At 72.2% G+C, this 56,543-nt stretch carries 54 protein-coding genes and 1 tRNA gene (2 of these 55 cut by a window edge); 14 read left to right on the forward strand and 41 right to left on the reverse strand.

All coding sequences use genetic code 11. The features are described 5' to 3' along the window. Positions 1-708 carry the 5' portion of a hypothetical protein gene (locus ISU07_RS13055; RefSeq protein WP_194707236.1) on the reverse strand. 9 nt of this gene lie to the left of the window's left edge, so 708 of the gene's 717 nt are visible here — the first part of the coding sequence; it begins with the start codon at positions 706-708; its stop codon lies off the left edge, out of view. An 87-nt stretch (positions 709-795) separates the two neighbouring features. Between ISU07_RS13055 and ISU07_RS13060 the strand changes: the two genes are divergently transcribed. Together ISU07_RS13060 and ISU07_RS13065 are read left to right on the forward strand one after the other, a co-directional pair. After that, positions 796-2,481 (forward strand): DUF885 domain-containing protein, encoded by a 1,686-nt coding sequence (locus tag ISU07_RS13060; protein ID WP_194707237.1) that lies wholly within the window; start codon positions 796-798, stop codon positions 2,479-2,481. After that, entirely contained in the window at positions 2,478-3,071 is a 594-nt protein-coding gene (locus ISU07_RS13065) for a Maf family protein (protein ID WP_194707238.1), read from the forward strand. The genes ISU07_RS13060 and ISU07_RS13065 overlap by 4 nt, the downstream gene beginning before the upstream one ends. Here ISU07_RS13065 and ISU07_RS13070 read toward each other — a convergent pair. From ISU07_RS13070 to ISU07_RS13125, 12 genes are all read right to left on the reverse strand, one after another. Beyond that, positions 3,001-3,573: a GtrA family protein gene (locus tag ISU07_RS13070; RefSeq protein ID WP_194707239.1), complete on the reverse strand. Its 573-nt coding sequence runs from the start codon at positions 3,571-3,573 to the stop codon at positions 3,001-3,003. The genes ISU07_RS13065 and ISU07_RS13070 overlap by 71 nt on opposite strands. Before the next feature lie 10 nt (positions 3,574-3,583). After that, positions 3,584-4,591 carry a hypothetical protein gene (locus ISU07_RS13075; protein WP_194707240.1) on the reverse strand — a complete coding sequence of 336 codons (1,008 nt, stop codon included), beginning with the start codon at positions 4,589-4,591 and terminating at the stop codon, positions 3,584-3,586. Beyond that, positions 4,588-5,088 (reverse strand): hypothetical protein, encoded by a 501-nt coding sequence (locus tag ISU07_RS13080; protein ID WP_194707241.1) that lies wholly within the window; start codon positions 5,086-5,088, stop codon positions 4,588-4,590. Before ISU07_RS13080 ends, ISU07_RS13075 begins: the two co-directional genes overlap by 4 nt. 15 nt (positions 5,089-5,103) lie before the next feature. Next, positions 5,104-6,102 (reverse strand): hypothetical protein, encoded by a 999-nt coding sequence (locus tag ISU07_RS13085; protein WP_194707242.1) that lies wholly within the window; start codon positions 6,100-6,102, stop codon positions 5,104-5,106. Continuing rightward, positions 6,099-6,449: a hypothetical protein gene (locus tag ISU07_RS13090; RefSeq protein ID WP_194707243.1), complete on the reverse strand. Its 351-nt coding sequence runs from the start codon at positions 6,447-6,449 to the stop codon at positions 6,099-6,101. The genes ISU07_RS13085 and ISU07_RS13090 overlap by 4 nt, the downstream gene beginning before the upstream one ends. 113 nt (positions 6,450-6,562) lie before the next feature. Continuing rightward, complete coding sequence (locus tag ISU07_RS13095; RefSeq protein ID WP_194707244.1) at positions 6,563-7,747, reverse strand: acyl-CoA dehydrogenase family protein; 1,185 nt, start codon at positions 7,745-7,747, stop codon at positions 6,563-6,565. A 23-nt stretch (positions 7,748-7,770) separates the two neighbouring features. Then, positions 7,771-8,412, reverse strand: coding sequence for a class I SAM-dependent methyltransferase (locus ISU07_RS13100; protein ID WP_194707245.1), 642 nt, complete (start codon positions 8,410-8,412; stop codon positions 7,771-7,773). Further along, positions 8,409-9,581: an acyl-CoA dehydrogenase family protein gene (locus tag ISU07_RS13105; protein ID WP_194707246.1), complete on the reverse strand. Its 1,173-nt coding sequence runs from the start codon at positions 9,579-9,581 to the stop codon at positions 8,409-8,411. Before ISU07_RS13105 ends, ISU07_RS13100 begins: the two co-directional genes overlap by 4 nt. Further along, positions 9,578-10,678: a pyridoxal-phosphate-dependent aminotransferase family protein gene (locus ISU07_RS13110; protein WP_323742588.1), complete on the reverse strand. Its 1,101-nt coding sequence runs from the start codon at positions 10,676-10,678 to the stop codon at positions 9,578-9,580. The genes ISU07_RS13105 and ISU07_RS13110 overlap by 4 nt, the downstream gene beginning before the upstream one ends. Positions 10,679-10,692: 14 nt before the next feature. Then, a complete protein-coding gene (locus tag ISU07_RS13115) occupies positions 10,693-12,051 on the reverse strand; it encodes an FAD-binding oxidoreductase (RefSeq protein ID WP_194707247.1) in 1,359 nt (452 codons plus the stop codon). Between the two features lie 96 nt (positions 12,052-12,147). Next, positions 12,148-13,359, reverse strand: coding sequence for an HNH endonuclease signature motif containing protein (locus tag ISU07_RS13120; RefSeq protein ID WP_194707248.1), 1,212 nt, complete (start codon positions 13,357-13,359; stop codon positions 12,148-12,150). A 374-nt stretch (positions 13,360-13,733) separates the two neighbouring features. Next, complete coding sequence (locus tag ISU07_RS13125) at positions 13,734-15,518, reverse strand: glycosyltransferase (protein ID WP_194707249.1); 1,785 nt, start codon at positions 15,516-15,518, stop codon at positions 13,734-13,736. Between the two features lie 270 nt (positions 15,519-15,788). On the opposite strand from ISU07_RS13125, the gene ISU07_RS13130 reads away from it, so the two are divergent. Together ISU07_RS13130 and ISU07_RS13135 are read left to right on the forward strand one after the other, a co-directional pair. Further along, positions 15,789-16,118, forward strand: coding sequence for a hypothetical protein (locus ISU07_RS13130; protein WP_194707250.1), 330 nt, complete (start codon positions 15,789-15,791; stop codon positions 16,116-16,118). Continuing rightward, on the forward strand, positions 16,106-16,693 hold the full coding sequence (locus ISU07_RS13135; RefSeq protein ID WP_323742589.1) for a nucleoside/nucleotide kinase family protein: 588 nt from the start codon (positions 16,106-16,108) through the stop codon (positions 16,691-16,693). The genes ISU07_RS13130 and ISU07_RS13135 overlap by 13 nt, the downstream gene beginning before the upstream one ends. Before the next feature lie 278 nt (positions 16,694-16,971). On the opposite strand, the gene ISU07_RS13140 is transcribed toward ISU07_RS13135, so the two are convergent. Next, positions 16,972-18,366, reverse strand: coding sequence for a cystathionine beta-synthase (locus ISU07_RS13140; protein ID WP_194707251.1), 1,395 nt, complete (start codon positions 18,364-18,366; stop codon positions 16,972-16,974). A gap of 44 nt (positions 18,367-18,410) precedes the next feature. Between ISU07_RS13140 and ISU07_RS13145 the strand changes: the two genes are divergently transcribed. The 3 genes from ISU07_RS13145 (at position 18,411) to ISU07_RS13155 (ending at position 22,157) form a co-directional block, all read left to right on the forward strand. Next, entirely contained in the window at positions 18,411-19,433 is a 1,023-nt protein-coding gene (locus tag ISU07_RS13145; protein WP_194707252.1) for an SGNH/GDSL hydrolase family protein, read from the forward strand. Positions 19,434-19,630: 197 nt separating this feature from the next. Then, positions 19,631-20,797 (forward strand): glycoside hydrolase family 16 protein, encoded by a 1,167-nt coding sequence (locus ISU07_RS13150; RefSeq protein ID WP_194707253.1) that lies wholly within the window; start codon positions 19,631-19,633, stop codon positions 20,795-20,797. Positions 20,798-20,954: 157 nt separating this feature from the next. Continuing rightward, positions 20,955-22,157, forward strand: a complete 1,203-nt coding sequence (locus ISU07_RS13155) for a glycoside hydrolase family 16 protein (protein ID WP_194707254.1) — start codon at positions 20,955-20,957, stop codon at positions 22,155-22,157. An 86-nt stretch (positions 22,158-22,243) separates the two neighbouring features. Here the strand turns inward: ISU07_RS13155 and ISU07_RS13160 are convergent, their stop codons facing one another. The 13 genes from ISU07_RS13160 to eno all read right to left on the reverse strand — a co-directional run bounded on the left by ISU07_RS13160 (position 22,244) and on the right by eno (position 34,844). Further along, a complete protein-coding gene (locus ISU07_RS13160) occupies positions 22,244-23,116 on the reverse strand; it encodes a Bax inhibitor-1/YccA family protein (protein WP_194707255.1) in 873 nt (290 codons plus the stop codon). Between the two features lie 134 nt (positions 23,117-23,250). After that, positions 23,251-24,306: an SIS domain-containing protein gene (locus tag ISU07_RS13165; protein ID WP_194707256.1), complete on the reverse strand. Its 1,056-nt coding sequence runs from the start codon at positions 24,304-24,306 to the stop codon at positions 23,251-23,253. Continuing rightward, the gene (nagA, locus tag ISU07_RS13170) at positions 24,303-25,406 is read right to left on the reverse strand and encodes an N-acetylglucosamine-6-phosphate deacetylase (RefSeq protein ID WP_194707257.1); all 1,104 of its coding nucleotides are present in this window, start codon (positions 25,404-25,406) and stop codon (positions 24,303-24,305) included. Before nagA ends, ISU07_RS13165 begins: the two co-directional genes overlap by 4 nt. Next, entirely contained in the window at positions 25,406-26,581 is a 1,176-nt protein-coding gene (locus ISU07_RS13175) for an anhydro-N-acetylmuramic acid kinase (protein ID WP_323742590.1), read from the reverse strand. The genes nagA and ISU07_RS13175 overlap by 1 nt, the downstream gene beginning before the upstream one ends. An 11-nt stretch (positions 26,582-26,592) precedes the next feature. Continuing rightward, on the reverse strand, positions 26,593-28,425 hold the full coding sequence (gene murQ, locus ISU07_RS13180) for an N-acetylmuramic acid 6-phosphate etherase (RefSeq protein ID WP_194707259.1): 1,833 nt from the start codon (positions 28,423-28,425) through the stop codon (positions 26,593-26,595). Beyond that, the gene (locus ISU07_RS13185; protein WP_194707260.1) at positions 28,422-29,789 is read right to left on the reverse strand and encodes a glycoside hydrolase family 3 N-terminal domain-containing protein; all 1,368 of its coding nucleotides are present in this window, start codon (positions 29,787-29,789) and stop codon (positions 28,422-28,424) included. Before ISU07_RS13185 ends, murQ begins: the two co-directional genes overlap by 4 nt. Before the next feature lie 22 nt (positions 29,790-29,811). Beyond that, a complete protein-coding gene (locus ISU07_RS13190; protein ID WP_228521827.1) occupies positions 29,812-30,540 on the reverse strand; it encodes a GntR family transcriptional regulator in 729 nt (242 codons plus the stop codon). A gap of 56 nt (positions 30,541-30,596) precedes the next feature. After that, positions 30,597-30,670: transfer RNA gene (locus tag ISU07_RS13195), tRNA-Leu, on the reverse strand. Then, positions 30,649-31,506 carry a uracil-DNA glycosylase gene (locus ISU07_RS13200; protein ID WP_194707261.1) on the reverse strand — a complete coding sequence of 286 codons (858 nt, stop codon included), beginning with the start codon at positions 31,504-31,506 and terminating at the stop codon, positions 30,649-30,651. Before ISU07_RS13200 ends, ISU07_RS13195 begins: the two co-directional genes overlap by 22 nt. Continuing rightward, the gene (locus tag ISU07_RS13205; RefSeq protein WP_323742591.1) at positions 31,488-32,408 is read right to left on the reverse strand and encodes a Ppx/GppA phosphatase family protein; all 921 of its coding nucleotides are present in this window, start codon (positions 32,406-32,408) and stop codon (positions 31,488-31,490) included. The genes ISU07_RS13200 and ISU07_RS13205 overlap by 19 nt, the downstream gene beginning before the upstream one ends. After that, positions 32,401-32,880: a DUF501 domain-containing protein gene (locus ISU07_RS13210; protein ID WP_194707262.1), complete on the reverse strand. Its 480-nt coding sequence runs from the start codon at positions 32,878-32,880 to the stop codon at positions 32,401-32,403. Before ISU07_RS13210 ends, ISU07_RS13205 begins: the two co-directional genes overlap by 8 nt. 7 nt (positions 32,881-32,887) lie before the next feature. Further along, positions 32,888-33,535 carry an FtsB family cell division protein gene (locus ISU07_RS24825; protein WP_323742592.1) on the reverse strand — a complete coding sequence of 216 codons (648 nt, stop codon included), beginning with the start codon at positions 33,533-33,535 and terminating at the stop codon, positions 32,888-32,890. A gap of 31 nt (positions 33,536-33,566) precedes the next feature. Then, positions 33,567-34,844 carry a phosphopyruvate hydratase gene (eno, locus tag ISU07_RS13220; protein ID WP_194707263.1) on the reverse strand — a complete coding sequence of 426 codons (1,278 nt, stop codon included), beginning with the start codon at positions 34,842-34,844 and terminating at the stop codon, positions 33,567-33,569. Positions 34,845-34,948: 104 nt separating this feature from the next. Between eno and ISU07_RS13225 the strand changes: the two genes are divergently transcribed. After that, a complete protein-coding gene (locus tag ISU07_RS13225) occupies positions 34,949-35,758 on the forward strand; it encodes a class I SAM-dependent methyltransferase (protein WP_194707264.1) in 810 nt (269 codons plus the stop codon). On the opposite strand, the gene ISU07_RS13230 is transcribed toward ISU07_RS13225, so the two are convergent. After that, positions 35,751-36,977, reverse strand: coding sequence for an MFS transporter (locus ISU07_RS13230; protein WP_194707265.1), 1,227 nt, complete (start codon positions 36,975-36,977; stop codon positions 35,751-35,753). The two genes, ISU07_RS13225 and ISU07_RS13230, sit on opposite strands and share 8 nt — an antisense overlap. Then, positions 36,974-37,597 (reverse strand): winged helix-turn-helix domain-containing protein, encoded by a 624-nt coding sequence (locus ISU07_RS13235; protein WP_194707266.1) that lies wholly within the window; start codon positions 37,595-37,597, stop codon positions 36,974-36,976. Before ISU07_RS13235 ends, ISU07_RS13230 begins: the two co-directional genes overlap by 4 nt. Positions 37,598-37,720: 123 nt before the next feature. On the opposite strand from ISU07_RS13235, the gene ISU07_RS13240 reads away from it, so the two are divergent. After that, positions 37,721-37,993 (forward strand): hypothetical protein, encoded by a 273-nt coding sequence (locus ISU07_RS13240; protein ID WP_194707267.1) that lies wholly within the window; start codon positions 37,721-37,723, stop codon positions 37,991-37,993. Between the two features lie 8 nt (positions 37,994-38,001). Here ISU07_RS13240 and ISU07_RS13245 read toward each other — a convergent pair whose 3' ends face one another. From ISU07_RS13245 to ISU07_RS13280, 8 genes are all read right to left on the reverse strand, one after another. Further along, positions 38,002-38,373 (reverse strand): hypothetical protein, encoded by a 372-nt coding sequence (locus ISU07_RS13245; protein WP_194707268.1) that lies wholly within the window; start codon positions 38,371-38,373, stop codon positions 38,002-38,004. Between the two features lie 199 nt (positions 38,374-38,572). Continuing rightward, positions 38,573-39,175, reverse strand: coding sequence for a MazG family protein (locus ISU07_RS13250; RefSeq protein ID WP_323742593.1), 603 nt, complete (start codon positions 39,173-39,175; stop codon positions 38,573-38,575). Next, positions 39,175-39,864 (reverse strand): hypothetical protein, encoded by a 690-nt coding sequence (locus ISU07_RS13255; RefSeq protein ID WP_194707269.1) that lies wholly within the window; start codon positions 39,862-39,864, stop codon positions 39,175-39,177. Before ISU07_RS13255 ends, ISU07_RS13250 begins: the two co-directional genes overlap by 1 nt. A 2-nt stretch (positions 39,865-39,866) precedes the next feature. Further along, the gene (gene mfd, locus ISU07_RS13260; protein ID WP_194707270.1) at positions 39,867-43,466 is read right to left on the reverse strand and encodes a transcription-repair coupling factor; all 3,600 of its coding nucleotides are present in this window, start codon (positions 43,464-43,466) and stop codon (positions 39,867-39,869) included. 157 nt (positions 43,467-43,623) lie between these two features. Continuing rightward, positions 43,624-44,940 (reverse strand): serpin family protein, encoded by a 1,317-nt coding sequence (locus ISU07_RS13265; RefSeq protein ID WP_194707271.1) that lies wholly within the window; start codon positions 44,938-44,940, stop codon positions 43,624-43,626. Positions 44,941-44,944: 4 nt separating this feature from the next. Beyond that, positions 44,945-45,373: a VOC family protein gene (locus tag ISU07_RS13270; protein ID WP_194707272.1), complete on the reverse strand. Its 429-nt coding sequence runs from the start codon at positions 45,371-45,373 to the stop codon at positions 44,945-44,947. Positions 45,374-45,437: 64 nt separating this feature from the next. Further along, positions 45,438-45,611 (reverse strand): hypothetical protein, encoded by a 174-nt coding sequence (locus tag ISU07_RS13275; RefSeq protein ID WP_194707273.1) that lies wholly within the window; start codon positions 45,609-45,611, stop codon positions 45,438-45,440. A gap of 226 nt (positions 45,612-45,837) precedes the next feature. Further along, positions 45,838-46,677, reverse strand: coding sequence for a hypothetical protein (locus ISU07_RS13280; RefSeq protein WP_194707274.1), 840 nt, complete (start codon positions 46,675-46,677; stop codon positions 45,838-45,840). Between the two features lie 231 nt (positions 46,678-46,908). Here ISU07_RS13280 and ISU07_RS13285 point away from each other — a divergent pair, with 231 nt between their 5' ends. Next, positions 46,909-48,741 (forward strand): multicopper oxidase domain-containing protein, encoded by a 1,833-nt coding sequence (locus ISU07_RS13285; protein WP_194707275.1) that lies wholly within the window; start codon positions 46,909-46,911, stop codon positions 48,739-48,741. On the opposite strand, the gene ISU07_RS13290 is transcribed toward ISU07_RS13285, so the two are convergent. The 4 genes from ISU07_RS13290 to ISU07_RS13305 all read right to left on the reverse strand — a co-directional run bounded on the left by ISU07_RS13290 (position 48,738) and on the right by ISU07_RS13305 (position 52,282). Beyond that, positions 48,738-49,526 (reverse strand): 3'(2'),5'-bisphosphate nucleotidase CysQ, encoded by a 789-nt coding sequence (locus ISU07_RS13290; RefSeq protein WP_323742594.1) that lies wholly within the window; start codon positions 49,524-49,526, stop codon positions 48,738-48,740. The genes ISU07_RS13285 and ISU07_RS13290 overlap by 4 nt on opposite strands. A 32-nt stretch (positions 49,527-49,558) precedes the next feature. After that, entirely contained in the window at positions 49,559-50,158 is a 600-nt protein-coding gene (gene pth, locus ISU07_RS13295; RefSeq protein WP_194707276.1) for an aminoacyl-tRNA hydrolase, read from the reverse strand. A gap of 65 nt (positions 50,159-50,223) precedes the next feature. Continuing rightward, the gene (locus ISU07_RS13300; protein ID WP_194707277.1) at positions 50,224-50,928 is read right to left on the reverse strand and encodes a 50S ribosomal protein L25/general stress protein Ctc; all 705 of its coding nucleotides are present in this window, start codon (positions 50,926-50,928) and stop codon (positions 50,224-50,226) included. A 226-nt stretch (positions 50,929-51,154) separates the two neighbouring features. Continuing rightward, complete coding sequence (locus ISU07_RS13305) at positions 51,155-52,282, reverse strand: FAD-dependent oxidoreductase (RefSeq protein WP_323742595.1); 1,128 nt, start codon at positions 52,280-52,282, stop codon at positions 51,155-51,157. 255 nt (positions 52,283-52,537) lie between these two features. Between ISU07_RS13305 and ISU07_RS13310 the strand changes: the two genes are divergently transcribed. The 4 genes from ISU07_RS13310 to ISU07_RS13325 form a co-directional block, all read left to right on the forward strand. Further along, on the forward strand, positions 52,538-53,746 hold the full coding sequence (locus ISU07_RS13310; protein ID WP_194707279.1) for an O-antigen ligase family protein: 1,209 nt from the start codon (positions 52,538-52,540) through the stop codon (positions 53,744-53,746). Next, a complete protein-coding gene (locus ISU07_RS13315) occupies positions 53,743-55,080 on the forward strand; it encodes an MATE family efflux transporter (RefSeq protein WP_194707280.1) in 1,338 nt (445 codons plus the stop codon). The genes ISU07_RS13310 and ISU07_RS13315 overlap by 4 nt, the downstream gene beginning before the upstream one ends. Next, positions 55,070-56,230: a glycosyltransferase family 4 protein gene (locus ISU07_RS13320; protein ID WP_228521828.1), complete on the forward strand. Its 1,161-nt coding sequence runs from the start codon at positions 55,070-55,072 to the stop codon at positions 56,228-56,230. Before ISU07_RS13315 ends, ISU07_RS13320 begins: the two co-directional genes overlap by 11 nt. A 100-nt stretch (positions 56,231-56,330) precedes the next feature. Continuing rightward, on the forward strand, positions 56,331-56,543 hold the start of the coding sequence (locus ISU07_RS13325; protein WP_194707281.1) for a phosphatase PAP2 family protein. 378 nt of this gene lie beyond the right edge of the window; 213 of the gene's 591 nt are visible here — the first part of the coding sequence; it begins with the start codon at positions 56,331-56,333; its stop codon lies off the right edge, out of view.

The raw sequence follows: 56,543 nt of genomic DNA on the forward strand, positions 1-56,543 counted from the left end.
GTTGTCCACGCTGCTGACGGAGATCGCGGTCAGCCGGCCCTGTGAGATACCGCCGCCTCCGAAGGTCTGGCACTGCCAGACGACCGTTCCGCCGACCGGGAAGGTGGCGACCAGGGAGTTGGTGATGATCTGGCTGGTGTGTGTCGAGACGCCCTGCACGAAGCTCTTGTCGGTGCCGGTGCCCGCCACCAGGTCGCACTCCACGATGTCGGAGTTGTTGGCGGTGTCGATCTGGGCCTTGGCGCTCAGCACGTAGCTGCCGGCGGGCAGGTTCAGGGTCTGCACCGGCGTCATCGTCGAGGGGACCGAGAACCCGGTCTCGAAGTGCCGCGAGTACGCCGGGCCGCCCTGGTTGAGGGTTGCCTTCGCCGCGGCAGACAGCTGGTCGAGCCCCACCTGTCCCGCGCCGAGGTCAGCACCGGCCACCGAGCCGTCCACGATCTTGGCCCCCGTGACCGAGCCGTCGGCGAGCTTCGACCCGGTGACAGCGTGGTCGGCCAGCGTCGTGGAGCGCACCGACAGGTACGCCAGGTCCTTGGTCTTGACCTCGTGGTTCTTGATCGACTTGGAGACGACCGAGTTCTTCGGCGCCAGGGTCGAGGCGGCGTACGCCCCGGTGCTCGTCGCGACGACCAGCGCGAGGACTGAGATGACCAGCGACGGCGAGATGCGTCGGCGGTTCGGGGACGTGTCGCGGGTGTTCGGCATGGAGGTGTCGCCTTTCCGAGGTGGGTGTTCGGCCTTCCTTGTATCACCCCGACGGCGCCCGGGGCGGCCGACTCTAGGGTGAGACGCATGACGAGCGAACGGGCCGTGGACGCCATCGCGGAGCGCTACGTCGAGGAGGCCGCCGCCCTCGACCCGATGATGGCGGCGTACGCCGGCATCGCCGGGCACGACGGGGAGCTGCCCGACCTCTCCCCCGGCGGCTACGAGGAGCGCGTCGAGCTGGACCGGCAGGCGCTGGCCGACGTCCGCGCGGCGACACCGGTCGACGAGCGCGAGCGGGTCGCGCAGGAGGCGTTCGTGGAGCGGCTCGGCCTCAAGGTCGAGCTGTACGACGCGGGGATCGTCACCAGCCAGGTCTCGGTCACCGCCGGGCCGATGCAGAACATGCGCGGGATCCTCGACCTGATGCCGACCGACGGCGAGGAGGCGCAGCGCAACATCAGCGAGCGGCTCGCGGCCGTGCCGCGGGCATTGGCGCAGTACCGGGAGACGCTGCTCGACGCCGCCGACCGCGGCCACGTCTCGGCCGGCCGACAGCTCGAGCAGGTCGACCAGCAGGTACGCCGCTGGACCGGCCAGGCGGGTGCCGGCGACCTGTTCCTCGACCTGGTCGGGTCACTGGACGCCGAGGGCGCCCTCGCCGACGACCTGGAGCGCCACGCCCGGGCCGCCAGCGCGGCGTTCGCCGAGTTCGGCCGGTTCCTCGGCGCCGAGCTCGCGCCGCGCGGGCGGGAGCGGGAGGCGGTCGGCCGCGACACGTACGCACTGTGCAACCGCTTCTTCCTGGGCGCGACCGTCGACCTCGACGAGACCTACGCGTGGGGCTGGGAAGAGCTCAAGCGGCTCGACGACGAGAAGCGGGAGACCGCCGACCGCATCAAGCCCGGCAGCACCGTGCGCGAGGCCGTCGAGGTGCTCGACACCGACCCGACGCGGCTGGTGCACGGCGGCGAGAGCTTCCGGCGGTGGATGCAGGAGCTCTCGGACCGCACCGTCGCGGAGATGGCCGACGTGCACTTCGACATCCCGGAGCCGGTCCGGCGCCTCGAGTGCCGCCTCGCACCGACCCACGACGGCGGCATCTACTACACCGGCCCGTCGGAGGACTTCAGCCGGCCGGGGAGGATGTGGTGGTCGGTGCCCGAGGGCATCGAGGACTTCGCCACCTGGCGCGAGACGACCACCGTCTTCCACGAGGGCGTGCCGGGCCACCACCTCCAGGGCGCGCAGACGATGTACCGCGCCGACATCCTCAACCGCTGGCAGCGCCAGTGCTGCTGGGTCAGTGGGCACGGCGAGGGCTGGGCGCTGTACGCCGAGCGGCTGATGGACGACCTCGGCTACCTGGCCGACCCCGGCGACTACATGGGCATGCTCGACGGCCAGTCGATGCGGGCCGCGCGGGTCGTCGTCGACATCGGCATGCACCTCGAGCTGGAGATCCCGAAGGACAACCCGTTCGGGTTCCACCCCGGCGAGACCTGGACGCCGGCCCTGGGGCTGGACTTCATGCGCGCCCACTGCCTGATGGAGGACGAGTACATCCAGTACGAAGTGCTCCGCTACCTCGGCTGGCCGGGCCAGGCGCCGTCGTACAAGGTGGGCGAGCGGATCTGGCTCGAGTGCCGCGAGGACGTACGGCGGGCCCAGGGCGACGCCTTCGACCTCAAGGCCTTCCACCGGGCGGCGCTGGACCTCGGCTCGCTCGGCCTCGACCCGTTCCGGGCGGCGATCAGCCGCATCCGCTGGTGACCACGCTCGTCCTGGCCTCACAGTCGCCCGCCCGGCTGGCCACCCTGAGATCGGCGGGGGTCGAGCCGGTGGTCATCGTGTCCGGGGTCGACGAGTCGCAGGTCACCGACGCACCCCCCGCCGAGCTGGCCCTGCAGCTGGCCGAGCTGAAGTGCGCAGCGGTGGCCGGCCGGCCGGAGGTGCCGCACGACGCGCTCGTGCTCGGGTGCGACTCGGTGCTGGAGCTGGACGGCCGGTCCCTCGGCAAGCCGGAGGACGCCGATGACGCACGGTCGCGCTGGCGTTCGATGCGAGGGCGCTCCGGCATCCTGCACACGGGTCACGCGCTGCGAGACGGCCACCGCGTCGCGGCGGCGACCGCGTCGACCGTCGTGCACTTCGCGGACCTCACCGACGAGGAGATCGACGCCTACGTCGCCACCGGAGAGCCCCTGAACGTCGCGGGCGCGTTCACCGTCGACGGCTTGGGCGGCGCCTTCGTCACCGGCATCGAGGGCGACCACCACAACGTGGTGGGGCTCAGCCTGCCGCTGCTCCGGGACCTCCTGGCTGAGCTCGGCCACCCGTGGACGTCCCTGTGGCGTCGCTAGCCGTCCCGTCTGCCGTCGCGTCGGTCTCGTTGCCGGCCCAGGGCCGGAACGGGTCGAGGTGCGCCGGCCGCGGGAACACGTAGGTGCGGAACAGGTAGAACCGCGCCACCTGACCGAGCAGCTGGCCGATCACGACGCCGGAGAGGTTGTCGGCGAGCGGGTCGTCCAGCCCGAGCACGTTGCGGCTGAACCACAGGCACGCCATCGGGATGATCATGGTCACGGTGTTGATGACGAAGTACGCCGTGCGGCCGCCGTCGGCGTGCTGCGGCGGACGGTGCTTGAAGGTCCACTGCCGGCTCAGCCGATAGCTGATCAGCATGCCCACGAAGTTCGCGATCACGAACGCCGTCACCGGGTGCCCCGGCAGCCACGGGTCGTTGGTGACGTAGAAGCCGTGGACGAGGAAGTTGAAGATCAAGAAGGCGACGAAGGTCGCGATGCCGCCGACGGCCGCGAAGCGGCCGATCTCGGTCAGCAGGCGGTGCCAGCCATCTCCCACGGTGCAGAGGCTATCCGTCGCCCAGCGCGACTTCCTGCTGGACCGTCTCCTGCCGTGTCGAGGGGCCGGGTCCGGACTTCTTCTCCAGCACGAGGTCGAGCGTGATGTCGAGGGTGTCGGCGCCGGTGCCGCCGTCGAAGACCCAGGTCCCCCGGACAGCGCTGGGCAGTGGCTCGCTGTCGCCCGAGCGCTCGTCGACCTCCACCGCGTCGGCGCCGTTCACGGTGATGCGGTGCCGCACGGACTGCACGTCGTACGAGGTCGCGCCCACCCGCACGCCGGAGATCGTGATGTCGATGCCGAGCAGCAGCCACGTGTCGCCGTCCGCCGCCCACCCGTGACCCGGTAGGTACGGCGTGCGCACCGGCGCGTCGACCACGCACGAGACGTCCGGGACGACGTCGCCGTGCGCGAAGCCTTCCTGCGTGCAGGGCGCCTCGACGCCCACCGTCCGGTCGGCGTACAGCGGCGCGGCGGCACCGGCAGCGCGGTCGCCGGTGGCCGGGTCGACGGTCTGGGTCAGCCCGTCATAGCTGACCTCGAACGTCGCGGACCTCCCGTCGCCGTCGACCGCGACGTACATCGTGCCGACGCCGGTGTCGGTCGTGCCCTGGTCGCCGGCGAGCCGGTACGGCGCGCCGAGGTCGGCCCGGGTGTCGCCGGACACGAGCACGACGTCGGCCTCCTGCGGGTCCGCGCCGATGACGCCGATCGGGACACCGCCCTCGCCGAACGGGTCGTGCGACCAGGTGACGGGGACGAACGCGCCACCGTCGGGAGCGGAGTGCTTCTTCCCGTCGCCCGCCTGGTCGGCGGTGACCTCGTCGACGGGCGCGCCGACGGTGAGGTCGATGCGACCGGTCGGGAGCAGGACGAACGCCGCGTCGCCCTGCACCTTGTCCGAGAGGTGCCCGACGACCACGTCGCCGCCGTCCGCGCTGCTGGCTTCGTCGCCGCACGCCGTGAGGCCGGCCCCCACGAGGAGGCCGGCCAGCACGGTGCTCGTCAGGCGGTTCATGCCCCGGCGTAGACCTCGCGCTTGAGCTCCTTGACCTCCGCGAACTGCTGCTCGACGAGCTGGGTGGCGGCGCTGGACACCGCGCCGCAGAACGCCTGCTCGTCCAGCTTCTTCTGCACGTCGCGGTCCAGGTCGACGGCCCAGGACTCCATGCCGACCGCGCTGATCCGCACGGCACCACCGGCCGCCTCGCCCTCGACCACCAGGCCGGAGCGCGCGCGGACGTACTGCTCGTCGCGGGGGCTCGTCGGCGGCGACTCCCTGGTGAACGTCTGCCCGAAGTCGCGGCTGCGGGCCACGTAGTAGGCCTTCATCCGGGCCACGAAGAGCAGCTTGGCCAGGCGCGTGAGCTGACGCTCGAGGTCGGCGACGGACGCCCACTCGTAGTAGCCGGCCGCCAACGAGAACCGCACGTGCGTGCGGCCCGAGATCGTCGCGAAGGCCTTCTCGTCGGGGGTCGCGGCGGACGCCTGCAGATCCGCGAGCGCTGTCGTCATGGTCGCTCCACCCTCTCAGTCGTTGTCCGGGCGGCCGACGTCCGGGTTGTGCGTGCCCTGGTCGGCGAGCGTGGGCCGCGGTGCCACGAAGTCCGTCGTGTACGACGACACGACACCACTGCTGTTGGACATCGCGTCGACGATCTTCTGCTCGGCCTTCTGGACGGCCTCCTTGAGGTCGTTGATGCCCTGCTTGGCCTTGTCGATGACGCCCTCGACGGACTCGGCGGAGTAGTCGTTCTTCGGCTCGTCCTCGATCTGGCCGGCGAAGGTGTTGGCCACGTCGATGCCGGAGGCGACCGCGCCCAGGGCGATCGCGGCGCTCGTGCCACCGGTCAGCGGGAGGGCCGCGATGGCCACCACCGCGCCGACCACCGAGAGGCCGATCTCCCAGTCGTTCTTGCCGCAGTCGTCGTAGTGGTCGAGCGCCGAGCTCACCTTGTGGGCGATGTCGTCGATGTTGAGGCGGGCCCGCTTCCAGAGCTCCTTCTCGGCGTTCAGCGCGTTCATCAGGATCGAGCCGACGATGAACTGGTTATGCGTCCGGTCCTTGAACGGGATGATGAAGTTGTCGTTGAACGCCTGGGCCGCCAGGCCGTCCCACTCGTCGATGGTGTTGCCGGCCACGGTCATGGCCGACAGCTCGGTGTTCACCGGGTGCGGGTCGCCCTGGATCGGGTCGGTGAACGCCTCGGTGCACAGGGCGTTCATGCACGTGGTGACCTGCCCCATCGGTCCGTCGAAGTCGCCGGGGTCCGGCAGCACGAGGAAGTCGTTGAACAGCGAGTGGATCTCGTTGAACTTCATCTCCGCGTCCCAGACGTGCTGCTTGAGCTGGTCCTCGGTCATGTACGACGAGGACTGGCCGCCGCCGTACGACGCGCCGCCGTACGGGTCGGGGGGCGGGTAGAACATCCCGTCCTGCTTGTAGATCTGGAACTCGTCGAAGAGGTACTTCTCGACGGCCTTGTCGTAGATCTCCTGCGCGTGGAACCCGAGTTCCTCGAAGCTCATTGCACGTGTCCGATCTCCCGCTTGCGGCGCTCGAACTCGGCCTGCGCCTCGGCGTCGGTCTGGGCGTAGTGGTTGGCCGCGTAGACCAGGGCCGCGCCGGTGTCCATCAGGTTGCCGGCCGTCGTCGAGAGGTGGCCGGACAGCACGTCGGCCAGCGACTCCCAGGCCGACGAGGCGCCGTACGAGCCGCCGGCGCCGACGGGACCGCTGCGGTACATGATCCCGGTGATGGAGGTGGGCAGGGCGTTGGCAGCCTTGGTGAACTCACCGGCCACCTTCGGCAGCTGGTTCTGCCCGGCGTCCCACAGCTCGGCAAGGTCGACGCCGAGATCGTGTCCTGTCGACATGGCTCTCCTCGAGATGGTTGCTCTTCGCGACAGTCGGGTTCCTCCCCGGGAGCGTCGCGCGCCAAACCTTCGTCGAAGACCCAGATCCCTTGTCTTCCAAGGATCTGAAGTGCCTACTCGACGGGTAGGCCCAGGCCACGGGCGATGAGCATCCGCTGCACCTCCGAGGTGCCCTCGCCGATCTCGAGCACCTTCGCGTCGCGGTAGAACCGGACGACGGGGTACTCCTCCATGAAGCCGTAGCCGCCGAAGACCTGCGTGGCGATGCGGGTGGCGGTCACCGCGGACTCCGTCGCGTGGAGCTTGGCGATCGAGGCGGCCTGCTTGAAGGCCTTCGCGTCCGCCCGACCGTTCGACATGGCGTCCTTCATGGCCGCGGCCTTGTAGGTCAGCAGCCGCGACGTCTCGGCCATCACCTGGAGGTCGGCGATCTGGAACGCCACCCCCTGCTTGCGGCCGATCGGGCCGCCCATGGTCTGCCGCTCGCCGGCGTACGCGAGCGAGAGGTCGAGGCAGGCCTGGATGCAGCCGACCGCGAGTGCCGCGATGGCGACGCGACCGTCGTCGAGCGTGGCCAGGAACTGGGCGTAGCCGCGGCCGCGGTCACCCAGCAGGTTGCCCTCCGGGACGCGGCAGTCGGTGAAGGACAGGCCGTGGGTGTCGGAGGCGTGCCAGCCGAGCTTGTCGTACGCCGGCTCGACGGTGAACCCGTCGGTCCCGGACGGGACGACGATCGCGGAGATCTCGGGGCGCCCGTCCTCGCGCTCGCCGGTGCGCGCGGTGACGGTGACCAGCGAGGTGATGTCGGAGCCGGAGTTGGTGATGAACGCCTTGGCGCCGTCGACGACCCACTCGCCGCCGTCGAGGACGGCCTTGGTCCGGGTGGCACCCGCGTCGGACCCGGCACCGGGCTCGGTGAGGCCGAAGCCGGCGAGCGTCCGGCCGCTGACGAGGTCGGGCAGCCACTGGTCCTTCTGCTCCTGGGAGCCGAAGGTGAGGATCGGGTTGATGCCGAGGCCGACCGCGGCCTCGAGGGTGATGCCCATCGACTGGTCGACGCGGCCGATCTCCTCGATCGCCACGCAGAGGCTGGTGAAGTCGCCGTCCTCGCCGGCCCCGCCGTACTCCTCCGGAGCGGTCAGGCCCATCAGCCCGAGCCCGCCCATCTTCTGGACGACATCGGCCGGGAAGTGGTGGTCCTTGTCCCACTTCGCCGCGTGCGGCGCGATCTCCGCCTCCGCGAACTCGCGGACGCTGCGGCGGAACTCCTCGTGCTCGCGGGACAGCTCGAACGTCATGTCTCGCATGCTAGTCGCTCAGGTTAATGATCGCTAACCAATGTCCACACCGCGAAGTCGTCGTCCGGACCGGGCGGCCGGAGGTCGAACGTCGCGAACCGCGACTCGACGACGAGCCCGGCGGCGACGGCGTCGCCGACGAACTCGTCCGCGGGGTAGACCCTCGACCGCGGCGGCGAGCCGACCAGCGAGAAGCCGACGAGCACCCGCCCGCCGGGCGCCAGCAGGTGGCGGAACGCGGCCAGCACGGTGCGCTCGGAGCCCTCGGCGAGCAGCACCATCACGTTGCCGACGCAGACGACGAGGTGGTAGGTCGCCGGCATGCCGTGCGCGCTCATGAACGCCCTGTCGAGCTGCTCGAGCCGGGCCTGGGTCACGGGGAGGTCGGGGTACGTCGCGCGCGACTGCTCGACCAGGCCGGCGTCCAGGTCCACGCCGTACGCGTCGTGCCCGCGCGCCCGGAGCGCCGCCCCGATCCGGCCCATGCCCGAGCCGGCGTCGAGGATCCGCGCGCCCCGCGGGGCGAGCGCGTCGGCCAGCCGGGCTTCGCCCTCGACGTCGGAACCCGAGGCGATCAGCTCGGCGAAGTGACGGCCGTAGCCGCGACCGACGTCGGTCGGGCCCTCCCACCGCGTGGGTGGGAGCCCCGACGATGAACCAGTCACCGGAACGCGCTCTCGCCGGTCAGGGCCTGACCGATGACGAGCTGGTGGACCTCGGACGTGCCCTCGTAGGTCAGCACGGACTCGAGGTTGTTGGCGTGCCGCAGCACCGGGTGCTCCAGCGTGATGCCCGCGGCACCCAGGATCGTCCGGCACTCCCGGGCGATCGCGATCGCCTCGCGCACGTTGTTGAGCTTGCCGATGCTGACCTGGGTCGACGTGATCCGGCCGGCGTCCTTGAGACGTCCGAGGTGCAGGGCGAGCAGCATCGCCTTGCCGAGCTCGACGGTCATGTCGGCGAGCTTGGCCTGGGTGAGCTGGAACGACGCGAGCTTGCGGCCGAAGAGGTCCCGCTCGCCGGCGTACCTGAGGGCGGTCTCGAGGCAGTCCCGGGCCGACCCCAGCGAGCCGAAGATGATCCCGAAGCGCGCCTCGGTCAGACAGGACAACGGGCCGCGCAGGCCGGTGACATCGGGCAGCACCGCGTCGGCGGGGAGGCGCACGTCGTCCAGGACGAGCTCGCTGGTGACGCTCGCACGCAGGGAGAGCTTGCGCTTGATCTCCGGCGCGGAGAACCCGTCGCTGTCGGTCGGGACCACGAAGCCGCGGATGCCTTCCTCGGTCTGCGCCCAGACAACCGCGACGTCCGCGATCGAGCCGTTGGTGATCCACATCTTCGAGCCGTTGAGGACCCAGTCCGTGCCGTCCTGCTTCGCACGGGTGCGCATGGACGCGGGGTCGGAGCCGGCGTCGGGCTCGGTGAGGCCGAAGCAGCCGATCGCCTCGCCGGCCGCCATCCTGGGCAGCCACTCCTGCTTCTGCTCCTCGGAGCCGTGCTTCCAGATCGCGAACATCGCCAGGGATCCCTGCACCGAGACCAGCGAGCGGATGCCGGCGTCGGCTGCCTCGAGCTCGAGGCAGGCCAGGCCGTACGCCGTCGCGCTGGTGCCCGCGCAGCCGTAGCCCTCGAGGTGCATGCCCAGCAGGCCGACCTTGCCCAGCTCGAGCGCGAGGTCGCGGGCGGGGAGCTTCGCCTCGTCGTACCACTGCGCGAGGTGCGGACGGACCTGCGCGTCCATCAGCTCGCGCACCGTGCGTTGGATGGCGTGCTCCTCCTCGCCGACCTGGTCGTCGAGGTCGAAGAGGTCCAGCGGGTTCGTGGTCGGGCTCATGCCTTGATCGCCTCCTCGAGCGCGGCCAGGACCAGGAGCGCGGCGTCGGGCCGGGCGTTGTGGCCCATCAGGCCGATGCGCCAGACCGTGGCGGCGTACTGGCCGACGCCGGCCCCGATCTCGATGCCGTGCCTCTCCAGCAGCCGGCCGCGGACGGCGGCGGAGTCCACGCCGTCGGGCACCTTGACCGTGGTCAGCTCGGGAAGCCGGCTGCCCTCCTGCGCGAAGAGCTCGAGGCCCATGCTCTGCAGGCCGTCCTGGAGCTGCTTGCCGACGGCCTCGTGGCGCGCCCAGACGTTCTCGAGACCCTCCTCGACGATGCGGGTCAGGCCGGCGTGCAGGCTGACGACCATCGCGACGGGGGCCGTGTGGTGGTAGGTCCGGCCGCCGCCCGTGGCGCCTCGACTGCTTGCCTCGCCGACGTACCCGCCGAGCAGGCCGAGGTCGAGGTACCAGCTGCGGGGCTTCTCGACGCGGCGCGCGAACGCGCGGTCGTTGATCGTGAACGGCGCCAGTCCGGGCGCGACGCCCAGGCACTTCTGGGTGCCGGCGTACCCGACGTCGATGCCCCAGTCGTCGGCGCGCAGCTCGATGCCGGCGAGGCTCGTGACGGCGTCGGTCACCAGCAGGGCGTCGCCCTTGGCGGCGCCGAGGGCGGCGATGTCGGAGCGGACACCGGTGGACGTCTCGGCGTGCACCGCGGCGTACATGGTCGGGTGCGGGTGCGCGTCGAGCATCCGCTGGACGTCGACCGGCGTGCCCCACTCGTGCTCGACGGCAACCACCTCGGCGCCGCAGCGCGCGGCGACGTCGCACATCCGCTGGCCGAACAGGCCGTTCACGCCGACCACCACCACGTCGCCCTCGTGGACGGTGTTCACGAACGCCGCCTCCATGCCGGCGCTGCCGGTCGCGCTGATCGGGAGGGTGCGCGCGTTGGTGGTGCCCCACGCCTGGCGGAGCAGCTCGCAGGTCTCGTCCATGATCCGGAGGAACTCGGGGTCGAGGTGCCCGAGCAGCGGGCGGCTGAGCGCGTCGGTCGCCTCGGGGTACGGATTGGACGGGCCGGGGCCGAAGAGGTGGCGCTCGAAGATCACGGGGCCGACGCTACTCAGAAGCCCGCTCCCGGGTTGAGGATGCCCTGGGGGTCGAGGGCGTCCTTGACGCGCCGCGTCAGCGCCATCACGTCGGGGCCGAGCTGGTCCGGGAGGGCGCCGCGCTTGGCGCGGCCGACGCCGTGCTCGCCGGTGATGGTGCCGCCGAGGGCGATCGCGGCCGCCATCACCTCGTCGAACGCCTGCCGCGCGCGCTTCTCCGAGTCGGGGTCGCCGGCGTCGTACACGATGTTCGGGTGGGTGTTGCCGTCGCCGGCGTGCGCGACGACGGGGATCTCGACGTCGTGCTTCGCGGCGATGGCGCCGATGGCGTCGAGGAGGTCGGGCAGCAGGGGCACGGGCGCGCCGACGTCCTCCAGCAGCAGGGAGCCGCGCCGTTCGAGGGCCGGGAACGACGCCCGCCGGGCCTGCACGAACATCTCTCCCTCGTCGGCGTCGTCGGTCACGAACACCTCGGCGCCCTGCGCCTCGCAGGCCGCCCGCATCGTCTCCATCTCGGCGGTGCGCGCCGCAGCGGGTGCGTCGGACTGCGCGATCAGGAGCGCGCCGGCCGCCCGGTCTAGGCCCATCGGCTGGTAGTCCTCGACGGCGTTGATGCTCGGGCGGTCCATCAGCTCGAGCATCGAGGGGCGCATGGTCGAGCGCATGGTGACGACGGCGTCGGCGGCGGCGCGGACCGTGGCGAAGGTGGCCACGAGCGTCGACCGCGCGCCCTGCTGGGGCACGAGCCTGAGGATGGCCCGCGTCACGATGCCGAGGGTGCCCTCGCTGCCGACGAAGAGCTTGAGCAGCGGCAGACCGGCGACGTCCTTGATCCGCTTGCCGCCGAGGGTGATGAGCGTGCCGTCCGCGAGGACCACGTCGAGGCCGAGCACGTAGTCGGTGGTGACGCCGTACTTCACGCAGCACAGGCCCCCGGCGTTCGTGGCCACGTTGCCGCCGATCGAGCAGATCTGGAACGAGCTCGGGTCGGGCGGGTACCAGAGACCGTGCTCGGCCGCCGCCGCCTTCACCTCGGCGTTGAAGGCCCCGGGTTCGGCGATCGCCACCTGGCACGCCGTGTCGATCTCGACCGCGTTCATCCGCTCCAGGCTGAGCACGATGCCGCCGTCGACGGCCGTCGACCCGCCCGACAGCCCGCTCCCGGCACCCCTGGGCACGACCGGTACGTCGTGGGCTGCGGCCCACCTGATCGTGGTCTGCACCTGCCCGGCGTCCTCCGCCCGCACCACCGCGAGCGGCTTGCCGGCGGTCTGGTCACGCGACCAGTCGAAGCGGTACTTCTCCATCCCGTCCGGGTCGGTCAGGACGACGCCGTCCGGGAGGGCGGCCACCAGCTCGTCGACGGACGTCATGGGGCCATGGAACCACCCCACCTCCCTATGGCCAGGCGTGGCGCTCGAGCGTGATCGGGGACGACCTGGAGCTCGTGAGGTGACGGGACCGCGTCGTCACGTCCGCCGGTGGAAGGTGGTGCTGCCGTTGGGGTGGTGGTGGGTCTGCCAGGCGGGGTCGTGGGCGCGGTGGTGGTGGAAGGGGCAGAGGAGCTTGCCGTGGGCGAGGTTCGTCTTGCCGCCTTGGGACCAGGGCTGCTGGTGGTGGTGGGCTTCGCACCAGGCGGCGGGGATGGTGCAGCCCTCGGCGGTGCATCCTCGGTCGCGGAGCGCCATGGCCTTGCGTTGCGGGCCGGTGAAGAGGCGTTTGCTGCGGCCGAGGTCGAGGATCTCGCCCTTCCCGCCCAGAACGACGGGGATGATGCCGGCTTGGCAGGCCAGGCGTCGGGTCTGGTCGGCGGTGAGCCGGTCCCCGGTAGAGGTCCCGGCAATGCCGACTCCTTCTCGGAGCTGGTCGAGGGTGGTCATCACCGTCACGCTGGTGGCGGTCCCGCCGTGCTTGGGCAGGGCGTTGGCCGGGAGGTTCTCCAGCAGGGCGCAGAACGCCTCACCACGGCGCCGGGGTGCGGGGAGCTGCTCAACGTCATCCCCGAGGGGTCCGCGGCGGGGTGAGGTGTAGGACTCCAGGTAGGTCCGTAGCCGGTTCAGCACGGGCATCGGGATCCGGGCGTGGAGGTCTCCCGAACCGTCGCCACGGTCACGGAAGGTGAGCCGGGTGACGGCGCGGGCCCTCCGGTCCTCGGCCAGGAGTCGCTGGTACTCCGCTTCGTCGGCGTCCTCGGGGGCGATCACCTCCAGCAGCCTGGCCCCGAGACGTCGGAGCTCGGGTGGTCCGAAGTGGGCGGCCTCGCCGATCAGGTAGGCCTCGCCCTTCTCGCGGAGCTCGGGGTCCAGGTTCTTCGGGAGCCGTGCGAGGGCGTCGACGATCTCCCGCGCCTGGGCCACGTTGACCGCACCTTCACCCATCGCGGCCGTGATCGCCTCGCCACCGATGCGGGCGAGCTTGTCGCGGACCCGGATCTGTCCGATGCCGTCGTGGGTCTCGGCGGCGAGCCAGTGGGCGGTGGACCGGGCTCCGGTCTCGACCGCGATGTCCTCGGCGACGGCCAGGGCGCGGACTCGGGCGGCTTCGGCTCGGGCGATGACCCGGGAGAGGTCGGTCAGGAGATTCTTCTTCTCACCGGTGGTGAGGTAGGTCGGGTCCACGCCGGCGAGGTCGTCGAGGGCGGCGTTGATCGCCGCGATCGGGGTCTCGGACCGGCTGGACATGTGTCAATCCAAGCACCGACCACCGACACTGAAACGGCCAGAAAGCCCTTGTCCACAACGGATTCCGAGAATCTGGCCAACGATCTTCGGGAGGTTGTTTCGGGCGGCGACCACAGCGGTCGACCATCGGCGGGCCTGCCAGCGGGCACGGTCTTCAGCTGGCCACCGCCACCACCTACGGCGACCGGCCACCCTTGTTCGTTCTTCACCACCGCAACCCACACGGACCGTGAGCCGAGGTCTCGTGACGGGACTTCGTCCCTCCTCGACCAGCGGGGCCGCCGGGTCTCGTGACGGGACTTCGTCCCTCCTCGACCAGCGGGGCCGCGTGGTCTCGTGACGTCGTCCCTCCTCGACCAACGGAAGGCGACGGGCTACCGGAGCTCGACGCCGTACTCCTGGCGGACGACGGTGGCGATGGCGTCGTGGAGGTCGAAGCGACGTTCCTCGAGGAGGATGCGCTTCACGAAGGGGAAGCCGGCGGCGAGCATGGCGGCGTACCCCTCGAACGTGGGGTTGGCGGAGTGCACGAGGCTCAGGGACTCCTGGGTCCAGCCGACCTCGTGGGTGAGGCCCGCACTGCGCATCAGGGCGCTGAGGCCGAACTCGTAGGTCTGGATCACCGCGCGCTTGCTGTCCTGCGCACGTACCCCGGCGAAGAAGGCCGCGAGCGGATCACGCGCCAGTACGCCGTCGCGGAACGCGAGCAGGTAGCTCTGGAGGTGCTCCTGCGGGAAGTGGTTCGCCGTGGCCGCCCAGACGTCCGCCTCCGACGCCTCGATGCGGGCGAGCAGGTCGTCGAGTGGCCCGTAGGGTCCGGCGAGGGAGTCGTTGGTCAGGATCACCAGGCGCTTGGACGCGATCTGCGGGTACGCCGTGAGGGCGGCGCCCCAGGAACCGAAGTCGTAGCCGACGTTCGGCCGCCGCACGACCGCCACGCCGTCGGGGAGGTCCTCCAGCTCCCGGGGCATCCGCGACCACGCGTCGCGAGCGCACACCACGAGCGCCGGCACGCCCGCGGCCGCCCAGGCCGCGGCACCCGACAGCGCCTCGGGACGCGGATGACCGCTGCGTGAGTACTCCGCCAGCACCACCACCCGGTCACCGCCCAGCACCGCGTCGAGCGACCCCGCGACCAGCACCGGCTCCGGCGAGCTGGCCGTGTTGAAGCTGCGCTGCAGGCCCCAGTACCGCCGGACCGCGTCGCGCTTGGTGTCGCGGGCCCGGCGTCGCACGGCCGACTCCTGCCACCGCTGCCGCCAGCCCTGCTCGAGCGCCTGCACCTTGTCGGTCAGGGTCGCGCCGTCGTCCTGCGCCCGTTCGTGCGTCCCTCGCGACCGCCAGGCCCACGCCTCCGCGGCCTTCGTCAGCTCACCCGGGTGCGCGGCCCAGAGCCGGACCAGGCGTCCGACCTGCCGCGCCCGTGCGCGCACCAGCCCGGTGCCGCGGATGTCCGCGTCGTAGGTGAGGTCGACCCGGAACCGCTCGGCCACGACGCCGGGCGCGATGCGCGGTCCGTTGACGATGTTGGAGACGTTGAGGTCGTGCACGACCTGCATCCACATGACCGGCGCCCGTACCTCGCGGATGGGGCCCTTCGCCCGGGCGCGGGCGTGCTTGGCGACGTACACCGTGTCCGGCGGCCGTCCCGCCTCGCGCCGCTCGACCAGGCTGATGAACGGGTTGGACAGCTGGTCACTCAGGTACACCGCCCCGGACCGGTCCACCTGGATGCCGCGGGTGAGGTTGACGAACAACCGCTCCTGGTGCGCGAACTGCGCCTGCACCGTCTCCATGAAGTCCACGGCCATCGCGTCGTCGGAGTCGATGCGGGTGGTGATCAGGTACGGCGCGTGGGTCACGGCGGCCACGGGCTCGGCGAACGAGTCGCGGCGGAAGGTCTCGTGGGTCCAGACGGGGGTGAACACGTCCTCGGCCAGGTACTCGATGTCGGCCCGGAACTCGGCGCTGCAGCGGTCGTCGAACAGCACCAGCCACTGGAAGTCACGCGTGGTCTGGGAGACGACTGAGGCGTAGGTGACCTGGTCGAAGAACGCCAGCCGGTACCGCAGCCACTCCTCGCCCGCCGGCTCTGCCTCCGGCGCCATCACGGCGCTGAACCGCGTGAGGAGGACGTGGTCGAACGCGGGCTCCGGCACGTGCGCAGTCCAGCACATGCAGCAGCGCCCCGGGTACGACATCTGGCGACGTCGTACTCGGGGCCTGGCGTTGCTGTCCCCTCACGAGGTCCCCCCGAGCGAGAACCCATCCCCCGACGGTTCTCCCTCGCCTCGCATGTCCCCCGACACCGAGAAACCTAGGCGGGCGCGGCGCGGAGTTCTGTCAGCCGGCCGACACTTCGGCGACGTCCGGTCAGGCCCGGAACAGTGACGCGTGCGCGACCCTGGACCTTCGGGCATCATCGATCCATGACGGACGCCCGTCTCCTGCTCGGTTCGGCCCTCGCGGTCCCCGCGCTGTTCCTGTTGTTCGTGCTGTTGCCCGCCGGCGACCCGAACATCGGCCTGCCGATGAACCTGGACGCTCTCGTCGGACTGGGCGGCGTGCTCGTGCTGGTGCTCGGCCCGTTCGTCTGGGGAGTCACCGGCTGCGCGACCGTCGTCGCCCTGTGGACCCGTCGACCCATGCCGTACGCCGAGCGCCTCACGCACGTGGTCACCCTCGCCGTCCTGGCCGCGTTCCTCGTCGTCCTCATGTCGGAACGCACGGAGGCCGCGATCGCCTGGTGGCTGGACTGACGACCTCGAGACGGATCGTCGGGGTCACCGGCGCGCCCGGGGTCGGCAAGACGACCTATGCGCGCCGGCTGGTCGCGGAGAGCCCGGTGCCGGCGGCATACGTCCCGATGGACGGCTTCCACCTCGCCGACGTGACGCTGGCCGCGCTCGGCCGCCTCGACCGCAAGGGCGCCCCGGACACCTTCGACGCCTGGGGGTACGCCGCGCTGCTGCGCCGGCTGCGCACCGAGACCGACCACGCGGTCTACGCGCCGGGCTTCGAGCGCGACCTCGAGCAGCCGATCGCCGGCGCGGTCGAGGTGCCGCCGGAGGCCGAGCTCGTGGTCACCGAGGGCAACTACCTGCTGGTCGACGAGCCGCCCTGGCGGGCCGTCCGCGACGCCCTCGACGAGGTCGTCTTCCTGGTCGCCGACGACGGCGAACGCCGGCGGCGGCTGGTCGCGCGGCACGTCGAGTTCGGCAAGGCGCCCGACGAGGCCGAGGCGTGGGTGGCCCGCGTCGACGAGGCGAACGCCCGGCTCATCGCCGCCACCAGGGGCTTCGCGGACCGTGTGGTCACGCTCGGAAACCCTTGACGAGCGTCCAGAAAACCTCGACCGGACTAGTCCGGATACCGTTGAAAACGGTCGCCTCGAGGCCTGATATCGGCAATTCTCCTGCACACGGCCTATCGAACCGGTAGTTTTCTCTCATCGCCGAAGCGGGGCGAAACCAGGCGCTGGGGGGCTCCTGGAAGCCGCCTCTCGGTAACGGAACGGACCACCGCCCTGGGGGCAGCGCGGAGAGTCCTACGCCGGGGTGGGACCCATCGGGTCCCACCCCCGGCGGCTCCGAAGCGCTCGTCCCGGGCCGCTCAGCCCCTGACCAGGAACCCCAAGAGGTCCTGGCGGGTCAGCACGCCGACCGGCTTGCCGTCCTCCTGGACGAGCACCGCGTCGGCCGTCTCGAGCAGCTTGACCGCGTCCTTGGCCGGCTCGGTCGAGCCGATGGTCGGCAGCGGCGGCGACATGTGCTGCTCCACCGGGTCGGTGAGCAGGGCCTGGCCGGTGAACAGCTTGTCGAGCAGCACCCGGTCCGAGACCGACCCGGCGACCTCGGCGGCCACGATCGGCGGCTCGGCGCGGACGACGGGCATCTGCGAGACGTCGTACTCCTCGAGGATGTGCACCGCCTCGGCGATCGTCTCGCCGGGGTGGGTGTGCACGAGGTCGGGCAGCTGGCCGGACTTGCCGCGGAGGATCTCGCCCACCGTGCGCCCGTCGCGCGAGGTGCCCTCGACGGGGAAGCCGTACTGCGCCAGCCAGTCGTCGTTGAACACCTTGGTGAGGTAGCCGCGCCCGGAGTCGGGCAGCAGCACCACGATCACCGCGTCCTTGCCCTCGGGGGTGCCGGCGAGCTCGTGGGCCAGCACCTTGGCGGCCTGCGCCGCCATGCCGGACGAGCCGCCGACCAGCATGGCCTCGGTGCGCGCCAGCTTGCGCGTCATCGCGAAGGAGTCCGCGTCGGAGACCTCGATGACGCGGTCCGCGACACCGCGGTCATAGGTCTCCGGCCAGAAGTCCTCGCCGACGCCCTCGACGAGGTACGGGCGGCCGCTGCCGCCGGAGTACACCGAGCCGGACGGGTCCGCGCCGATGACCTGGACCGCGGGGTTCTGCTCCTTCAGGTACCGGCCGACGCCGCTGATGGTGCCGCCGGTGCCCATGCCGGTCACGAAGTGGGTGATGCGCCCCTCGGTCTGCGCCCAGATCTCCGGACCGGTGGTCTCGTAGTGGGATCGCGGGTTGTTGGGGTTGGAGTACTGGTCGGGCTTCCAGGCGCCCGGCTGCGACGCCAGCCGGTCGGAGACGTTGTAGTAGGAGTCCGGGTGCTCCGGGGGCACCGCGGTCGGGCAGACGACCACCTCGGCGCCGTACGCCTTGAGCACGTTGCGCTTGTCCTCGGACACCTTGTCGGGGCAGACGAAGATGCACTTGTAGCCCCTGCGCTGCGCGACCATCGCCAGCCCCACGCCGGTGTTGCCCGACGTCGGCTCGACGATCGTGCCGCCGGGCTGCAGCTCGCCCGAGGCCTCGGCGGCGTCGATCATCCGCTCGGCGATGCGGTCCTTCACCGATCCGCCGGGGTTGAGGTACTCGACCTTGGCGAGCACGAGGGGGCCGTCCTGAGGGAGGTCGCCCATGGACGTGGAGAGCCGGACCAGCGGGGTGTTGCCGATCAGCTCGAGGAGGGAGTTCACGTACTGCATGCCGGTAAGGCTAGATGTGTGGGTGACTTTGTAACCTGGCGGGCGTGGGGACAGCAGGGGCGGCGCGCAAGCTGGCAGCCGCGGCGGTGTACGGCGGCGGCGGGCTGTCCGTGCTCGGCGTCAGCCTCTACGGCCTGCTCCGCGCTGAGGCCAAGCTCGCCCGACGGGCGATCGGCGAGACGACGGGCGAGCCGCCGGACGCGACCGGCTGGTACGGCCGGGGCCGGCCCGGTCCCGCGATCAAGGTCGCGCTGCTCGGGGACTCCGCCGCGGCGGGGTACGGCGTGGACCGCGTGACGCAGACGACGGGCGCGCTGCTGGCCAGCGGCATCGCCGAGCGAGCCGACCGCCGGGTGCACCTGCGCAGCTACGCGTTCGTGGGGGCGCGGTCCTCCGACCTCGGCGGGCAGATCGACCGGGCGCTGCCGACCGAGCCCCACATCGCGGTCATCCTGATCGGCGCCAACGACGTCACGCACAGCGTGCTGCCCTCGCAGTCGGTGCGCTACCTGTCCGACGGCGTACGCCGGCTGCGCGACGCCGGCGTGGGGGTCGTGGTCGGCACCTGCCCGGACCTGGGGACGGTCAAGCCGATCGCCCCGCCACTGAAGCAGGTCGGCCGTGCCTGGTCGCACCGGTTGGCCGCGGCCCAGACGATCGCCGTGGTCGAGGCGGGCGGACGGACGGTCTCGCTGGCCGCGATCCTCGGCCCGGAGTTCGAGGCGGCCCAGGCGATCATGTTCGGGCCGGACCAGTTCCACCCGTCGGCCGAGGGGTACCGCCGGCTCGTCGACGTGCTGCTCCCCTCGACGCTGGCCGCGCTCGGCCTGGTGCCCGACGACGAGGCCGAGCCCGAGGCGTACCGCGGCGAGGGCGTCCTGCCGGTGACGGCGGCCGCGGTGGAGGCGGTCAAGACGGCCGGCACGGAGGTCGACGGCACCTCGGTGGGTGGTTCGCGCGGCGGCGTCCGGGGCCTGTGGGCCGAGCTGCGGCACCGGCGGCGGCAGCCGGCGGCGGCCACGGAAGGCCCGTCGCCGGAGGAGGACGACGGCACCGACGAGGTCTAGACGTCTGGCCCTCCAGACCACCTGTGTTGTCGGTTTCAGCGGCGGCAGCCGATTCCTTTACTTACCTTTCACTAGCCGCGACCTTGACTCGGGAAAGGCCGCCGGCACCCCCCTGACAACCAACGGCGAACCCCCCTCGCCCCTCCGGAAGGCATGTCCCCCCCATGTCGACCCAGTCCCTGCGTCAGCCTGCCCTCGTGACGGCCCTCGTGGCCGTCCTGCTCGCCCTGGTGACCTTCGTCGCCCTGCCCGCGTCGCCCCCGGCGAGCGCCGGCCAGGGCGCGCATGCCCGACCGCACCAGCGGATCACCGTGAGCGTCCTGCCCGGCATCCGCCAGAACGGCTCCCGGCCCGCGGCCAGCCGTTCGGCACGCGCGGTGGTCGCCGCCACGGTGCGGCCGCGCACGGAGGGCCGCCCGGTGCTCCTCCAGAAGTGGCGCGGCGGCCGTTGGCGCGGCGTGCAGCGCGGCCACACGTCCGGGCGCGGCAACGTCGTGTTCTGGGTGCCGGCCACGGCCGGGGGCCGTCCGGCGACCTACCGGGTCGTGGCCCTGCGCCGCCCCGGCCTGCCCAGCGTGGCCAGCCGGGCGGCCCGTGCGCACTGGGGAGCCCCCGACTTCGTCGACGAGTTCGGTGGCGACGCCCTCGGGCCGGCGTGGGAGCACCGCATCCAGTTCTACAACCCGTGGGGCGGACGCGCCTGCTCCAAGGGGGACCCGCGCGCGGTCTCGGTGGGCGGCGGGGTGTTGCAACTGAGCTCCGTGCCCGATCCCGACGTGACGACCCCGTGCACCGCGCGCGACGCTCGGGGCCGGATCCTCGGGGACTACCCGTACCGCCTCAACGGCCACGTCTCCACCCAGCACAGCGCGGACTTCCGCTACGGCATCGCCGCGGCTCGGATGCGGTTCCCGAAGAGCCTGGGCCAGCATGCGTCCTTCTGGCTGCAACCGCGGGGCCTGCGGCCCGAGGGCCCGACGCCGTGGGGCGCGGAGGTGGACGTGGTGGAGTGGTACGGCGCCCGCGGGAGCAAGGACGTCATGTCCAGCGCCGTGCACGCGCCGATGCCGGACGGCAGCAAGCGCCAGATCGGCGGGATGATCCCGCGGCCCAGCCGTTTCCTGGCGACGCGATCGGACTCGTGGTGGCACGACTTCCACGTGTTCTCGGTCCAGTGGACCCCACGGTCCTACATCTTCCGGATCGCCGGGCACGAGGTGTGGCGGACCAACCAGGGGGTCTCCCACGTGCCGGAGTTCCTGATCCTCAGCATGCTGTCCAGCGACTTCGAGCTGCCGGACGTCGGCCTGGATCCCGCACCTCGCACGGCGGAGGTGGACTGGGTGGCGTTTTGGCAGACGTGACCTTCCTGTTGACGTATCGTTGACAAGGTAAGTCAACACGCTCAGGGCACGACAACGTCATCCCGTCCACCGATCCGTGGACCTCCCCCCCACGACGGCTCCGGCCGTCACCCCGGAAGGCATTCCCCCCATGTCTTGCGTCTCTCGGGTCATCGGCGTGCGCGCACGCCGGGCCACGCTGCCCCCCGTCCTCTCATCCGTCCTGCTGGCGCTTCTCCTCGTGGCGCCGCAGACATCGGCCGCGCCACGGTCACCGGTGCCGACCCAGCGGGTCCGGATCGAGGTGCTCCCGCCGATCGCGCAGATGGGCGCGCTGCCCGCCGATCCGTCGCGGGCGGAGACCGTCGTGACCGCCGCGTTCCGACCGCACGTCCGGGGCCGGCCCGTCCTCCTCGAGCGGAAGCAGGACGGCGCCTGGGTCACCGCCCGCCGGTCGCGACAGGACGCCGGCGGCCGGGTCACGTTCACCGCGCCGCGGCTGGTCGGCGGCCGGGCCGTCGCCTACCGCGTCATCGCGGCGGCGTACGGGCGACTGCCCGAGAAGTCCAGCGCGCCGGTGCGCTCGACGGCGTGGGGTTCCCCGGCGTTCGTGGACACCTTCGACGGCGCCGCGCTGGGGTCGGCGTGGCAGCACCGGATCCAGTTCTACAACCCGTGGGGCGGCCGGGCCTGCTCCAAGGGCGACCCGTCCGCGGTGGTCGTCGCCGGCGGCACGCTGCGGCTCAGCGTGCTGGCAGACCCTGCCCGGACCAGCGAGACGTGCCTCCCGACCGACGCCGACGGCAACCCCACCTCCTCGGACAGCTACACCTGGAGGCTGAACGGGCACGTCTCCACCCAGCACAGCTTCGACTTCCAGTACGGCGTGGCGGCCGCGCGGATGCGCTTCCCGCAGGCGCAGGGGCAGCACGGGGCGTTCTGGCTCCAGCCCCGGGGGTTGCTCGACGACCGGCCGACGCCGTGGGGCGCGGAGATCGACGTGATCGAGTACTACGGCGCCCAGAACGGCGTCCGGACGCGCATGTCCAGCACGGTGCACCAGCACCCGGCGGCATCGCCCGCGTCGACGCAGACCGTGGGCGGGCCGCTCACCGACCCGGACCGGTACCTCGAGAGCCGGACCGACCGCTGGTGGCGCAACTTCCACGTCTTCTCCGTGGAGTGGACGCCGCGCGAGTACGTGTTCCGGATCGACGGCCAGGAGACCCTGCGCACGTCGCGTGGTGTCTCCCACCACCCGGAGTTCCTGATCCTCAGCCTGCTGTCGAGCGACTTCGAGCTCGGCCGCCTCGGGGGCGACGAACGCCTGCCGCAGCACGCCGACGTCGACTGGGTGGCCGCCTGGCCACTCCCCCGCTGACGGGGTCGAGTTGCGCCCCCGGTACGGGTGAGTTGCGTGGCAGGCGCGCAATTCACCCGTATCGGAGGCGCAACTCGACCTCTCGGTCAGTCCTGGTTGAAGAAGGCCAGGATGCGCAGCAGGTTGGTGTAGATCCAGACGAGGCTGACGGTCAGGCCGAACGCCGCCCGCCAGGACTCGCGCTCGTCGACGCCCGCGGCGATGCCCCGCTCGACCATGTCGAAGTCGAGGATCAGCATGAAGACACCGAGCAGCAGGCCCGCGAAGGCGGTCAGCATGCCGATGCCGGTGACGCCGAACAGTCCGGTGCCGTTGCCGAACGCGCTGAGCACGAGCTCGAGCACCGACAGGCCGACCATGCCGAAGACGGCCGCGATCACGAACGTGCGGAACTTCTGGCCGACCTGGATGTTGAAGAACTTGTACGCCGCCAGGGTGCCCGCGAACGCCGCGAAGGTGCCGAGGACCGCGTTGATCACGATGTGGTGGCCGTACTGCGCGTCGAACAGCTTGCTCAGCGCGCCCAGCGCCACGCCCTCGGCCGCGCAGAACGCGATCACCAGGCCCGGGCTGACGACCCGCTTGAAGGAGTTGACCATCGAGAGGCCGAAGGCCACGAGGCTGCCGACCGTCAGGGCGGCGAACAGCCCGGACAAGTCGGAGGCCGGCATGTTCGGGACGATCTCCGGGGTCAGGATCCAGGTGGCGAACGCGCCGACGAGGACGACGAGGAAGGAGATCGCGGTGCTCTGGACGACCGAGTCGATCGTCATCCGGCGGGCCGGCGCGGTGTGGGTCGGCGGCGTGCCGGGAGAGCCCGGCGTGCCGGTGCCCCACGTGGACGGGTCGCCGTAGCCGGCGTACGGGCTGCCGTTGCCGGCGTACGTCTGGTTCCCGTAGGCGTTGGCCTGCCCGTTGAACGTCTCCGAGCGACGGAACACGGGGTTGTTGCTCTGCATGGTCTCCTCCTTGGAGGCCGAGGTGGGGTCGAGGTGACGTCCACCAGTGCGGTCACCCTAGCGACCGCACATCTGGTCAACGAGCGGCGAAGAGGCGGTGTTCCCCGGCGGATGCGGCCGGGTCCGCGAGCCGGTCAGGTCGTGCGGGTGACCTTGGTGAGCCCGCCCGGGTGATCGACGTCGACACCGCGGGCCTCGGCCACGCGCTGTGCCAGCAGCTGGGCGGGGACGACGGAGGTCAGCGGCGTCAGCCAGGCGGCCGTGGCGGAGGCCGCGGGCAGCAGGACGCGCGTCCCGCGGACCCCGCCGACGACGTGCTCGGGGCCGACGACCAGCACCGGAGAGCCGCGGCGGTCGGCCTCCAAGGCGAGGTCGAGCACGCTTGCCGAGGCCGGTTCATCGGGAGCGAAGGTCAGCACGGGGACCTCCGGCCCCAGGGCGGCGACGGGTCCGTGCATGAGGTCCGCGGGCGAGTACGGCGCCATCAGCGACCCGGTCAGCTCGGTCAGCTTGAGCGCGGCCTCGTGGGCCGTGCCGAGGTTCAGGCCGCGACCCACCACGACGCCCCGCCGCGGACCGGTCAGCACCTCGGCCGCCTGGTCGACGCCGGTCGTGAGCTCGACCGCGGCGGCGACGGCGGCCGGTACGCCGCGCAGGTCGGCGACGTACCCGGGCTCCTCGGCCGGGTCGCCCAACGCCACCCCGAGCAGGGCGACGGCCAGCACGGAGGCCGTGTAGGTCTTGGTCGCCGCAACCGACCGCTCCTCCCCCACCGCGAGGTCCAGCACGTCGGTGGCCACCTCGGCCAGGGGCGAGCCGGGTGCGTTGGTGATCGCGAGTGCGGGGACACCCTGCTCGCGAGCGGCGGCCAGCACCGCGACCACGTCGGGCGAGGCGCCGGACTGGGACAGCGCGACGACGGCCTTGCCGCGCAGGTTGAGCTTGCCGCCGTACACGGTGTGCAGGCTGGGCGTCGCCAGCGCGACGGGTAGGCCGGTGCGCAGGGACCAGAGGTACTGCGCGTACCGGGCGGCGTTGTCCGAGCTGCCGCGGGCGACGAGCAGCAGGCCGTCGATCTCGCCGGCCCGGAGGGCCGTGCGCCACTCCGCGAGGCGCGGCAGCTGGGCGTCGAGCATCCGGGCGAGGACGTCCGGCTGCTCGGCGATCTCCGCGGTGAGCAGGCTGGTCACAGGACCGACCTCCCGCCCACGTACGTCTGCTCGAGCGCCAGGTCCTCGGTGAGCACCACGACGTCGGCGCGCGATCCCGGTCGCAGCACGCCGATGTCGTCGCGCCCGATCAGCGCCGCCGGTGCGCTCGTGACCGCACGCAGCGCCTCCACCCGGTCGATGCCCAGGTCGACCGCGTTCGCGATCGCCGCCGGGAGGGTCAGGGCGCTGCCGGCGAGGGTGCCGTCGTTGTTCCGCACTGCGCCGTCGGTGACGTCGAGGTCGACCCCGGCCAGCTCGTACCGGCCGTCGGGGCGCCCGGCGGCGGCCGTCGCGTCGGTCACCAGCACGACCCTTCCCCGGGCGGCGGCCCACACGACGCGCACCACCTCGGGCGCCAGGTGGTGCCCGTCGAGGACGAGCTGGACGACGATGTCCTCGCGCGACAGGGCGGCGCCCGGGAGGCCGGGCTCTCGGTGGTGCAGGGGGCTCATCGCGTTGAAGAGGTGGGTCACCGTGCGTGCGCCGGCGTCGAAGCCGAGCCCGGCCTCGTGCGCGGTCGCGTCGGAGTGGCCCAGCGAGACGAGGACGCCGTCGGCGGCCAGGCTCTTGACCAGGTCGAGGGCGCCCGGCAGCTCGGGCGCCAGCGTCACCGCGACCACGTCACCGCGCAGGCGCCAGGCGGCCAGCTCGGCCGGGTCGGGGTCGCGGCGGTGCTCCGGCGGGTGGGTACCGAGGCGCCGCGGCGAGAGGTACGGGCCCTCGAGGTGCACGCCCAGGCAGCGCGCCGAGCCGGGCTGGTCGGTGGCGAACGCCGCGCCGAGGCGGTCGAGCGCCCGGTCGGTGTCGGCCGCGGACGCGGTGATCAGCGTCGGCAGGAAGGCGGTCACGCCGTGGTGGGGCAGAGCGGCCGCGAGCGCGCGCATCTCGTCGACGTCGGCGGCCATCAGGTCGACGCCGGCGAAGCCGTTGACCTGGAGGTCGACCAGGCCGGGGACGGCGATCCGCCCGCCGTCCGCCGGCGGCAGCCCGACCTCGGCCACCCGGTCGCCGTCGAGGCGGACGTCGCCGGGCACCAGGTCCCCGTCGACGAGGGCGGCGGACACGCCGAGTGTGGTCATCACGTACCTCCTGCGGTGGTCAGCACCCGGAGGCGCCGGGGTCGCTTGTGGAAGGCGTTCGCCGGCGGCGGCAGCCGCAGCGGCTCCGCGCCGGGCGTGATCCGGCCCAGCACCCGCTGCTCCAGCGCGCCGGTGGCCGTGGTGGTGCCGGGCACGCCGTGCCAGGTGAGGAACCCGAGCAGCGCCCACGTCACCGCCTCCTTGCCGTCGGCCGGGATGCCGAGCTCGTCGCTCGTCGTGATCCGGACCGACCCGAGACGCCGCTGGAGCGCCGCCATGAGGGACGGGTTGTGCACGCCGCCGCCGGACACGACGACGTCCACGACGCCGTACGGCGCCAGGGCACGCGCCACCGTGTGCGCGGTCAGCTCGGTGAGGGTGGCCATCAGGTCCGGTCCGCTGACCTCGCCGACGCGGTTGAGGACGTCGTCGAGGTACCCGGCCGAGAACGCCTCGCGACCGGTCGAGATCGGCGGCAGCTGGAAGTAGTGCGGGTGCTCCAGCAGCACGTCGAGGAGGTCTCCGCGGACGGTGCCGGCCGCGGCGAGCAGCCCGTCGTCGTCGCGCATCTGTCGACCCCGTGTCACCCGCTCGGCAGCCACGTCGAGCAGGCAGGTGGCCGGTCCGGTGTCCCACGCGACGACCGGCTCGCCCTCGTCGCCGACGACCGTGACGCTGGCGATGCCGCCGAGGTCCACCGCCGCCCGCGGACCGCCCGGCGCCGACAGCCACAGGGCATCGAGCGTGCTGGCGAGCGGGGCGCCGTGACCGCCCGCGGCGACGTCGCGCGGACGGAGGTCGGAGACGACCGGCAGCCCGGTCCGCTCGGCGATCCAGGCCGGCTGGCCCAGCTGGAGGGACCCGAAGCACTTCCCGTCGCGGACGTCGTGGAACACCGTCTGGCCCGGTGAGACCACCAGGTGGGGCGGGCGGTCGAGCACGTCGACGGTCTGCAGGACCGCGTCGGCCACGGCCAGCCCGACGAGCTGGTCGAGCTGGCAGATGGCGCCGACCGTCGTCGACGCCGGCGGCAGCACCTGGAGCACCGCCTCGCGGAGACCGTCGGGCCAGGGCAGGGTGCCGGTCCGCAGGATCTCCATGGTGACGATCGCGCCGTCCAGGCCGAGATCCACGACCGCCACGTCGAGCCCGTGGGCCGACGCCCCCGACGACACCGCACACACCCTCATCGCACTTCCCCCGTCAGCAGGGCGACGGCGTCGCGGGCGCGACCGTCGCTCGTGGTGAGGGCATTCTCGGCGGACGCGGCGTCCACGCGGGCGAGAATGGCGACGAGAGCGGTCTTGGTCCGCCATCCGGCCGCCTCGAGCGCGGCCAGGGCCTCCTCGTCGCTCACGCCGGTGGCCTCGGTGAGGATGCGCTGGGCGCGCCGCCGGAGCTTGTCGTTGGCGGCGCGCAGGTCGACCATCCAGGCGCCGTAGCTCTTGCCGGTGCGCACCATCGCCCCGGTCGACAGCACGTTGAGCACGACCTTCTGCGCGGTCCCGGCCTTCATCCGCGTCGAGCCCGCGAGCACCTCCGGGCCGGTCAGCAGCTCGATCGCCACGTCGGCGACGCCGGCGATGGCCGTGCCCGGGTTGTTGACCACCGCGACCGTCGGCGCGCCCTGCTGCCGGGCGGTCTGCAGCGCGGCCAGGACGTACGGCGTCCGCCCCGACGCGGCGATGCCGACCACGAGGTCGTCGGGTCCCGGCGCCAGCGCCTCCAGGTCCGAGCGGCCGAGGTCCTCGCGGTCCTCCGCACCCTCGACCGCCTTCGCGCCGGCCGGACCGCCACCCGCCAGGACCGCCACCACACGCTCCGGGTCGGTGCCGTAGGTCGGGGGGATCTCGGCGGCCTCCTGCGCGGCCAGCCGGCCGGGGGTGCCGGCGCCGACGTACAGGATCCGGCCTCCGGCCAGGACCGCCTTCTCGGCCAGCGCGACGGCCGCGGCGATCTCGTCGCGGGCGGCGGCGACCGCGGCCGGCACCGTCGCCTCGGCGGCGAGCAGCACGTCGACCAGCTGCTCGGGCGAGCGCTGGTCGAGGTCGTCGAGGTCGCGTCGTACCTGCTCGGTGGCGAGGTCGTCGAGCGAGTCGGCCGACCTCGCGCCGCTGGTCGTGCGGCTGACGTGCGGCTCGTGGGGCAGGTCGGTGCGCTCGGCCAGCAGCACGGCGCCGTCGAGGGACGTGCCCGCGGGCTCGGTCCAGGTCAGGTCGTCGGGCAGGCGCCGGCGCAGCCGGTCGAGGATCAGCGGGACACCGGCCAGCCCGCCGACCGCGGTGACGCGGTCGGTGCCGCTCAGGGCGGCGGCCTGGCCCAACGTCCGGGCCAGGGCGGCGCCGGCGGCGTCGAGCACCTGGAGGGCGGTGCGGTCACCCGCCTCGGCCGCGGCCACGACGTCCCGGGCGAAGGCCGCCGTCGTGGTCGCCACCTGGTCGCCGGCCGTCAGGGTGCCGGGCAGCCGCGCCAGGTCGCCGTACCTCGCCTCGGCCGCGGCGACCAACGAGGTCGGGAACCCCTGCCCGGCGACGGAGTCCAGCACGTGCCGCAGGGCGAGGCGGCCGATCCAGGAGCCGCCGCCGTCGTCGCCGAGCCAGTAGCCGCGCCCGTCCACCTGGACCAGCCCCTCGCTGCCGACGCCCAGGCCGACCGCACCGGTGCCGATCGCCACCATGGCGCCGGCACCGCCCGAGAAGGCGCCGACGTGGGACGTGACCGAGTCGGAGGCGAGCACCAGCTCGTGAGCCAGCCCCGAGAGGCGCCGCTCGAGCCCGGCGCCCGCCGCCTCCCGCCCGGCCGCGCCGACGACGAGGACGTCGACGTCGCCGGGCGGGTCGAGCTCGGCCAGCCCGGCCGCGATCGCGGCCCGGGCCGCATCGGCACCGCCGGGGTCCGCCAGCCCCCGAGTGCCGGGGACGGCGACGGTGCCGATGGGATCGCCGTCGCGCACGAGACGCACGCGGCAGTTCGTCTTCCCGAGGTCGACGGCGGCGACCAGTCGTGAGGAAGGACTCATCGCCGCGCCCCCAGGATCAGGTCGGCGGCCGCCTCGGCGACGGCGCGCCCGCCTCCGTGGGTGAGCACGACGTTGTCGCCGGGCACGTCGACGTCGATGCCCGACCAGACGACGACGGTGTCGGGCCGCTCGGCGACGAGGCGGGACACCTGGGGCAGCTGGTTCGGGTACCGCGCCAGGACCACCGTCCGGCCTTCGCCCGCCCGCTGCTCCAGCAGGTCGCGGAGGTGGCGCTCGCGGTCGCCCGCGGCGATGTTGACGGCTCCGCCGAGGTCGAGGACGCGGGGCCGCTCGACCCGTACATCGCCCCGGGCCGTCACCGCGCGGGCGGCGACGTCGCCGATCCCGGTCGCCCGTCCGGTGGGCTCCTTCGCCAGCCAGGCCGTCAGGTCCGCCAGCCGGGCGGCGGCCTGCTCGAGGCGCTCGCCGGGGAGCCGGCCGTCCTCGACCGCCCTCACCAGCGCGTCGACCACGACGCCCAGCTGACGATCGGCGTCGTAGCTCTCCGGGAACCCGGGGTTGCCGATGCAGACCAGGTCGGCGCCGGCGGCCACCGACAAGACGGCGCCCTCGCCGTGCCCGACGGTGTCGGCGATCGCCTTCATGTCGAGGGCGTCGGTGATGACCACCCCGTCGAAGCCGAGCTCCTCCCGCAGCAGGCCGAGCAGCATCGGGCTCAGGGTCGCCGGCCGCTCGTCGTACGCCGGGAAGACGACGTGCGCGGTCATGATGCAGCGCACGCCCGCGCCCACGACCGCGGCGAACGGCGCGATGTCACGATCGCGCAGCACCTCGACCGGGTCCGCCACGGTCGGGAGAGCGAGGTGCGAGTCCGTGTGGGTCGAGCCGTGCCCGGGGAAGTGCTTGGCACAGGCGGCGACCCCGCTGCCCTGCAGGCCGCTCACGAACGCCGCGCCGTGGCGGGCGACCAGGTCGGGGGCGGCGCCGAAGGACCGGACCCCGATCACGGGGTTCTCGGGGTCGGCGTTGACGTCGACGACCGGGGCGAGGTCGACGTCGACGCCGACGGCCCGCATGCGGGCGCCCATCGCGGCGGCCACGGCGTACGTCGCGTCCACGTCGTCGAGGGCGCCGAGGGCGGCATGCCCGGGGTACGGCGAGCCGTGACGCACGTCGAGGCGGGTGACGTCGCCGCCCTCCTCGTCCGACATCACCAGCACCTGGCCCCGGGCGTGGAGGTCGGCCGCGAGCGCGGTCGCCTGGTCCTCGTCCTCCACGTTCTGCGCGAACCAGCAGACGCCGCCGAGACCGTCGTCGATCCGGCGCGCGAGCCAGTCGGGGACATGTGTGCCGGCGAAGCCGGTCACCACGGCCGCGTGCGCAAGGTTCCGGAGCTCGGTCATCCCGTCAGATAAGACCATAGGTCTAGTCCTGGGGGAAGATGTCGACCACGATCCGGTACCGGTCGCCGCGGTAGATCGACCGCACGAACTCGGCGATGCGTCCGTCCGAGGTCCGCGAGGTCCGCTCGAACAGGAACGCCGGGGCGCCGGCGTCCACCCCGAGCAGGTCCGCCTCCTCCGCGCTGGTCAGGCAGGGCTCGACGGTCTGGGTGCCGGACGTGATGGGCGTGCCGTACCGCGTGGCGAGGAGGTCGTAGAACGACGTGTCCTCGAGGTCCTGGCCCGTCAGACCGGGCACGACGTCGAGGGGGACGTGCAGGTCCTCCAGCGCCATCGGCTGCTCGTCGGCCATGCGCAGGCGCCGTACGTGCAGGACGTTCGCATGCGGGGGTACGCCGAGCAGGCCGGCGAGCATCACGCCGGCCGGCGAAGTGCGCGCGAAGACGGTGTGCCCGCCCGGGCGCAGACCGCGGGCCCGCATGTCCGCCGAGAAGGAGGTCGCCGTCAGCCGCTGGGTCACCTTCGGCGCCGCCACGAAGGTTCCCGACCCCTGGCGACGGATCAGCCGCTGTTCGGCCACCAGCTGGTCGACCACCCGCCGCAACGTCATCCGCGCGACGCCGAGGTCGCGGGCCAGGTCGCGCTCCACCGGCAGCGGCTCTCCCGGCGAGAGTCCCGCCATCAGCTCCTCGATGCCGGCGCGGAGCTGCCGCTGCTTGGCGGTCTCCCGCCCGGCGTCCACGGAGCTCATGGACCATTGGTACAGCAACGGTGCGCCCGGAGCCAGCGTGCGCCCACATCCCGAGGTGCCCCCGCTGGGGTTCGAACCCAGACTGGACCGCTTTTAAGGCGGCTTCCTCTACCGGTTGGGATACGGGGGCCGACTCATTCTCGCCGCACGGCCGAGCACGTCGTCGAGCATGGGCTCGGTGAGCCTGCCGGTGAAGGTGTTCTGCTGGCTGGGGTGGTAGCAGCCGAGCAACGTCACCGAGTGGCCGGAGTCCTGGGCGAGCTCGGCCGAGGCGCCGTGGCCGAACCTGGGGCGGGGGCGCGGCACGACGTACCCGGCCGCGGCGAGGGCGTCGAGGGCGCCGGTCCAGCCGAAGGAGCCGAGGGCGACGACGACGCACAGCGACGACGCGACGAGGGCGATCTCCTGGCGGATCCAGGGCCGGCAGGTGTCGCGCTCCACCACCGTCGGCTTGTTGAGAGGCGGGGCGCAGCGCACGGTCGCCACCATCCGGGCGCCGATGAGGCGCTGCCCGTCGCCCGCGTGCTCGGAGGAGGCCTGAGCCGCCAGGCCGACCCGGTGCAGCGACGCGAACAGCCAGTCCCCCGAGGAGTCGCCGGTGAACACCCGGCCGGTCCGGTTGCCGCCGTTGGCCGCCGGCGCCAGACCGACGATCAGCACCGTCGGCGCCGACGAGCCCCAGCCGGCGATCGGCCGGCCCCAGTAGGGCTGGTCGGCGAACGAGGCCCGCTTCTCGACCGCGACCTGCTCCCGCCACGCCACCAGCCGGGGGCAGGCCGAGCAGACCGAGACCCGGGCGTCGAGCTCGCCGAGGTCGTCCACCACCGCCAGGCGGCGCACGTCGTCGGCCGACGTGGCGACCGGCGTCGAGGGCGACGCGGGGTCGTCCGGCCAGCCCGTACCTGCCGGCACCGGCGAGTCGAAGAGGTCGCCGGTGAGCGGATGCCTCAGCGGACCATCGACCATGCGATCCCGTCCAGGATGTCGGCCTCGGAGGCGACCAGGGTGGCGGCCGAGCACCGCGCCAGCACCCGGCTGAGGATCAGCCCGCCCGCTCCAAGCACGTCGACGCGGCCGGGGTGCATCCACGGGAACGCCATCCGCTCCTCGATCGACATCCCCACCAGCCGGTCGACGAAGGCCAGCACGTCGGCAGCGAGTACCTCCGCCTGGTCGATGACGGACTTGTCGTACGTCGGCAGGTCCAGCACCCCCGCCGTGATCGACAGGACGGTGCCGGCGACGCCGACCACCGTCGCCGCCGAGGCGAGGTCGACCGGACAGTCGTCCAGGTGCGCGTCGATGGCGGCGACGCAGGCGGCGACCTCCGACGACGTCGGCGGGTCGGTCCGCAGGTACCTCTCGTGCATCCGCACCGAGCCCATGTCGATCGACTCCCCGGCCACGGGTCCGGTCGCGTCGCCCAGCACCAGCTCGGTCGAGCCCCCGCCGATGTCGACGACGAGGACCGGGTACGCCGGTGGCGTGCGCAGGTTCCGTACCGCGCCGTCGTACGCCAGCGCCGCCTCCTCCGACCCGGTCAGCACCTCCGGCCACACGCCCAGCCGCTCGTGCACTCCCGACGCGAAGACCGACGCGTTCGAGGAGTCCCGCGTCGCCGACGTCGCGCAGAACCGCATCCGCGACACGGGGTGCTGAGCGACCAGCGCGGCGTACTCGTCGATCGCCGCGAACGTCCGTTCGAGCGCCTCGTCGGCCAGCCGGCCGGTCGCGTCGACGCCCTGACCGAGCCGCACGATCCGCGACTCGCGCACGGCGACGTCCGGGAGCGCGCCGATCAGCAGCTTGATCGTGTTGGTGCCGCAGTCGAACGCCGCGACCACGTCAGACCCGGATCGATCAGACACAGGGACCGCTCTCCCACCACGGCTCCACCAGCGACAGCACCTCGTCGCCCAGCGGGTTCACGCCCGGCCCGGCCGCCAGCGCGTGGGCCGCCAGCACGTGCAGGCACTTCACGCGGTCCGGCATCCCGCCCGCCGAGATCCCCTCGATCTCCTGCACGGTTCCCAGGGCGGACCGGTCCGCCAGGTAGGCCTCGTGCGCCGCGCGATAGGAGGCCGCCAGCTCCTCGTCGGAGGACAGCCGCGCCTCCATCTCCTTCATCAGCCCCGACCCCTCGAGGGTGCCGATCAGCGAGGCGGCGCGCGGACAGGTCAGGTAGTACGTCGTCGGGAACGGCGTCCCGTCCGGCAGCCGGGGCTCGGTGGCGACCACGTCCGGGTTCCCGCAGGGGCACCGGTGACCGACCGCGTGGACGGCCCGCGGCTCGCGGCCGAGCTGGGCCGCGACGGCCGCCTCGTCGTCGGGCGAGATCACGGGTCGATCATGGCCCGATCTTCGTCAGCGGCTCCGGCTTGTCCTCCGGAGCGGGCGGGTCGCCGGCGAGCTTCACCGAGTCCCAGGCCGTCTCCCACCACGCCGTCGGCTCCTTGACGATCACCTCGCGCTTCGGCTGGAGCTCGGTCTGCGACTCCAGCGGCTTGCCGTCGGCGCCGAGGACGACGTACGACGTCTCGCCCGGCATCAGGTACCCGAACCGCGCCCGGGCCTGGCTCTGGACGTACGCCGGGTCGCGCCACCGGGCCTTCTCCCGCTCGAGCGCGTTGATGTCGGACTCGCTCTGCGCGATCTGCTCCTTCAGCGCCTGGATGTGGTCGCGCTGCTGGAGGTAGGCCTTGAGCGAGGAGGCGAAGCTGACCGTCAGCACCGCGACCACCAGCACCAGGACGGCCGCCCGTCCGGTCAGCCGGGGTCGCCAGCGCCGTCTCTCGCCGGTCGGGCCCGCGGGAACGCGCGGCGTCGAGCCGGTCGTCACCCACGGCGCCGAGCGGACCTCGGTCTCCGGCGCGTCGTCGGGTACCGGGACGCGGACGGCCCGCGCCGGGCGCGCGGACCCGCGCTGCCCGGGACGACGCGTCGTGCGCGCCGACCCACCGGGCGCGCGCGACGTACGTCGGTCGGGCTTCGGCACGTGGTCGAGTCTGCCGGACCCGACCCGCGAATCAGCCCTGGAAACGCGGGAAGGCGCCAGCCCCGGCGTACCGGGCGGCGTCGCCGAGCTCGCCCTCGATCCGCAGCAGCTGGTTGTACTTCGCGACGCGGTCCGACCGGGCCGGGGCGCCGGTCTTGATCTGGCCGCAGTTGGTGGCGACGGCCAGGTCGGCGATCGTGACGTCCTCGGTCTCGCCCGAGCGGTGGCTCATCATGCAGCGGTAGCCGTTGCGGTGGGCCAGGTCGACGGAGTCGAGGGTCTCGGTCAGCGACCCGATCTGGTTGACCTTCACCAGCAGCGCGTTGGCCTGGCCCCCGTCGATGCCTCGCTGGAGCCGCTCGACGTTGGTGACGAACAGGTCGTCGCCGACCAGCTGGATCCGGCCGCCGAGGGCATCGGTCATCGCCTTCCAGCCGTCCCAGTCCTCCTCGTCGAGGGGGTCCTCGATCGACACGATCGGGTACGCGTCGCACAGCCCGGTGTAGTAGGCGACCATCTCGTCGCTGGACGTGGAGGCGCCCTCGAAGGTGTAGGACCCCGCGTCGTGGAACTCGCTCGCCGCGACGTCCATGGCCAGCGCGATGTCGGTGCCCAGGGTCTGTCCGGAGGCGGCCACGGCCTCGCCGATCAGGTCGAGCGCGGCGCGGTTGGACTCGAGGTTCGGGGCGAAGCCGCCCTCGTCGCCGAGGCCGGTCGAGAGGCCCTTCTTCTTGAGCACGGACTTGAGCGCGTGGTAGACCTCCGCGCCGGAGCGCAGCGCCTCGGCGAACGTCGACGCACCGATCGGGGCGATCATGAACTCCTGGACGTCCACGTTGGAGTCGGCGTGCGCACCGCCGTTGAGGATGTTCATCATCGGCACCGGCAGCAGGTAGGCGTTCGGCCCGCCGACGTACCGGTAGAGCGGCAGCGCCGCCGACTCGGCCGCGGCCTTGGCGACCGCGAGCGAGGCGCCGAGAATCGCGTTGGCGCCGAGGTTGCCCTTGTTGGGCGTGCCGTCGAGCTGGTTCATCGTCTGGTCGACCAGGCGCTGGTCGTCGGCGTCGAGGCCCTCGATGGCGGGACCGATCTTCTGGATGACCGCGTCGACGGCCTTCTGCACGCCCTTGCCGAGGTACCGGTCGCCGCCGTCGCGCAGCTCGACGGCCTCGAACTGACCCGTGGACGCGCCGCTCGGGACGGCCGCCCGGCCGAACGAGCCGTCGTCGAGCAGGACCTCGACCTCGACGGTGGGGTTGCCGCGCGAGTCGAGGATCTCGCGGGCGCCGACAGCTTCGATGGATGCCACGTCTGTGCTCCCTGATGAAGGTAACTGGTGAAGGTGACTGGTGAAGGTGGATGAGTGATGTCTGGTCCCGTCACTCACCCTAGGGCTAGCGGCAGGATGGGGTCATGGCTGATCAGGTGGCGGAAGTGGCCGCGATGTTCGACCGGCTCGCCGGCACCTACGACCAGACGGGTGTGCCCTACTACGCCGTCATCGCGGGTGGCCTGGTCGACCGGCTGCGCGTGCAGCCCGGCGAGCGGGTGCTCGACATCGGGGCCGGCCGCGGGGCCGCGACGCTCCCGCTGGCCGAGGCGGTCGGCGACGGCGGACGGGTCGATGCGATCGACCTCGCGCCGGGGATGGTCGAGCACCTCGCCCGCGACACCGCGGACCTCCCGCAGGTGCACGTCGAGCTCGGCGACGCCACCGACCCCCACCCGCCCGGGGCGCCGTACGACGCCGTCTCCGCGTCGCTCGTCGTGTTCTTCCTGCCGGACCCGGTGGCGGCCCTGGCCCGCTGGCGGGCCCTGCTCCGCGACGGAGGCCGGCTCGGGCTGGCGACGTTCCAGCCGTGGTCGGGCGCGTGGCAGGAGCTCGACGCGCTGACCCAGGAGTTCACCGTGCAGCAGTCGACGATCGCGCGGCAGCCCGGCGCCTTCGACACGGACGCGGGCGTGGAGGGGTTGCTCACCGACGCGGGGTACGGCGAGGCGCGCACCGAGCTCGCGACGTACCGCGTCCCGTTCGCCGACGTCGAGGAGTGGGTGCGCTGGTCGCGGGCCGGCACGGTGATGGGCGGGATCTGGAACCGCACCGACCCGGCCGACCACCCGGAGATCCTGCGTCGCGCGACCGGGATCCTCGAGGGCACCCGCGACGCCGACGGCCGGCTCGGTCTCGAGGTCGGCGCCCGCTACACCTTCGGGGTCAGGTGAGGGTCGCGATCGCCCGGCGCGACCCGAAGAACAGGCACAGCAACGACATCGACAGCCCGAACGCCAGCGTCGCGGTGAGCACCGACGTGGCGCCGGCCAGCGCGCCGAGCACCGGCATCGACAAGGGCATCAGGGTCATGTCACCCAAGGACGTGACCGACGAGACGCGGCCGGTGTACGCCGGGTCGATGGCCTTGAGGAACGCGCTGGACAGCCACACGCTGGCCAGCCCCGCGGTCACGCCGACCGCGGCCATGCCGGCCAGCACGGCCGGGATGAACGGGATGCCGACCGCCGCCAGCCCGAGCCCCTGGACGACGAGCACCCGGAAGCCGCTGCGCGCGGCGTACTCGGGCTGCCACCGGATCGCGGCCAGGCTGCCGACGATCGCGCCGGCGGCCAGCGCGCCGTCCGCGACGCCCAGCCAGCCCGGCCCCCAGCCCGACCCGTTCACGCGCAGGGCGAGCCCGAGCGCGACGACCGGGCTGACGAACACGTTGAGCGCGGTCAGGCCGGTCACGAAGATGCGGGCGGTCGGGCTGCGACGCAGGTAGCCGAGGCCGTCGGTGAACGAGTCGCGCCAGCGCGCGTGCTCGGCGCGTGGGAGCGCGTACCTCGGGCGCACCACGGCCAGCAGGACCGCGGCGATCACCGCGAAGGTCGCGGCGTCCAGCACCATCGCCCAGACCGGCCCGCCCGCGGCGACCAGGATGCCGCCCGTCGGCGCGCCGAGCAGACGCATCACCCGGCCGAGCACCTGCTGCCAGCCCATGACGGTGCCGAAGTCGTCGGGGCCGACGATCTGGCGCATCAGCGACATCCCGGACGGCAGGGTCAGCCCGGCCGCCACCCCGAAGCTGAGGGCGATCGCGAAGAGCGTCGCCGCCCCGTCGTACCCGGCCCGCCAGGCCAGTGCGCCGAGCACCAGCACGGCCGCTCGTGCGACCTGGCCGAGCACCAGGACCACGCGCGGGTCGAGGCGGTCGGCGATCACGCCGCCGACCAGCACCAGCGCGGCCTGCGGGAACATCTCGATGCCGATGACCGCGCCGGCGAGCGCGGGCTGCAGGGTGTGCGCGGCCGTCCAGGCCAGCGCGACGACCCAGGCGGCGTCGCCGAAGGCCGACACCGCGACGCCGACCACCCAGGTGAGCACCATCGGGTCGCGACGCACGGGCGGGGGCGGCGCACCCAGCAGCCCTGCGGACGCGGTCGTCACGGCCGCACCGGCCCGCTCGGGAACAGCCGGACCAGCGTGCGCACGGGGCGCCGGTCGGCGTCCGGGTGGGTCTGCTCGTCGTCGCGCACCTCCGCGGTCCACGCGCTCAGCACCTCACCGAGCCGCCGGTGCAGGTCCGCGGTCTGCTCGGCGGTGGCCTTCACCATGCTGTCGGTGGAGCCGGCCGCACGCCGCCAGTACGCCGGGGCGTCGGCCATCTCCTTGAGCCACGCCTGCACGGCCCGCACCTCGTGCCGGAAGTTCTCCACCTCGGCCTGGTCGGCGATCCGGCGACCGATGCTGCCCTCCTCGAAGTCCTCGACGCTCCAGCTGACGGTGCGCGGCGTCACCTTCCACCAGCTCTCGCGGGTGTCGCGCGCGAGCTCGGGCGCCGGCGCGACGAACCCCTGCCGGTGCAGGGGCTTCACGTGGTAGCTGACGCTGCCCACCGCCAGCCCGGTCCGGGCGGCCAGGCGTCCCACGGTCGCCGGACCCTCGATCCAGAGCAGCTCGGCCAACCACCGGCGGGTCGGGTGGTGCAGGGCGATGAGCATGTCCATCAGCTCGGTGGAGGTGCCGTCGTCGACGACGTGGCGCTCCTCGGCGGTCTTGCGCGGCATGCCGCCAGCCTCCGCGACCCGGCCGACGTTCCACAAGAGTTCTTGTATAAGTCACGGCCGAAGCACGAGATGAACCCGACCGCCGTGCCGTGCGTGTCAGGGAGAGAGACCGAGGTGAGTGGCATGACGCACGGAGCATCGCTGGCACGGACCGTCGAGGCGACGCAGAGGTCCCTCGAGGAACGGCTCGGGGAGGCGCTGGTCCCCCACGAGGACCCACGGCGGCCGCGCGACCACTACGCGGCCACCGACGCCTTCCTCGCCGCGACCAGCCGGCACCTGGCGGCGGCCGAGGCCGTGCTCGTGCGGCCGGTCCGCGACGCGGTGCCTCAGGGCGAGGACCTGGGTCGGGAGTACCTGCATGCCGCGCGACACCGGCGCGCGCCACGGGGGTGAGTGCCGGCTCATGACTCCCGGCTGCGGCGGTCGGCGCGCCAGCCCTCGACGATGGCCTCCAGCTCCGCGTCGTTGATCCGCGTGATCGAGCGGCTGGGGAGCGGCTGCCCCGACGCCCGGCAGAGGGTCCGGACGTGGGCGTCGGCGTTCTCGATGTAGGGCCGGAGCCGGACGCGGTCGCGGAAGCCGAATCCCTTGATGGTCGTGCGGTACTCCCAGAGCCGGTCGACCTGCTCCTCGGTGACCTGGCGGAACGCCGCGAGGTGGCGCTCGCGCCGCTCGTCGTTGATGCGGCGCGAGGCGGTGGCGTGGCCGGACACGCGCGGGACCGGCTGCACGGTGACCAGCCACGGTCCGGCGTCGTGGGAGCCGACCAGCACGGGGACGACCAGCGCGAGCCCGTGCGCGTCGACGTGCCGGGCGACCGCCTGCCGGAAGCGCAGCGCCCGCCACCACTGGCCGAGGCGGGCGGCGGCCCCGCGCTCCTCGTCACGGAGCAGCTCGCCGTTGAGCCGGCGCAGGCCCCATTCCGGAGCAGGTCGGCGATCCCGGCGTCCATGTCACCGGAATGTAGAGGGATCAGGCCGGCAGCACGCGGCGAACGGCGTCACGCAGCGCGTGCTCGGGGTCGACACCCGCCGCCCGCGCCTCGGCGACGAGGGCGAGCAGCCGGTCGCCGAGGTCGTCGCCGGCCGGGATGGTCACCGGCGTCCCCGCCCGCTCGGCGCGGTCGAGCACCTTGTCGGCGAGCAGCAGCGCGGGCAGTCCGGGCGGGAGGCCGTCGAGCACGGAGTCGCGCGGCTTCTCCTGGGCCTTCACCGACTCCCACAGCTCGTTGACCGACGCGGCGTCGGTGACGCCGGCCAGCTCCCCGTCCGGCCCGAACACGTGCGGGTTGCGGCGGCGCAGCTTGTCGACGATGCCCTGGACGACGTCGTCGAAGGTGTACTCGCCCGCCTCCTCGGCGATGACGGCGTGGAAGCCGATCTGCAGCAGCAGGTCGCCGAGCTCCTCCCGCAGGTGGTCGGAGTCGCCGGAGTCGATGGCCTCCAGGGTCTCCCAGGACTCCTCGACGAGGTAGCGCCGCAGCGACTCGTGCGTCTGCTCCCGCTTCCACGCGCACTCGGCGCGCAGGCGACGCATGTCGTCGCGGAACTGCTCGAGCGGGCCGGGACCGGGCACTAGCCGCAGCGCTGGGACGCCGGCAGGGACGCGGAGTAGGCCTGGTCCGGGCCGCTGTCGGAGCTGAACTTGCCCGCGGCGACGGCGTTGGCGCTCAGGGCGTACGACGTGTCGTTCCTGATGTTCTTGACGTTGCCGTCGGTGATCTCGAAGGAGTACTTCGGGTTCACGTCGAGCGTGTGGTCACCGAACCAGACCGACAGCTCCTCGCGGCCACGCGCGACCTTCTGGTCGTCGGTCGCGCCCGGCTTGCCCTCGTTGAGCAGCAGCTCACCGCCGATCTGGCGTTCGACGGCGACGACGTAGTCCTGCGCCGACGCGACCTCGACGTACTCGGCGCGATGGGCCGCAGGGAGCTGCTCGGACTGCGACTCGTCGGTCTTGACCTCGTCGCGGTACCCGGCCGGCTCGGTGATGCCGTGCTGGGCGGCCAGCTGCTCGGCAGCCGCCCGCAGGGTCAGGCTGCCGGCGACGAAGGTGCGGACCAGGCGCAGCGGGACGACCTGGCCCTGGGACTTGATCTGCTCCTCCAGCGCCCGGCAGTACCCCTCGGTGAGCCGGTCGACGTCGGAGGTGGTGACCGTCCGGTCGCCGACCTTCGCGGCCACGCCCGGACCGGCCGCGCCGCAGCCGCTCAAGGTCAGGGCTGCGACCGCAGCGACGACACCAGCGACTACCTGCCTGGGCATGCTCATGACTCCTTGCCCGAATTGTTGGTCGGATCGATCACCGCGTCGATGACACCGCGGGCCCATTCAAGCAGGGCCAGCCCGGTGATCGGCTGCCCCCCGACCATCGCGGTCTGCGGCCGTGGGACGAGCACCGTCTCGACCGGCGGCTTGACGATGCTCCGGGGGTACATCCGCTGCAGCCTCACGGTCATCGAGTCCGGCAGGACGACCGGTGCGAACCGCACGTTGCGCCCCGCGATGGTGACCTCCTTGATGCCCGCGCGCCGGGCCCGGGCCCGGAACAGCGCCACGAACAGCAGGCTCACGACCTCCTCCGGCGGCTCGCCGTACCGGTCCACCATCTCCTCGCGGAGCAGGTCGACGTCCTCGTCCGCGCGTACCTCGGCGAGCCGCTTGTACATCTCCAGCCGCAGCCGCTCCGACGGGATGTACTCGTGCGGCAGGTGGGCGTTCACGGGCAGCTCGATGCGCACCTCGCCGAGCTCGGGCTCGCCGTCGCCCTTGAACTCGTGGACGGCCTCGCCGACCAGCCGGACGTACAGGTCGAACCCGACGTCGGCGATGTGACCGGACTGCTCGCCGCCGAGCAGGTTGCCGGCGCCGCGGATCTCGAGGTCCTTCATGGCGATGGCCATGCCGCCGCCGAGGTCGGAGTGCTGGGCCAGGGTGGCCAGCCGCTCGTGGGCGGTCTCGGTGAGCGGCTTCTCCTGCGGGTAGAGGAAGTAGGCGTACGCCCGCTCGCGGGACCGGCCCACGCGTCCCCGCAGCTGGTGCAGCTGCGAGAGCCCGAGGGTGTCGGCCCGCTCGATGATCATGGTGTTGGCGTTGGAGACGTCCAGGCCGGACTCGACGATGGTCGTGCAGACCAGCACGTCGAAGCGCTTCTCCCAGAAGTCCAGCATCACCTGCTCGAGCTGGTGCTCCCCCATCTGGCCGTGCGCGGTGGCGACCCGCGCCTCGGGCACCAGCTCGCGGATCTTGGCGGCCGCCTTCTCGATGCTCTGCACGCGGTTGTGGATGTAGAAGACCTGGCCCTCGCGCAGCAGCTCGCGACGTACGGCGGCCACGACGGTGCGGTCCTCGTAGCCGCCGACGTACGTCAGCACCGGGTGCCGCTCCTCGGGCGGTGTGGTGATCGTCGACATCTCGCGGATGCCGGTGACCGCCATCTCGAGCGTGCGCGGGATCGGCGTCGCGCTCATCGACAGCACGTCGACGCTCGTGCGCAACCGCTTCATCTGCTCCTTGTGCTCGACGCCGAAGCGCTGTTCCTCGTCGACGATGATCAGGCCGAGGTCCTTGAGCCGGATGTCGGGGTTCAGCAGCCGGTGGGTGCCGATGACGATGTCGACGCTGCCCTCGCGCAGGCCCTCGACGACCTCCCGGGCCTCCTTGTCGGTCTGGAAGCGGCTCAGCGCCTTCAGCGTCACGGGGAAGGCGCCCATCCGCTCCTCGAACGTCGACATGTGCTGCTGCACGAGCAGCGTGGTCGGCACGAGCACCGCGACCTGCTTGCCGTCCTGCACCGCCTTGAACGCCGCGCGCACCGCGATCTCCGTCTTGCCGTAGCCGACGTCGCCGCACACGAGCCGGTCCATCGGCACGACGCGGCGCATGTCGGCCTTGACCTCGTCGACCGTGCTCAGCTGGTCCGGGGTCTCGGTGAAGGGGAAGGCATCTTCGAGCTCGCGCTGCCACGGGGTGTCCGGCCCGAAGGCGAAGCCCTTGGTGGCCTGCCGGGCGGCGTACAGCTTGATCAGCTCCGCGGCGATCTCGCGGACCGCCTTGCGGGCGCGACCCTTGCGCTTGGCCCAGTCGGAGCCGCCGAGCCGGTCCAGGCTGGGCTGCTCGCCGCCGACGTACCGGGTGACCTGGTCGAGCGCGTCGGCCGGGACGTAGAGCCGGTCCGGCGGGCCGCCGCGCTTGGAGGCGCCGTACTCGAGGACGAGGTACTCCCTGGTCGCGCCGTGCACCTCGCGCTGCCGCATCTCCACGAACCGCCCGACGCCGTGCTGCTCGTGCACCACGTAGTCGCCGGTCGTGAGCTCGAGCGGGTCGATCTGGCGCTTGCGGCGTGCGGGCATCTTGCGCATGTCGCGCGTCGAGGCCTTCTGCCCGGTCAGGTCGTCGCTGGTGAGCAGGGCGAGCCGGTTGACCGGGTCGACGAAGCCGTGGGTCAGGCCCCCGCAGTCGACGGTGACGAGGTCGCGGGTCCAGGCCTGGTCGAGGCCGAGCCGGGCAGGCACGTCGTTCTCCCCGAGCAGCTCGACCATGCGCTGGGCCGGTCCGTGGCCGGGGTGCACGACGGCGACGCGGTAGCCCTCGCCGAGCCAGCCCTTCATGTCGGAGACGGCCCGCTGCATGTCGCCGCGGTAGGCCTCGGCGGGCCTGGCAGGCAGGCTCCTGCTCGGCACCGCCCCTGCCTCGACGTCGATGTCCACGCTGACGATCTCGCCGAGGTCGTCACGCAGCGGCTCGCCCGGCGAGATGCCCTCGTCGTCGATGCCGAACGGGCTGAGCGTCCACCACGGCAGGTCGCGCTCGAGGGAGTGGACGCGGACGTCGGAGAGGGAGCGGTACGACGCGGCACCGAGGTCGATCGGCGCTGCGCCGCCGCCGGCGGCCGCGGCCCAGCTGGCGCCGAGGAACTCGTCGCTGGTCGCGACCAGGTCGTGCGCGCGGGAGCGGGCCCGCTCGGGGTCGAGCACCAGGACGTGGGTGTCGGCCGGCATCAGGTCGACCAGCAGCTCCATCTCGTCGACCAGCGTGGGGGCCAGCGACTCCATGCCCTCGACCGCGATCCCCTGCGCGATCTTGTCCGTGAGCTCGACGAGCGCCGGGTGCGCCTCGCCGAGCTCCCAGGCCCGGCGGCGTACGTCGTCGGTGAGCAGCAGCTCGCGGCACGGAGGCGCCCAGAGCCGGTCGGCCTTCTCGAGCGTCCGCTGGTCGGCGACCGCGAAGGTACGGATCTCCTCGACCTCGTCGCCCCAGAACTCCACACGCAGCGGGTGCTCGTCCGTCGGCGGGAACACGTCGACGATGCCACCGCGCACCGCGAACTCACCGCGCTTCTCGACCAGGTCGACCCGGCTGTAGGCGGCGTCGACCAGACGTCGTACGACGTCGTCGATCTCCGCCTCCGCACCCACCGCGAGCTCCACCGGCTCGAGGTCGCCGAGACCCTTGACCTGCGGCTGGAGGACGGACCGGACGGGAGCGACGACGACCCGCAGCGGACCGGTCTCCGGGGTGTCGCCCGGGTGGCAGATGCGACGCAGCACGGCGAGGCGGCGGCCGACCGTGTCGCTGCGCGGGTTGAGCCGCTCGTGCGGCAGCGTCTCCCAGCTCGGGTAGTAGCCGACCGTCGCGGGGTCGACGAGGTCGGCCAGCTGGGCGACCAGGTCCTCGGCCTCACGGCCGGTCGGCGTGACCGCCAGGACCGTGCGCCCGGCGCGCACCAGCCCGGCGACCACGAACGGCCGCAGCGCCTCCGGCCCGGTCAGGTCGAGCGCGCGCACCAGCCCGCCCTCGGCGTCGGCCATCGCCTGGTGGAGCGTGGCGTCGGCCAGCACGGCATCGGCGAGGGGTTTCAGGCTCACGAAGACTCCAGGGTCGGGCAGCACGATCGCCCCCTGTCGGGCTCGACAGGGGGTGCGGTCACCACTCTAGGCGACCCCTCCGACAGCCCTCCGACGGATTCGTCAGCGATCCTGCGGGTCCTCGCAGCGTCACGCGCCCTGACGAATCGCGAGGACGTCAGCCGCGTGGGTCGGTCACGCGCCCGACGAACAGCGGGGTGCCGTGCTCGACGTCGTGGATGACGAACAGGAACGGTCGGTCCACGACCAGCGGCACGGTCTCGGGCATCGACGTGCCTCCGACGGCGACGGCCGTGGCCGCGGCCGCCTCGGTCCCGGCCTCGTCGACGGCGATCCATGCCTGGTGGGCGACGTCGGTGATGCACAGGCCGTCGGCGTCCTCGGTCATCCCGGAGAAGTCGGCGGCCGAGGGGTCGAACGCGGTCGGCATGCCGAGCGCACCGAGGACCTCCGCCAGGTCGGAGGCCGGCCGGAAGGTCCACTTCGGGAGGCTCAGGCTGACTGCCGTGGAGGACACGTTCGCGATGTACGTCGCCAGGTTGCCCGGCGCCACCTGCTGCTCCTCGAAGGAGGCCAGGTCTTCCGGCAGGAGGACGGTCATCGCCAGCGTGCCGCCGTAGTAGGGCAGCCGGACGACGCGGCACCCGTCGACCTCGGCGTACCCCGCCCCCATCAACGTTCCGCGCATCGTCGGCACGTCGACGGGGTCACCACCGTCGACGTGGAACGGCAGGTCCGCCGTCGCGTGCTCCTCGAACGTCGTCTGCCAAGGCGCCTTGAAGTACAGGGCGTTCACCAGCACCAGCTTCGTCAGCGCGTCGACCGACCCCGGAGGCAGGATCTCCGGGATCCGGTCGTGGGTCTGCTCCGCGGTCCAGGCGTTGACGGCCACGCGGCCCGCCTCCGTCGCGCCGGCCCAGTCGACGACCCGCATGCCGGCGCCGTACGACGCGGCGAGCGTGTCGAGGTACGCCGGCCGCCACGGCGTGGCCTTGTCCCCGAAGAGCGCGTTGGCGCTGTCGAGCTTGATCACGGCCGGTTCGTCGCCCGGGCGCTCCTCGGTGATCGCCAGGGCCTCGACGGCCTGGGTCAGCGCGCCGAGCCCGCCGTTGTACGCCGCCAGGTCCAGGTCAGCGATGTCCAGACCGAGCACGTGGGCCATCTCCCCGGCGGTGGCGCCGACCGCGCCGTTGGCGGTCATCGCGAGCGCGACCGCGACCGAGTACGGCGAGAGTGCGAGGTTGCCGGGCGTCCCCGCCAGGCCGCCGTACAGCCCGCCGCCGAGGCGGTGCATGACAGCGACGACCGGCGCGATGACGGCCGGGTCGCCCGGAGTGCGCTCGACGTCGGAGGAGACGAGGTCCACGTCCTCAGCATGGCTCGTGCGGTCGCCGCCGCAGGCGGCGAGGGAGGAGACGCTGGTCGCGAGGGCCGCGAGCCCGATCAGGCGGAGGACGTCGCGGCGCGTGGGCATGCGGCTAGCACGGATCCGGCGAGGCCGGGGTTCCGGCCCGCGCGGCGTCCTTCTCGGCCTGGCTGCGCAGCACGCAGAACTCGTTGCCCTCCGGGTCGAGGAGGACGGCCCAGCCGGTGCCCGGGCCCCACTGCCCACGGAGGTCGTTGAAGATCGTGGCGCCCGCGGCCAGCACGCGCTCGGTCTCCTCGTCGCGCGTGCCGGACCGTGGCACCAGGTCGAAGTGCAGGCGGTTCTTGCCGGGCTTCTCGTCCGGCACCTCGATGAACAGGATGTGGTGGCCCGTCGCCGGGTCGAGGATCATGCACTCCTCGTGGCCGGGCTCGTTCGGGTCGCCGTCGACCATCTCGTAGCCGAGCAGCGTGCGCCACCACTCCGAGAGCTCGTAGGCGTTGTGGCAGTCGACCGAGGTGTGCGAGACGAAGCAGGTCATGACCCCGACCCTGCCTCAGCAGAGCGCGCGGACGCGAGCAGATTTGCCGGCCGGCGAGGAGCGCTCAGTGCAGGACGAGGTCGACGGTGCGGCCGGAGGCCGAGCCGGGGACCGACGGCGGCACGCAGTCGCAGGTGTCCGAGCAGGGCAGGAAGGTGTGGGGCGCGTGGCCGCACGCGGTGCACGGCATCTCGTGCGACAGGTGAGCGGTGTGCCGCTCGGTGACGGTGTCCCACATGGCCCTTCTCCTTCCCTTTCTCGCGCGTTGGCGGTGACCTTGGTAAGGATGGTCGACGGTCGCAGGAGATACGTCCGTTTCGACGGGAACAGACCGAGAAGCTCATCGGCCTAGTCCGAACGGGCCACAAGGCCTGGGGCAACGGGGTCAGGAACTGGTCCGGACCGGTCTAGAACGCGGCACTCGCCCGCCAGCCGGTGGCTGACGGGCGAGTGCGTCCGCGTGGCTACTTCAGGGTGATGACGCGGTGCATGCCCATGAACACGTGCGGCATGCCGCCCATGCTGGCGTCCGGCCAGAAGCAGAGCATCACGTACTTGCCCTTGGGCAGGTTGTAGCGGAACTCCGCCGAGTAGCCGGGGCTGAGCACCCCGCTGTCGATGCCGATGTCGAAGTTGACCGGCGGTGGACCACCCGGTCCCGACTGGATGGACTTCACCCAGGTCTTGAAGTCCGCGTAGGTCATGCCCTTCTTGAGCTTGGCCATGATGATGAAGTGGTTGTTGGTCGCCGCGTTGGTGAACTGCATCAGGCCCTTGTGCGGGATCGACGCGGGCTTGCGCGCCCAGCTCGTGTCCAGCCGGGCCTTGATCCTCGCGTCGGCCTGCGGCATCACGTTGCCCGTGTCGACACCGTCCACCGTGAAGGCGAAGAACTTCGCCGCGTCGTTGGTGTTGGTGTCCACCGCCCAGTAGCTACCGAGGTCCAGGTCGACGACCAGGATGTCGGCGGTGTCGTCGGCCTGCATGCCGCCGAGCAGGGTGATGTTGGCCTCGAACCGCTTGAGCGCCTTGATGTTGTTGCCGTCCAGACCCTTCTCGATGTCGCGGGCGGCCTCGGCCGGCGTGTAGCCCGCGGCCGGGCGCACCAGCTGGAACGCCGAGCCCTTCTTGGCCGCGCTGGTGACCGAGAACGTGTTGACACCAGGCTGGATCACGGTCGGCATGGTGACGACACGCTTGGCGCTGATGGTCACCGCGACGGGAGGAGTAGCCGCGGCCGACTGCGCCGGCGCTGCCACACCGATCGCGGTGAGGCTGGCTGCGCCGACGAGCGCCAGGCTCACCGTCGCAGCGTGGATCTTCGGAACTTTCATGTGATGTCCCCCGGTTCCTGCACCAACCGCTCCCGGCCCTTCCGAGTGCCCGGTGCCCGGCCACTTTCTACCCGGAGGGGCCGTGTTGCCGCGACATATATGTGGGAGGAGATGCCGATACGCCCCCTGGGCTAGACCACTTCACCTCATCAGCGCCGAATGACGTTGGTGATCTCGGGTCGCGTCACGCACACTGCCGTCGTGGCGTCGAGGGGGGTCCGCCTGGTGGCCGGCCGGGTGGGCATGGTGGCACTGATCGCCCTGGCGGTGGGCTTCACGGCCGCCGATCCGCTGGGCGCCCGCACCCAGGCCGTCTCGGCGCGGCCCTCGGCCGCCCGGGACGCGGTGACGATCGTGATCGGCGTCGGCGGAGCGGTCCACGGCTACTCCCCTCGGTCGGTCTCCGTCGAGCGCGGCGGTCAGCTGGTCGTCCAGAACGACGACAACGTGACGCACACGGTCACCTCGGAGGCGGTCGGCACCCAGGGCGACCCGCTCTTCGACCAGCTCGTGCCCGCGCACTCGAGCCGCACCCTCGTGCTTCCCTCGACGCTGGGCGCCGGGGAGTACGCCTTCTACTGCAGCTTCCACCCCACCATGCACGGGACGCTGGTCGTGACCGGCGAGCCCGGCCAGGTGCCGGAGCCGCCGGACTTCGAGCAGGAGCTGCGGATCCCTGAGGTGCTGAACGGCAGCGACCTCACGATCCACGTGCGCCGGGCGCCGGTGCGCGTCATGCCTCACGGTCCCAGGACCCGCATGTGGACCTACGGCGGCACGTTCCCGGGGCCGACGATCAAGCGACCCACGGGCACGACGACCCGGGTCACGTTCGTCAACGACCTGCCTCGGCGAGCCGGGTCCCTGACCGTGCACCAGCACGGCGGGCACCAGACCTCGGCCGATGACGGCCAGCCGACACGTCAGCTGATCGTGCGGGGCGACAGCCGCACGTACACCTACCGCCTCGTCGAGGGCGGGAAGCCGATGCCCGCGAGCTTCCGCTTCTACCACGACCACCGGATGGGCCGGACCGCCCCCAACAACTGGCGCGGACTCCAGGGCATGTTCCTGGTGACCGACGAGCGGGAGGAGCGGCTCGGCCTCCCGAGTGGTCGCTTCGACGTCCCCTTGCACATCTCCGAGCGCAGCTTCACCCCGCACAACCAGCTGACCGATCCCTTCCCCGGCGCCCGCATGCACGAGTGGATGACCGGTCCGCAGGCACCCCCGAACGACGCCACCGTGGGCCGGCGGGTGCTGGTCAACGGTCAGTTCGCGCCGTACCTGAAGGTGCGGCCGGGCCGCTATCGCCTGCGCCTGCTGGACGCCTCCCTCTTCTCGGCGTACGACTTGGCGCTCTCCAGTGGGCGACCCTTCGTCCAGGTCGGCACGGGCAGCGGACTACTTCCTCACAAGGTCGTCCGCCAAGACATCCTGCTCGGGCCGGCGCAGCGCGCGGACGTCGTCGTCGACTTCACGGGGCAGGCGGGCGAGAACGTCCTGTTGTCCTCGATCCCCCGCAGCGACGCAACGGTGGGGACGGGCACGCGGTCGGCCGCGATCATGCAGTTCCGGGTACGTGGGCGGCCACCGACGCGCGATGCCCGAGTTCCCGATGCCCTCCGGCCCGTCCCCCACCTCGACGTGCCGAGCACCGTGTCCAAGACGTGGACCTTCGACCTGACCAAGTCAGGTCACGGCTCCTACTGGTCGATCAACGACAAGATGTTCGACCCGGGGCGAGTGGACCACCGCGTACGGCTCGGCTCGATCGAGCGGTGGCGGCTTCGCAACACCAGCGACGTGACCCACTACGTCCACCTCCACGAGGAGCAGTGGCGCACGATCAGCCGCGACGGCAGACCTCCGCCGCCGTGGGAGCGCGGCTTCGAGGACACCTGGCGCCTCGACCCGGGGGAGACCGTGGAGGTGGCCGCTCGCTTCACCGACTACCGCGGGGTGTTCATGGTGCACTGCCACATGCTCGACCACGAGGACCACGGGATGATGGCCCAGTTCGAGGTCTACTAGTCCGTGCCGTGCCGGCGCACGAACTCGATGATCGCCTCGGAGAGCTCCGGGCGGCACACGATGAGGTCGGGCAGGTAGACGTCGTCCTGGTTGTACTCGAGCTCGCTGCCGTCGATGCGCGAGCAGAAGAGTCCCGCCGAGCGGGCCACGGCCACCGGGGCGGCGTTGTCCCACTCGTACTGCCCGCCGGCGTGCACGTAGGCGTCGGTCACGTCCCGGACGACGGAGATCACCTTGGCCCCGGCCGAGCCCATCGGCACCAGCTCGGCGTCGATCTCGGCGGCGAGCGCCTCGACGAACGCCGGGGGGCGGGTGCGGGAGACCGCGATCCGCGGCCTGGCCGACGTGCGGTCGGGTACGACGGGTGGCGCGGCGGTGCTGAACGTCTCGCCGAGCGCGGGCTGGGCGACGGCGCCGGCGACGAGCTCGCCCTTGTGCCACAGGGCGACGTGCACCGCCCAGTCGTCGCGCGGGGGCTCGGAGAACTCCCGGGTGCCGTCGAGCGGGTCGACGATCCACACGCGTTCGGCGTGCAGGCGGGCCTTGTCGTCCTTGCCCTCCTCCGACAGCACGGCGTCGTCGGGGCGGTGGTTGGCGAGCAGCGTCATCAGCAGCTCGTGGGCCGCCCGGTCGCCGGCGTCCTTGAGCTCCTTGCCCTCGAGTCCCTCCGCGCGGACCTCGAGCAGTCGCTCCCCGGCGACCGTGGCCAGCCACTCGGAGAGGACGTGGTCGTCGGCACCGGGCGGCGGCGTGCGGCCAGCATGGTCCGCGTGGTTGTCGATCACGGTCGCCACCCTAGCCACGGGCCGTGGCCGGCCTATCGGTTGAACCGCTGCTGGGTCGTCTCCAGCCCGTCGGCGACCAGCGACTCGACCGCGTCGGCGGCCTCGACGACGTTCATGTCGAGCTCCTTGCGCTCGGTGGCACTGAAGTTCGACAGCAGGAAGTCGGCGGGGTCCTGGCGGCCGGGCGGTCGGCCCACGCCGACCCGGACCCGGTGGAACTCGCCACTGGACAGCGACCCGCGCATGGACCGCAGCCCGTTGTGCCCGTTGTCACCGCCGCCGAGCTTCACCCGCAGCGCACCGAACGGGATGTCGAGCTCGTCGTGCACCGCGACGATCCGCTCCGGGGGCACCTTGTAGAACTTCGCCAGCGTCGAGACCGGTCCGCCGATCTCGTTCATGTACGCCCGCGGCCGGGCCAGCACGACACGAGGCGTGTCCGGCCCGATCGGTCCGAGGCGGCCCTCGACCACGTCGGCACGACCGGACTTGTGGGCGCGCAGCGGCGAGCCCATCCGCTCGGCGAGCACCTCGACGACGAGGTACCCGACGTTGTGGCGGTGCCCGGCGTACGCCGGGCCGGGGTTGCCCAGCCCGACGACCAGCCAGACCGGCGCGGGATCGTCGCTCACGTCAGCCTTCCGACCGAACAGCCGGCCCAGGTCACGCCCGAGCCGGGCACGACCTGAGCGGGGGATCACTCCTCGTCGCCACCCTCGGCGGACTCGCCACCCTCGGCGGACTCGCCCTCCTCGCCCTCGGCGGCCTCGGCCTCCGCCGCGACCTCCTCGTCGCTGGGCTCGTGGACGATGCCGACCTCGGCCTCGGCCTCGGCGAGCTCGGCCTCGACCTCCTCGGCGGACTGCGCCTGCGTGATGTTGATGACCAGGGTCTCGGGGTCGACCACGAGCGTGGTGCCGTCGGGCAGCACGAGCTGCGCGGCGAGGATCTGGGTGCCCGCCTGCAGGCCCTGGATGTCGACCTCGATGTACTCGGGGATGTGGGTTGCCTCGGCCTCGACCTGGACCGTGGCGTTCTCGGTGACGACCAGCGTCTCGGGGGCGGCGTCGCCCACGGTGTGGATCGGCACGTCGACGGTGACCTTCTCGCCGCGGCGGACGGCCACGAAGTCGATGTGCTCGAGGACCCGGCGGATCGGGTCGACCTGGACCTGCTTGCTCAGGACGAGCTGCTCGGACCCGTCGATGTCCAGCTCCAGCAGGGCGTTCGCACCGCCGTGCTTGAGGGCCATCATCGTCTGGTGGCCCGGCAGGGTCAGGTGGATGGGGTCGTTGCCGTGGCCGTAGACGACCGCGGGGATCTTGTTGTCGCGGCGGATCCGACGGGCGGCACCCTTGCCGAACTCCGTGCGCTTCTCGGCGGTGATCTTCTCGGCAGCCATGCGTGTGGTCTCCTCGTGCTGATGTCGGTGAGCCCCAGCGGAGGACCAGTGAGGAGGGCCGCGCGCGACGGGCGGCCCATCGAACCCAGTGGCCGGCCCAGTCGATCACGGCGGACCCGCAGGGTGCGGGGCCTCCCTCGCCGAGGCAACCTGGCGAGTCTAGGAGACGCTCCCGCTCCCGCGCGAATCGCGCGTGGGCGAGGCGCACCGCGCCTCGGACGGTGGGTCAGCGCAGCATCTCGTCGACGGCCAGCCTGGCCGACGACGGACAGCCCTTCGTGAAGCCGTAGAAGGGTCCGAAGTCGCGCGTGCTGGCGAACCCGGTGACGAACAGGCCCCTCAACGAGGTCTCGAAGCCGGGGCTGAGGTCGGGGAAGCCGTCGGTGACCGAGACGCGGTCCAGGACACCGGCGAGGTACGGGACGGCAGCCAGGTCGGCCCGGTAGCCGGAGGCGAAGACGACGTGGTCGACGGTCAGCAGCTGCCCGTCGGACAGCGTCAGTGTCACGTCGTCATCACCGGACGCGACCGCGGTGACCTCGGTCAGCGGGTGACTGGTGACGACCCCGGGCTTCAGGCGCGGGGTCAGCCACCACTCGAGCGTGAGCCGGCCGACCTGCCAGAACTGGAGCGCGATGGCCTGCTGCTCGGTGGCCGGCAGGTCTCGCCACCAGCCGCGGACGGCCAGGGTCTGCTCGACGAGCGGGTCGACGAACTTCCAGCTGACCTTCTCGAACGCGGGTGTCTCGTGGCGGTGCACGACGTCGACCTTCGTCGCGCCGTGGTCGCAGAGCAGCGCGGCCCACTCGTAGGCGCTCTGCCGTCCGCCGATGACCGCCACCCGTCTCCCGGCCAGGTCGTCGAAGTCGACCAGCTCGCTGGTGTGGGCCCGGCGGTCGGCGGGCACGTCGTCGTACCAGGCCGGCAGCTGGGCGAAGTGCCGGATGCCGGGGCACGCCAGCACCTTGTCGGCGGTGATCGACGAGCCGTCCGCCATCGCGGCCGTGAAGACGCCGTCGGCGGTCAGCTCGGCCACCACCCGCCGGTCGGCCTCGATGCCCTTGCGCCGCGCGAACCAGTCGGTGTGGTCCAGGAACACCCGGATCGGGATCGGGTCCACGTCGGCCGGGTCGAGGCCGGCGTCCTCGAAGTACGCCTCGAACGAGTCGTGGCCGGCGGCGTCCAGCGACCAGTCCGGCCCGGAGCGGAGGTACATCTCCGCGGGCATCTGCTCGCGCCAGAACGCCATCGGCAGGCCGACCATGTGGGTGTCGATGCCCCGCTCACGGGCGTACGCCGCCGCCGAGTAGGCGTAGGGGCCCGCACCGATCACCAGCAGGTCGGCGCGGGTCACCCGCCGAGCATAGGAGGTCACATCGCCCGAGGGTTCGGGATCCCCGCGGGCGTTCGGACATATACCTGATCGCGGGGATGCGCAGGGATCCACCTCGCCTATCCTCCGTAACAAGGGGGATCGAGGCCTGGCTCGTTCGAGTGATGCTCGGGCCCGGTTGCGAGATGCGGGGGGCATTTCGATGAGGCGTGAAGTCGGCTGGTGCGTCAGACGCGCGCGCCCGATGCGCACCGCAGAGACCCCTCGATGTGAGCGATGACGATCCAGAGGATGACGGCTGGCCGGCCCGCCGAGACGACGGCACAGCCTTCCCGCGACTGGCGCTTGCAGGCCACCTGGGCGGCGCTGTTCCTGAACGTGCTCCCGTTCACCGGCGACCACCTGCTGCCGCTGCCGGCGATCGTGGGGCAGCTCATCGCCCAGGGCGCCCTCCCCGTGGCGCTGGTACTCGCGCTGTTGGCCAACCCACGGGGGCTGGTCCGGCCCAACGTCCACGTGGTGCTGTTCTCCCTGCTGTGCCTCCTGGCCGTCATGGTGAGCCTGCACAACCCCTTCCTGGTGTCCTCCACCTACCGAGCGCTCCGGTTCTCCGGCTACGTGCTGGTCCTCTGGCTGCTCTCCCCCTTCTGGGGACGACGGGACCTGGCCTTGCTGCGCTGCCACCGCGTCTGCCTGGTGGTCGTCCTGAGCTCGGTCGCGCTGGGTGCCGTGATCTCGCCGGGGAAGGCGTTCGCCTTCGACGGCCGGCTCGCGGGCATCATCTGGCCGGTCTTCCCCACCGCGGTGGCACACATGGCCGCGATCCTGGCCGGCACCTCCGCGCTGCTATGGATGTGCCGCGTCATCTCCGGCCGGAATGCTGTGGCGACCATCGTCCTCGCCGCCCCGGTGCTGGTGGCCACCCACACGCGCACCGCCCTCCTGGCCGGAGCCGTCGGGTTGGTGTGCGCATCTGCCAGCCTCTTGCTCGCGCGCTCCCGTGCGCGTCGTACGTGGATCTGGGGTGGCGTGCTGAGCACGGCGGTCTTCGTGGTCTTCGCCTCCGAGCTGATGTCGTGGCTGCTGCGTGGGCAGACCGCGAGCCAGGCGTCCGGGCTGACCGGCAGGACCACCGTGTGGTCCCAGGTCCTGGACCACCCGCGCTCGCTCGGGCAGCAGCTCTTCGGCTCGGGCATGTCGAACCTGTCCTTCAACGGGAGCGCGATCGACAGCAACTGGGTCGGCACCTACCTGGACCTGGGTCTGGTCGGGGCGGCCATCCAGATACTGCTGCTCGCGATCCTGCTCTTGACGGCGTTGACCCGGCCGTCGGGTCCTCGGCGGGCGGTCGCGATCTTCCTGATCGTCTACTGCATCTTCGCCTCGATCACCGAGACCGGCCTGAGCGGTCCGTCCGCCGTCGTCCTCGACCTCGCCGTTGCCTCCGCCCTGATCGCGCGGCCCTCCGAACGACCGACCGGATGAGCGATCTGGTGGAGCCCACCGAAACGACCGTCCCGGGGCGCTCGGGACTGGTCGGCCGGGTCAGCTGGGGCATCCTGGACCAGGCTGTGTCGAGCCTCGGCAACTTCGTCCTCAGCATCTGTGCGGCCCGCGGACTACCGGTGTCGGGGTTCGGCGCCTTCAGCCTGGCCTTCGTGTTCTTCATCTTCCTGGTCAACGCCTCGCGCGGCGTCGCCACCGATCCGCTGATGGTGCGCTTCAGCGGTCCGGAGACTCCGGAGTGGCGCCGCGCGGTGAGCGCGGCCAGCGGCGCGGCCCTCAACCTCGGACTGCTGGCGGCGCTGTGCTCGCTGGCCGCTGGGCTGGTGGCCGGCGGGCCGGTGGGGACGTCCTTCGCGGCGCTGGCGGTAGGACTTCCCGGCCTCCTCCTCCAGGACAGCTACCGCTGTGCCCTCTTCTCGCGAGGTCAGGGCAAGAGGGTCTTCCTCAACGACTTGCTGTGGTCGGTGCTGCAGGTGGCCGGGCTGGGCGTGCTGCTGTCGCTCGACAAGGTCTCCATCACCGCGCTCATGCTGGTCTTCGGTGGCACGGCCACGGTCGCCGCCGGGTTCGGCTGGTGGCAGACGGGGCTGGCGCCGAGGCCGACCTGGACCCGGTCCTGGTTCGCGACGCACCGCAGCCTGTCCGGTCGCTACCTGATCGAGAACATCGCCGTCGGCGGCGCCCGTCAGGTGCAGGTCTTCGCCCTCGGTGCGGTCGCGGGGCTGGCCGCTGTCGCGCAGCAACGGGCGGCCGAGATCCTGATGGGACCCTTCCTCATCCTGCTCGCCGGGGTCGGCCAGGTCTCGGTGCCCGAGGCCCGGACGGTGATCGGCCAGGACCCCGGTCGGCTACGCCGCTTCTGTCTGACCCTCGGCGGCATCCAGGCCGCCCTGGCGGCGGGCTGGGCGGTCGCCGCGATGATCGTGCTGCCGTGGGGTCCGGGAGAGCTGCTGCTCGGCGACCTGTGGCGTCCGGCGCAGCGCCTCCTCGTCCCGCTCACCCTGATCTACGTGCTCGGCTTCTTCCACGCCGCCCTGACCGCGGGGCTGCGGGCGCTGGGCGCGTCGCGACGCAGCCTGAAGGCGCAGCTGGTCACCTCGACCCTCTTTGCCTCCTTCGGCGTCGTCGGCGCCTACCTCGGGGCGGCCTGGGGCGCGTCCTGGGCCGTGGTGATCGGGCTGGTCATCGGGCTGGCGACCTGGTGGGTCCAGCTGGGCCACGGCGTACGCGACTACCAAGCGCAGGCCCGGGTCACGCCGGTCGACCGGGATCGGTCCGAGTCCACCACGGAGAGGAGCATCGATGTCACGTGACGGCATGCGGGTGGCGATCAACCTGCTGACCGACCACCCGGAGCACCCTTCGGGGGCCCACTGGGGCTGGACCCGCATGGTCCCCGAGATCGCCTCTCGTCTCGTCGACGGTGAGGAGCTCCACCTCGTGGTGAGCCCCAGGTCGAAGCCGCTGCACGAGTACCCGGGGTCGAACGTCCACTACCTCATGGCGCCCTGGTCCAACGAGCACCAGCGGCTGCGCACGCTGAGCGAGCAGCTCTACCTGCCGCCCCGGCTCCGGGCTGCGGGCATCGACGTGTTCAACACGCTGATCGCGCCCCTGGTCAGACCTGCGCCCGGCGTGGTGGCGCACTTCAAGACCTTCCAGGCCTTCAACGACCCGGGTTCGCTCTCGCCGGCGGTGCGTGCCTACCGCAGGATCGGCTACCCGCACACGGTCAAGATGGCCGACGCCATCGTCGTGAACTCCGAGGACCTGCGCGCCGAGGTACTGCGCTACCTCGACGTCGACCCGGGCAAGCTCCGCCTGGTCCCGGAGGCCGTCGACCACGACACCTTCCGGCCCGGTGACCCGGAGGAGGCGCGGGTGCGGGTGAAGGAGAGGGGAGTGACCCGCCCCTTCGTGCTCTTCGTCTCGTCGCTGTGGAGGTACAAGAACGCCCACGGACTGATGCGTGCCTTCGCCCAAGCCAGGTCATCGCTCGAGGGTTACCAGCTGGTGGTGGTCGGTCCCCTCCGTGAGGAGGAGTACGTCGGTGAGCTGCGCCGGCTCGCCGAGGAGCTCGGCATCGCCGACGACGTGGTCTGGGTCGGAGGCGTGCCGCTGGAGGAGACCGTCGACTTCTACCGTTGTGCCAAAGTGTTCGCCTACCCGTCGTTCAACGAGTCGTTCGGGCTGCCGATCCTCGAGGCGATGGCGTGCGGCTGCCCCGTGGTGACCTCCGACCGGACGGCCACGCAAGAGACGGCGGGCAGTGCCGCGATCCTGGTCGACCCGGACGACGTGGAGCAGATCGCGACGGCCCTGGTACGCGCGTGCGGCCCGGACCATGAGGCGCTGCGCGGCCGCGGCCTGGAGCGGGCCGCGCAGTTCACGTGGGCCGCGACCGCCGAGAAGACGCTCGCGGTCTATCGAGAGGTCCACCAGGCTCGTGTCCAGGCACGGTGACAGGCGCCCGACCGCCCGTCGACGGCCCCCCGTCGCCCTGACCATCTCGGCGATCGCAGGGACCCTCTACCTCCTGCTGACTGGTCTGGTCGCGGACCACATGGTGGATGCCCTCGACCAGACGGCCCGCCACCGGTCGCGACCGGGGAACGTATGGGGCCCGCTGCAGCTCCGGGCCGACCACATCGTGGAGGGGCTCAAGCCGGCCCACGTCGTACCCCTGTTGCTGGTGGTCGTCCTCGCGTGCGCCGTCGTCCAGCGGTCATGGCGGCCGGTCGTGGTCGGAGCGGTCTCGGTGCTGTCGACGGGCGCG

Source organism: Nocardioides islandensis (genome assembly GCF_015352455.1).
GTDB classification, from domain to species: Bacteria; Actinomycetota; Actinomycetes; order Propionibacteriales; family Nocardioidaceae; genus Nocardioides; species Nocardioides islandensis.

Bases quoted from the DNA above. Each gene is read 5' to 3' on its own strand.
- ISU07_RS13190 (WP_228521827.1), bottom strand. From the start codon at position 30,540: ATGAGCTCCGTGGACGCCGGGCGGGAGACCGCCAAGCAGCGGCAGCTC.
- ISU07_RS13090 (WP_194707243.1), bottom strand. From the start codon at position 6,449: ATGTCGACAGGACACGATCTCGGCGTCGACCTTGCCGAGCTGTGGGAC.
- ISU07_RS13310 (WP_194707279.1), top strand. From the start codon at position 52,538: ATGACGATCCAGAGGATGACGGCTGGCCGGCCCGCCGAGACGACGGCA.
- ISU07_RS13275 (WP_194707273.1), bottom strand. From the start codon at position 45,611: ATGTGGGACACCGTCACCGAGCGGCACACCGCTCACCTGTCGCACGAG.
- ISU07_RS13140 (WP_194707251.1), bottom strand. From the start codon at position 18,366: ATGCAGTACGTGAACTCCCTCCTCGAGCTGATCGGCAACACCCCGCTG.
- ISU07_RS13085 (WP_194707242.1), bottom strand. From the start codon at position 6,102: ATGAGCTTCGAGGAACTCGGGTTCCACGCGCAGGAGATCTACGACAAG.
- murQ (WP_194707259.1), bottom strand. From the start codon at position 28,425: ATGAGTCCTTCCTCACGACTGGTCGCCGCCGTCGACCTCGGGAAGACG.
- ISU07_RS13105 (WP_194707246.1), bottom strand. From the start codon at position 9,581: ATGAGCCCGACCACGAACCCGCTGGACCTCTTCGACCTCGACGACCAG.
- ISU07_RS13315 (WP_194707280.1), top strand. From the start codon at position 53,743: ATGAGCGATCTGGTGGAGCCCACCGAAACGACCGTCCCGGGGCGCTCG.
- ISU07_RS13080 (WP_194707241.1), bottom strand. From the start codon at position 5,088: ATGACGACAGCGCTCGCGGATCTGCAGGCGTCCGCCGCGACCCCCGAC.
- ISU07_RS13185 (WP_194707260.1), bottom strand. From the start codon at position 29,789: ATGACCGAGCTCCGGAACCTTGCGCACGCGGCCGTGGTGACCGGCTTC.
- ISU07_RS13225 (WP_194707264.1), top strand. From the start codon at position 34,949: ATGGCTGATCAGGTGGCGGAAGTGGCCGCGATGTTCGACCGGCTCGCC.
- ISU07_RS13265 (WP_194707271.1), bottom strand. From the start codon at position 44,940: ATGCCCACGCGCCGCGACGTCCTCCGCCTGATCGGGCTCGCGGCCCTC.
- ISU07_RS13160 (WP_194707255.1), bottom strand. From the start codon at position 23,116: ATGCAGAGCAACAACCCCGTGTTCCGTCGCTCGGAGACGTTCAACGGG.
- ISU07_RS13240 (WP_194707267.1), top strand. From the start codon at position 37,721: ATGACGCACGGAGCATCGCTGGCACGGACCGTCGAGGCGACGCAGAGG.
- ISU07_RS13235 (WP_194707266.1), bottom strand. From the start codon at position 37,597: ATGCCGCGCAAGACCGCCGAGGAGCGCCACGTCGTCGACGACGGCACC.
- ISU07_RS13130 (WP_194707250.1), top strand. From the start codon at position 15,789: ATGACGGACGCCCGTCTCCTGCTCGGTTCGGCCCTCGCGGTCCCCGCG.
- ISU07_RS13115 (WP_194707247.1), bottom strand. From the start codon at position 12,051: ATGACGTCCGTCGACGAGCTGGTGGCCGCCCTCCCGGACGGCGTCGTC.
- ISU07_RS13060 (WP_194707237.1), top strand. From the start codon at position 796: ATGACGAGCGAACGGGCCGTGGACGCCATCGCGGAGCGCTACGTCGAG.
- ISU07_RS13320 (WP_228521828.1), top strand. From the start codon at position 55,070: ATGTCACGTGACGGCATGCGGGTGGCGATCAACCTGCTGACCGACCAC.
- ISU07_RS13255 (WP_194707269.1), bottom strand. From the start codon at position 39,864: ATGCCCAGGCAGGTAGTCGCTGGTGTCGTCGCTGCGGTCGCAGCCCTG.
- ISU07_RS13270 (WP_194707272.1), bottom strand. From the start codon at position 45,373: ATGACCTGCTTCGTCTCGCACACCTCGGTCGACTGCCACAACGCCTAC.
- nagA (WP_194707257.1), bottom strand. From the start codon at position 25,406: ATGACCACACTCGGCGTGTCCGCCGCCCTCGTCGACGGGGACCTGGTG.
- ISU07_RS13095 (WP_194707244.1), bottom strand. From the start codon at position 7,747: ATGACGTTCGAGCTGTCCCGCGAGCACGAGGAGTTCCGCCGCAGCGTC.
- ISU07_RS13300 (WP_194707277.1), bottom strand. From the start codon at position 50,928: ATGGCTGCCGAGAAGATCACCGCCGAGAAGCGCACGGAGTTCGGCAAG.
- ISU07_RS13075 (WP_194707240.1), bottom strand. From the start codon at position 4,591: ATGAACCGCCTGACGAGCACCGTGCTGGCCGGCCTCCTCGTGGGGGCC.
- ISU07_RS13120 (WP_194707248.1), bottom strand. From the start codon at position 13,359: ATGTCCAGCCGGTCCGAGACCCCGATCGCGGCGATCAACGCCGCCCTC.
- ISU07_RS13200 (WP_194707261.1), bottom strand. From the start codon at position 31,506: ATGGTCGATGGTCCGCTGAGGCATCCGCTCACCGGCGACCTCTTCGAC.